This window comes from Bacillus sp. 179-C3.3 HS (genome assembly GCF_047229225.1).
Lineage (GTDB): Bacteria > Bacillota > Bacilli > Bacillales > Bacillaceae > Bacillus.
Genome location: NZ_JBFEFT010000002.1, coordinates 115,344 through 173,014, shown reverse-complemented (window position 1 = coordinate 173,014; position 57,671 = coordinate 115,344). Strand labels below are relative to the sequence as shown.

Genomic DNA, 57,671 nt, shown 5'->3' with positions numbered 1-57,671 from the left:
TACATGAATCGATTTGTAAAAGGGGTCATACTGCTATCTGTTGCCGCTTTTATTGCGGAGTGTATAGAGTTTTTAGTCAATATGATTTTAGCAAGAGAGCTCGGGGAACACGGAATGGGTCTGTATATGAGTATCCTTCCCATCATTATGCTTGTACTAGTGATTGCCAGTTTAGAGTTGCCAGTCTCCATATCTAAATTCATTGCAGAGTCGCACGAACGACTTCACAAAAGCATGCTACGTCATGCGTTTAAAATGACACTGGTGGTAACAGTTACAACTACCGCCATTGCAGCATTTGTACTGCCTTATATTCCTGTTTTTGAATCGTATCATCCACTGATGAAGGGGCTTGTGCTTTCTCTCATCCCGATTATCGCGTTCACCTCGATTGCACGTGGTTATTTTATGGGGAAACAACAAATGGGTAGAATTGCTTTAGCCAATATGCTTAAAAAAACAATCCAGCTCATCTGCTTGTTTTTATTTTTCCATTGGTATTCCTTTGATATTGAAACAGCTGTATTGATTGCCATCGGGGTGATCGTGGCAAGTGATCTTGTCGTTTTTATCTATTTATATTCACAATATGTTATGGCGAAAAATGCGGTCAATGTCAGGTCGGTTGAACTGAGAGGCAGTGATGTAAGAAAACGATTGTTGGCGGTCTCTATTCCGACAACGGGGATGCGTATTTTCCATGCCATCGCCAATGCAATTGAGCCTTTTTTAATCAAAGGAGCGCTAATCGCAGCGGGTATATCAGGTACTCTGGCTGTTGATCATTACGGAATGCTTGCGGGCGTGGCGATGTCCATCGGTTTCTTTCCCGCGTTTATTGCCCATTCAATCATGATCGTGATGATTCCAAATGTGTCTGAAGCATATGCGCTAGGGCAATATGATCTTGTGAAAAAACGGGTGAGGCAGGCTATTCTGATTACATTTGGTTACGGGGTACCCGCAGTGATGGTGATGTATTATTTCGCATCTCCACTCACACATCTCTTTTTTGACTCTGAGCAGGCAGCGGTTTATTTACAATTACTTTGGCCATATTTTTTATGTCACCTGTTTGTGATGCCATTTCAAGCATGTTTAATTGGGATGGGTCTCATAAAAGATGTGTTTCTTCATAATATATGGGTGCACATTGTCACCTTTTCGATGGTCTATTTTCTCGGTTCGATTGAAAGCCTCAATATGATGGGGGTCATCTTAGGCATGAATACAGGGATGCTACTCTTGACCGCTTTACACTATGCGACCATTTGTAAGGAGCTTGGGGTTTCGATGTTTTTGCAAATGAAAAAAGCGTGAATGATATGGAAACAAGCGGGAATGCTATAAAAAAAACGGGAAAGGAAGATCGTGATGAATCGTACATATCTTCTCGCTAGCGTTCTATTCATGTTCCTTTTTTCATTTGTATTCAACACAGAAATAGAAGCGAAACCACCTGTCATGGCACCATCAATAGAGGCAACAACATTACATGGTGAAACGCTCATTGTCCCGCCGAAAGGAAAACGTACGATCCTTCATTTTTGGACAACATGGTGTCCTTCATGCAAAATGGAGCTGCCAGTCTTTGAACAAATGGTCAAAGAAAATAAGAGTGATGTAGACATCCTCACAGTCAATTTACTAAGTGCTGAACAGGGAAGAAGGGCTGTCACTCAATTTGTAAAAGACAGAAAGTTTACTTTTCCCATCGTCCTAGATATAAACGGGGAAATGATGAAGAAATATCAAATTATCACCATTCCAACCACCTTTTTGATTAATGAAAAAGGAGAAGTTGAGAAAACCCATGTTGGACCTCTTACAAAAAAACAAATGAAAGAATGGACAAATAAAAAGCCATTGTGAAAATGCTTGAACCTAGAACCAAAAGGCGTATCTTTTGGTTCCTTTTTGTGTTCAATTTCTTTTTTTTGAATAAAATGTGAGACTTGAATCGTACAAAACATTGATGATAATAATTATCAAATAGAAATTATAATAATTATTAATTGAAAATTAACGAGAAGCTGTTATAATAAGTTTCAGACCTATTAAAACTAAGAAAACACTGAAATAACAGACAGAAATTGTACTTGTTAACGGTTGATAATGTGAAAATCATTATCAATTAGAGAGGAGAATATAAACATGAATGAGAATGCGGCCGTTTATCAGACGACAAACCAAAAGGAACAAAATAGATTTTTACATCAATGGAGACAAAACGGAGAATTGATTGCAGCAGGTATATCGGGAATTCTCATTTTAATTGGGTGGTTTTTAAACGATCACAGCATGTGGAGTATTCCACTGTTTATTCTTGCATTTGTCATTGGTGGTTTTGCAAAAGCGAAGGAAGGAATTGAAGAAACAATTGCTTCTAAGACGTTGAACGTCGAATTGTTGATGATTTTCGCTGCAATAGGATCAGCTATCATTGGGTACTGGGCGGAGGGAGCCATCTTAATTTTTATTTTTTCATTAAGTGGTGCGTTAGAAACGTACACGTCAAATAAAAGTAAAAAAGATTTAACAGCTCTCATGTCCATTGCACCAGATGAAGCCACTTTACTGAAAGAGGATGGAACAACCGTTCAAATCGCTGTTGCATCATTAACACCAGGTGATCGCATCATGGTCAAAGCTGGTGAACGCATTGCAGCAGATGGTGTGATTCTTAGCGGAAGAACAAGTGTAGACGAATCAGCGTTAACAGGTGAGTCTGTACCACAAGAGAAGTCGCAAGGTGATGAAGTATTTGCTGGAACTGTGAACTTAAATGGTTCACTGACAGTAGAGGTAACAAAACATAATGAAGAAACATTGTTTCATAAAATCATTAAGCTTGTGAAATCTGCACAAGAAAGTGTATCGCCGAGCCAAGCTTTCATTGAAAGGTTTGAAGGAGCATATGTAAAAGGTGTTTTAATCACTGTGGCCATTTTAATGGTTGTGCCCCATTTTGCACTCGGTTGGAGCATGAGTGAAACCTTTTACCGCGCCATGGTGTTTATGGTCGTTGCTTCCCCGTGTGCATTAGTAGCATCTATTATGCCTGCAGCACTGTCGCTTATTTCTAACGGTGCGAGAAACGGAATGCTAGTGAAGGGAAGTGTCTTTTTAGAAAAGCTAGGCACAAGCACAATGATTGCTTTTGATAAAACGGGTACAATTACGAGTGGAAAACCAGCTGTAGAAAAGGTTTCCATTGCAAAAGGTCAAGACGAAGCCTCGTTTTATCAGGCACTGTACCAAATTGAACGTCAATCAAACCATCCGTTAGCCAAAGCCATATCAGAGATGGCCAAAGATCATCAAGTGGCACAAACGGTTGATGTGACAATTGAGGAAACTTCTGGATTCGGTGTGAAAGCGCAATTGAACGGAGATATGTGGCGTATTGGGAAAAAAGATTTTACGCGCGAAGCATCCATTCACCCTGAGATCGAAACGGATGGCGAAGATCTTTCTGCACAAGGCTACACAGTTGTGTATGTCCAAAAAAACGAACAAGTCGTTGGCTGCCTCGGGTTGAAAGATCAAATCAGACCTGAAGCCAAAAACATGATCCGAGAATTGAATGAATTAGGAATTCAAACGGTTATGCTGACAGGAGATCAACAAAAAACGGCAGAAGTCATTGCGAAAGAAGCAGGGATTCAAACGGTTGTCGCTGAATGTCTGCCAGATCAAAAGGTTCATGAAGTCAATCGACTGAAAAAACAAGGTGATTCCATCATCATGGTAGGAGATGGAATCAATGATGCACCTGCACTTGCTACAGCAGACGTTGGCGTTGCGATGGGTGGAGGCACTGATGTTGCATTAGAAACAGCTGATCTCATTTTAATGAAGAACAATTTAAACAACTTAACGAAGATGATTCGCCTTTCAAGAAAAATGAACAGAATCATTAAGCAAAATATCATTTTTTCTTTGACTGTGATTTGTTTGTTAATCTGTGCGAATTTCTTACAAGTCTTAGATTTACCGTTTGGTGTCATTGGACACGAGGGTAGTACGATCCTTGTTATTTTAAATGGATTGCGTCTTCTTCGTGCATCCTAAACAATGGTTAAGCGCACTGACTTTCTCGTCAGTGCGCTTTTGTGCGAAATACAGTGAAAACTGATAAAATGTTTCGTAGAACTTCAAATGAGGAGGATGACAAATGAATCGAATGAACAATTTGTCTTCTTGGTTAAAGAAAAAAGACATTCAAGGTGCGTTTATACATACAAAGGAAAATGTATTTTACTTATCGGGGTATTACACAGAACCGCATGAACGCGTGATGGGGCTGTTTGTTTTCCAAGAAGCGGAACCATTTTTTATTTTGCCTAAAATGGAAGTCGAGCAAGCGAAAAACGCTGGATGGCATGGTGAGATCATCGGATATGAAGATCATGAAAACCCATTTGACTTCATTCAGGAAGCGATCAAAGTAAGAGGGATTGTGGCGACTCGTCTGGCGATCGAAAAAGAATCGATATCTCTCCAAAGAGCAGAACAACTCCAGGCAGTCACAAAAGCAGAAATGTTCATCCGAGCAGAAGAGGAATTAAATCAGCTACGTCTTATAAAGGACGAAAACGAAATCGCAACGTTGAAAAAAGCGGCTCAATTAGCAGATGAGGGTGTACAAATTGGAGTGAATGCACTGAAAGAAGGTGTGACAGAAACAGAAGTACTCGCTGTGATTGAATATGAACTGAAGAAAAAAGGAATCCAAGGCATGTCCTTTTCAACGATGGTTCTTTTTGGAGAAAAATCGGGTGAGCCCCACGGTAATCCAGGACAAGCTGTCTTGAAAAAAGGAGATTTTGTTCTGTTTGATCTTGGGGTGATTGTAGATGGTTATTGTTCAGATATCACAAGAACATTTATTTTCCAAGAAGCAACGGAGCAGCAAAAAGACATCTATCACACCGTTTTAAAAGCAGAGACAGCAGCACTTGAGATGAGTCAACCGGGCGTAAAAATTGGAGATTTAGATTTGAAAGCACGTGGCCTGATTACAGATGCAGGATATGGGGAATATTTTCCTCACCGCCTCGGACATGGGTTAGGTATCTCTGTGCATGAATTTCCTTCGATGAGTCAAGCCAATGATGACGTCTTACAAGAAGGAATGGTGTTTACGATTGAACCGGGTATTTATGTACCAGGTGTCGGCGGAGTCAGAATTGAAGATGATGTACTCATCACGACGGAAGGTCCAGTGACCTTAACGAATTATCCAAAGGAGCTAACCATTATCCCATAATGAAAAATCACGATGAACGAAGCGTCATCGTGATTTTTTCTCACTTATGCTCTGACCGGTCTTTATCAATGAAAAAATCTTCAATGGATTGAAACGGTCTCACTTTATGTTCTTTACCTGAAGGGTGTAAAGCAAAACGAGCAGAAAACAAAACAGCCATACACAATATGATCCATATGATAATACCCATTCTGAATGCCCCTTTCTAACCAGTGATTTGTTCGGCTCACATCCATCTTAAAGTATGAAACGCGTACCATATCAAGAGAAAGTAGGAGAAAAAATGGCGAACATAAGAGAGATTGCGAAAAGAGCAGGTGTTTCTGTCACAACGGTCTCACGTGTGATGAATCATCATCCTTATGTGAAAGACGAAAAACGTCAACTCGTGCTAAAAGCAATGAAAGAGCTCAAATATACGAGGAACATTCATGCCGTTCATTTAGCAAAGGGTTATTCAAATATGGTCGGAATCGTACTGCCAACAATCAATCATTCCTATTTTAGTGAACTTGTCACAGGTATTGCGAACAAAGCACAAGCCAGTGGCATGCATCTCACTTTGTTTCAAACTGGATATGATCCTTTGAAGGAAAAGGACGCGTTAATGAGTTTAAAAGAGCGCCGAGTGGATGGATTAATCTTTTGCTCAAACGCGTTGAGTGATCAAGATATTGTCAAGTGGCAAGAATATGGGCCGATTATCTTTTGCCACCCAACTGTTCATGATGAATGTTCCGCTGTGTCAATTGCACATGATGAAGCCTTTGAAGAAGGGCTTGACCACTTAGTAGCGTGCGGGCATCAAAAGATAGCGATCGTTCTGTCGAGAACAGAAGGGACAAATAGCAAATTCCGAATTCAGGCATATCAAGACAAAATGCGCTTACTTAGGCAGGAAATCGCGGAAGAATGGATCATTGAAGGAAAATTGACGCTGCTAGACGGACAGCAATTGTTTTTACAATGGCAAACCATGACGCATCAACCGACAGCACTATTGATAACAACGGATGAAGTGTCAGCTGGTTTTTTATTAGAAGCACAGCGCCACAAAATCAAGGTGGGGGAATTTCCAGCCATTCTCAGTGTGCAAAATGAACAGCTAAGTGAAATGCTAGGCATCTCGACGATTGATATCCCGATGAAACAAATGGGAGAAGAAGCGTTTGACTTGTTTGACTGTGCAATGAAAGGGAAACCACCTGAAAAAAGAGTTCTACCCTTCCAGCTAATTCAACGAACAACAACGGTTTTGAAAAACAATCGTTGACGCATGATTCATCTGTTTTGTACGATAAGAGGGATTGAATAAGAAGGAGGTGGGGATGTTCATGGAATCCTTCACCGTTAACAAAGCATTAAATAATAATGTCATCATTGCAAGACACCCTTCTTACGACGAAGTGGTCCTGATCGGAAAGGGAATCGGCTTTGGGAAAAAATCGGGTGATGTTCTTGATCAAGCAGCATTTGAAAAAATGTTCGTGTTGAAAAATTCAAAAGAACAAACAGAATATAAGCAGCTGCTTCATCACATAGATGAAAACATCATTGAAATTGCCAATGATGTCATTTATCATATACGAGAAAAAATGGGACATCGGCTAAATGAACATATTCACATCGCACTAACGGATCATATTGCTTTTAGTTTTAAGCGCGTTCAGCAAGGGTACGATATTACCAACCCATTTATGCTTGAAACCAAATCGTTATATCCAAAAGAATACGAGGTCGCCAAAGAAGTCGTTGAAATGATCAATAAACGGCCTGATGTCGAAACAAAGCTGCCAGAAGGAGAGATTGGTTTTATCGCTCTTCACATTCATTCAGCTTTAACGAATCGACCTTTATCCGAAGTCAATCGGCATTCACAACTCATCACGCAAATGGTCCAAGTCATAGAAGATGCGTTCCACATGAAGGTAGATAGAGAGAGTATTCATTATTTACGTTTATTACGCCATATTACGTTTTCCATTGAGCGGATTAAACGGGAAGAATCTTTGGAGGAACCAGAAAAGTTACTTCACCTATTGAAAAACGAATATCCTTTATGCTACAATACAGCTTGGAAAATGATTAAAATTTTGCAACATGCATTGAAGAAGCCTGTACATGAAGCGGAAGCGGTTTACTTGACCCTCCACCTGTACAGATTGACTAATAAAATTTCATAGTAACCTTAAACGTGTTACTGATTCGATCAGGCATGAGTGAATGAAGGTAAATACAGGATAAGATCCTGTTATTTGTGCAACCTTATATCACCATGCCTTTTTTGTGTTTGAAAGTAAAATGTAAACGGTTAATTATGAAATGAAAGTCAGGGGTTAATGAAATGCATGTTGTAAGCGAAAACAGAGGAGGTTCAACCAGTGTTTAAATCACTTTTCGGTGTGTTGCAAAAAATTGGACGAGCACTTATGCTACCTGTTGCGATTCTCCCTGCTGCTGGTATTTTACTAGCACTTGGAAATGCGATGCAGAATAAGCAAATGCTAAATGTGGCTCAATTTTTAAACAACGATACAATTCAACTTATTGCAAGTGTAATGGAGAATGCAGGGGATATTGTTTTCTCGAATTTACCACTCTTATTTGCTGTAGGGGTCGCCATTGGTCTTGCAAATGGTGACGGTGTAGCAGGGATTGCCGCTATTATCGGTTATCTAGTCATGAACGTGACCATGAGTGCCGTTTTAGTCGCAAATGGCTCAATTCCATCAGATTCTATCGAATTGGCTAAATTCTTTAAAGAAGGTCATCCGGAGTATATTAGTATGCTGGGTATTCCGACCTTATCTACAGGTGTATTCGGCGGGATTATAGTCGGGGTATTAGCAGCTTATATGTATAATAAATTTTATAAAATTGAGCTTCCGCAATATCTTGGTTTCTTTGCAGGGAAGCGTTTTGTACCAATCGTCACTTCCATTTCTGCACTTATTTTAGGACTTTTGATGCTTGTCATCTGGCCGCCAATCCAAGGTGCACTGAATGCATTTTCAACAGGTTTACTTGCAGCGAACGTGTCGCTTGCTGCCTTTGTATTCGGTATTATTGAGCGCTCGCTTATACCGTTTGGATTGCACCATATTTTCTACTCGCCATTCTGGTATGAGTTCTTTAGCTATAAGAGCTTATCAGGAGAGTTAGTACGTGGTGACCAACGTATTTTCATGGAACAAATTAAAGACGGTGCAGAGCTGACAGCAGGAACATTTATGACGGGTAAATATCCATTTATGATGTTCGGTCTTCCAGCAGCAGCACTTGCCATTTATCATGAAGCAAAACCAAAGAATAAAAAACTTGTGGCTGGGATTATGGGATCAGCGGCACTTACATCTTTCTTAACAGGGATTACAGAACCGCTTGAATTTTCATTCTTATTCGTAGCACCAGTATTATTTGCGATACACTGTGTATTCGCTGGATTATCTTTTATGATGATGGATATTCTAAATGTGAAAATCGGAATGACCTTCTCAGGAGGGTTAATCGACTTCTTCCTATTTGGAATCTTGCCAAACAGAACCGCTTGGTGGCTTGTCATTCCAGTAGGTCTTGTACTTGCTGTCATTTATTACTTCGGATTTAGATTCGCTATCCGCAAATTTAATCTGAAAACACCAGGTCGTGAGGATGAAGCAGCAAATGGTGCAAGTGCCTCAGGATCTGAAAAAGGCGATGACTTGCCTTATGACATTCTTGAAGCAATGGGTGATCAAGAGAACATAAAACACCTTGATGCATGTATTACGCGTTTACGTGTGACAGTAAATGATCAGAAGAAAGTGGACAAAGACCGTTTGAAACAGCTTGGTGCTTCTGGCGTACTTGAAGTGGGGAACAACATCCAAGCCATCTTTGGCCCTCGTTCTGATAATTTAAAAACACAAATGCAAGACATTATCGCAGGCCGCACGCCTCGCCCAGCGAAAGATCCTTCTGCAAAAGAAGAAGTGAGTCAGCAGGTGGAAGAGGTCATTGCAAAGCCGCTTCAAAATGAGCAAGGTGAAGAAATCTTTGCTTCACCAATAACAGGTGACCTGCATCCAATTACAGATGTGCCAGACCAAGTCTTCTCAGGGAAAATGATGGGTGACGGGTTTGCGATCTTACCGAAAGATGGAACTGTATTATCACCGGTCCAAGGAAAAGTGTTAAACGTGTTCCCAACGAAACATGCGATTGGACTTCAATCTGATGGTGGTCTTGAAATCTTAATTCATTTTGGAATTGATACAGTCAGCCTGAAAGGTGAAGGATTTGAAGCGTTTGTAAAAGAGGGAGACCAAGTAGAAATTGGTCAAAAACTCTTAGAAGTGGATATTGACAAAATTAAGTCAGAAGTACCATCTTTGATGACTCCAATTGTATTTACAAACCTAAGTGAAGGACAGTTTATTGACCTTCAAGAAACTGGTGAAATCAAAGCTGGACAAGAAAACTTCATGAAAATTTCAAAATAATTTTCATAACTGCCGTTCTTGTTAGATGACAAGCGCGGCAGTATGATATAATATTGTGGATGTATTAATTGTATAAAAAGGAGATTGATAAAAATGGCTCAACAAACATTCAAAGTAACTGCAGATTCTGGTATTCACGCACGTCCTGCAACTGTACTTGTACAAACTGCTAGTAAATATGATGCTGATATCAACTTAGAATATAATGGTAAAACAGTAAACCTTAAATCTATTATGGGTGTAATGTCTCTAGGAATCGCGAAAGGTGCTACAATCACGATCTCTGCTTCTGGTTCTGATGAAAATGATGCACTTGCTGCGCTTAAAGACACAATGAAAAGTGAAGGCCTAGGCGAGTAATGCAAGAATTGAAAGGAATCGGGGCTTCATCAGGCGTTGCGATTGCAAAAGCGTATCGTCTAGAAGAACCAGATTTGACTGTTCACAAAAAAGACATCAACGATCCAGAGACAGAAGTAAAGCGTTTTGAAGAAGCAATTCATGTTTCAAAGCAAGAACTTGAAGCGATTAAAGCGCATGCGCTAAAAGAGCTTGGCGAAGACAAAGCAGAGATCTTTTCTGCACACCTCCTAGTTCTAAGCGATCCTGAGCTATTAAACCCAATTAAGGATAAGATCACATCCGATCAAGTAAATGCTGAATATGCTTTAAAAGAAACAGCGACAATGTTTGTCGAAATGTTTGAAGCAATGGACAATGAATACATGAAAGAGCGTGCAGCGGATATCCGCGACGTTACAAAACGTGTCACTGGTCATTTACTAGGTGTTGACATTCCAAATCCAAGCATGATTTCTGAAGAAGTCATCATCATTGCAGAAGATTTGACACCTTCTGATACTGCACAGCTAAACCGTCAATACGTCAAAGGGTTTGCGACAGATATCGGTGGACGTACATCTCACTCTGCCATTATGGCAAGATCCATGGAAATTCCAGCCGTTGTTGGTACGAAAGAAGCGACAAAAACGGTTCAAAATGACGATGTGATCATTGTTGATGGAATTAGCGGAGATGTCATCATTCAGCCTACTGATGATCAAGTGAAAGCGTATCAAAAAAAGCATGAAGACTACTTAGCTCAAAAAGCTGAATGGGCGAAACTTGTGGACCAACCAACGGTGACAAAAGACGGCGTTCATGTAGAGCTAGCTGCGAATATTGGGACACCTGAAGATGTAAAAGGTGTACTTGAAAATGGCGGCGAGGCAGTTGGATTGTATCGTACAGAATTCTTATATATGGGTAGAGATCAGCTCCCTACAGAAGAAGAGCAGTTCGATGCTTATAAAACAGTATTAGAGAAGATGGAAGGAAAAGCAGTTGTTGTCCGCACACTTGATATTGGTGGGGATAAAGAACTTCCTTACTTGCAGCTTCCAAAAGAAATGAACCCGTTCCTTGGCTATAGAGCAATCCGCCTATGCCTAGAAGAACAAGACATTTTCAGAACACAACTACGCGCCTTACTTCGTGCAAGTACATATGGAAACTTGAAAATCATGTTCCCTATGATCGCGACGTTATCTGAATTTAGAGAAGCAAAAGCCATTTTACTTGAGGAAAAAGAAGCTTTAATTGCAAATGGTACAGCTGTATCTGATTCAATTGAAATCGGAATGATGGTTGAAATTCCATCAACTGCAGTCATTGCAGACCAATTTGCAAAAGAAGTAGATTTCTTCAGTATCGGAACAAATGACTTGATCCAATACACAATGGCAGCTGATCGAATGAACGAGCGTGTGTCTTATCTGTATCAGCCATACAATCCAGCTATTTTGCGCCTCATCACACTTGTGATTGAAGCAGCGCATAAAGAAGGCAAGTGGGTTGGTATGTGCGGTGAGATGGCAGGAGATGAAATCGCAATTCCTCTACTACTTGGTTTAGGATTAGATGAATTCTCTATGAGTGCAACGTCTATTCTTCCAGCAAGAACTCAATTGAGTAAGCTATCTAAAGAAGAAGCTGCTTCATTTAAAGAGCATATTTTATCACTTAGCACGACTGAGGAAGTTGTTGACTTCGTCAAAAATACATTCCAGAAAAACTAAGTGAATTTAAACCAGACAGGTGAACCTGTCTGGTTTTTTTGTCGAAATTTATCATATTGGATCATAGAGAATGTAGAGAAGGGCATTCTAATAAAAAATGGAGGTGACCAGATTGCCTTTCTCAGAATATAAACCAGGTGATCAAGTGTATGTCATTTATCGAAATCCACATGCAGCGAATGTGGCTCAAATTAAAGAAGCGGAGATTGTCACGCATCCGTACAATGAACAAGAGCTTGCTTTATTTTTACTTGAAACGTATCATACGCTAGCGCCAGATGATGCGATCTTTCCAACGTACGAAGAAGCACAAGCGCTCTATCAAGATCTATTCGAATAAGGGAGATATTACAAAGGATAAGCACTTCACTTAGAGGTTAAAGTAACCGTATGTAAACCTTTAAGGTAAGGATGTGTTAACATGATCAAGCCTTTTGTCCCACAGCTTGTCTATATTGAACCTAGGGCATTAGAGTACCCATTAGGACAAGAGCTGAAAGAAAAGTTCGAAGGCATGGGAATTGAAATAAGAGAAACGACTTCACACAACCAAGTCAGAAATATCCCTGGCAAAAATGATTTGCAAAAATATCGTAATGCAAAATCAACGCTCGTCATTGGCGTTAGAAAAACGCTAAAGTTTGATTCATCGAAACCATCCGCGGAGTATGCCATCCCATTTGCCACTGGATGCATGGGGCATTGTCATTATTGCTACTTGCAAACGACAATGGGGAGTAAACCTTACATTCGCACGTACGTCAATGTAGAAGAAATTTTAGATCAAGCAGAACAGTATATGAACGAACGCGCTCCAGAAGTAACGAGGTTTGAAGCCTCATGTACCTCTGATATTGTCGGGATCGACCATTTGACACATACATTAAAAAAAGCTATAGAGTATTTTGGTCAATCTGATATGGGGAAACTACGTTTCGTGACAAAATTTCATCATGTCGATCACTTGCTAGATGCAAAACATAACGGACGAACGAGATTTCGTTTTAGTATCAATGCAGATTATGTTATTAAATATTTTGAACCCGGTACATCGCCATTAGATAAACGAATTGAAGCGGCTGTAAAGGTAGCAAAAGCAGGCTATCCACTTGGGTTTATTATTGCCCCGATTTATATTCATGATGGCTGGCAAGAAGGATATAAAGTTCTTTTTGAAAAACTTGATGCAGCCCTTCCAGAAGATGTGAGACAGGATATCACCTTTGAAATGATTCAGCATCGGTTCACGAAACCAGCAAAACGCGTCATCCAAAAAAATTACCCAAAAACAAAATTAGAATTAGATGAAGAAAAGAGAAGGTACAAGTGGGGGAGATATGGAATTGGAAAATATATCTACCAAAAAGATGAAGAGCTTGAACTGCGACAGACATTAGAATCATATATAGAACAGTACTTTCCTACTGCTAAAATTGAATATTTCACTTAAAACAAGTCTTTTTGGCTTGTTTTTCTATTTGAATTTTCTCATAACTATTGAATGCAGTACCAATTTTGCCGATATACATCATAAGGTACGAAAGTAGGATGTAGGAGTGATGAGATGTTTAAGAAGCTTCAAATAAAAATAGCTGTGTTTATTTCAGTTATTTTAATTGTAACCGTCGTTGCGGTACAAGTCGGTTCAAACATAGTGTTAAGACCACTCATTGAACGTGATGCAAAAAATGCTACAATCGCAACGGCCGAAAACATGAAAGACATCATTGCATTAAAGCTAGAAGGATACAGTGACGCCATTAACAATCTGGCAACAAGTACATTTATTGAAGATTTTGCACAAAAACAAACAAAACAATCAATTGTTTATGGAAATGATGAGCTAAAGGGCCTGCAGGAGCAGGATGAACTCATAGCGCTAGCTTATATTGGAACAAGTAAGGGTAATTTATTTACATTCCCAAAGTCCGTTGTTGGCGAGGGGTTTGATCCAACAAAACGTGATTGGTATATTCAATCAGCTGAAAATCCAGATGAGGTTCTATGGACAGAACCATATATCGATGAAGCGACAAATCAGACGATCGTCTCAGCTACTAAGGCGATTGTTCGTAATGGAAAAGTGGTGGGAGTCGCTGGACTGGATTTGAAGTTGTCCTCCATTCAATCATATATAAAAGAACAAAAAATACCTCACAAGGGTAGTGCTTTCTTAGTTGACAGCACAGGGGTTATTTTGGCACACCCAACAGAACAAGGGAAAAATATATCAAAAGTAGCATCTATCAAAAAAGCAATCGACGATTCTGGCATTGATGATGACAAGCAATTAACCGTCGTTTCTAAAATCAAAGAAACCAATTGGACGGTAGGTGTCAGTTTTGAGAAAGAAAAACTGCTTTGGATTACGGGACAAATGAATCAAACCAATATCTTGATTTCTATCATTGCTGTTGTACTTGCGATCATTCTGAGCTATTTATTAGCAAGAAGCATTACAACGCCAATTAAACGATTAATAGAACATGTTCGCAAAGTGTCTGAGGGAGATTTAAGCAGCACATATGAAACCAAATCACAAGATGAAATCGGGTTATTAACGAAAAACATTCATCAAATGACAGAAGGAATTCGGGAGTTAATTGAAAAAGTAAAAGGCGCATCAGAACAGGTTGTGAAATCAACAGACGATGTCACGCATATTTCAAATGAAACCTTGTTGTCTAGTGAGCAGATTGCCACTGCCATTCAAGAAGTGGCAACAGGTGCATCCAAACAGGCATCAGAGGCTGAAACGATTAATGAGAATTCCGAGCATTTGTACGAAAAGGTGCGTCAAATGGGTGAACTTGCCTCACAAATACAAACCCATTCAAAGTCATCTGAGGATGCAAGCTACAAAGGACTAGACGCACTCGGTTTATTAGTTCAAAAATCAGCACAATCAAATGAAGAATCGAAGAAGGTAGAGCAAATGCTGCTTGATCTTGAAGATAAAGCGAATAATATTGAGAATGTCGTGACAGCCATCTCTGCCATCTCTGATCAAACAAACTTACTTGCACTGAATGCAAGTATTGAAGCAGCTAGAGCAGGTGAAAGCGGAAGAGGATTTGCTGTCGTCGCAGAAGAAGTAAGAAAGCTTGCAGAACAATCTGCTGAATCAACCAAACATATTAGTGAAACTGTAAAACTCATTCAAGATGAATCGAAAAAAGCCGCAGAAGCAATGACAACAGCAAGTAAAATGAATGAGGAACAAGGTGAAGCCATCAACGCAACAGCTGAAGCACTGAGTAGCATTACAATGGAAATGCAAGTGCTTGTTGGTTCTATTGATGACATTCATACACAGATCCATGAAATGACAGAAGATCAGCAAAAAATGAATGATTCCATTCAAAGTATTGCGGCGATCTCAGAAGAATCCGCTGCCTCAGCTGAGGAAGTACATGCTTCGACAGACGAACAATTACAAGCATTAGAAAGAACAAAAACGTCAACCGACATGCTGAATGAATCAAGCCAGGCATTACGTCAAGCAATTGACCGGTTTAAGCTAGAATAGAATGTGAAAGAACCTTGCCGTGCGTGCAAGGTTTTTTTGATATGATAAAATAAAAATCAAGGAGGGATGGTCTTGAATGTCAATCTAACTGGAAAAAAAGCACTGGTTGCCGCAAGTAGTCAAGGAATCGGAAAAGCGATTGCCATCGCCCTAGCAAAAGAGGGAGCAGATGTGACGATATCAGGAAGACATGCCCAAACGTTAGAAGAAACGGTCAAAGAATGGGCACCGCACGTAACTGGTCAGCTCACCTATCAAGTATGTGATGTCTCTGATGCGAGCCAGATCAAGCAACTCGTTCAAACAGCTGCCGGCGAAGATAAGCGTCTTGATATTCTTGTGAACAATACAGGTGGACCGAAAACAGGAACACTCACGACCTTAACCGATTCAGATTGGATGGAATCATTTGAACTTCATTTACTCAGCTACATTCGTTTATTAAAGGAAGCGTTACCTTATTTAAAAAAACGTGGCGGAAGAGTGTTAAATATAGCTTCTGCCTCGGTCAAAGAACCGATACCAGGATTGATGCTGTCGAATACATTTCGACCAGCGATTGTTGGATGGACGAAAACGGTTGCCCAAGAGCTTGCAAAGGATGGAATCTACATCAACACGCTTGCTCCTGGAAAAATTGAAACAGATCGTGTGAAGCATTTGGACAGTCAGCGTGCAAAAGCAGAGAATCAATCGGTGGAGGACATCAAAGCGCAAGCGGAACGTGAAATCCCGCTTGGACGATACGGACAGCCAGAAGAATTTGCGACATACGCGGCTTTTCTTTTATCTGAGGCCAATACATATATGACAGGTCAAACGCTTGTAATTGATGGGGGATTGACCAAGTCTCTTTGAGGAGGAACATGGGATGGCACAAATTAAAACAGTTGGTTTTATTGGAATTGGCGTAATGGGACGTAGTATGGCAGGACATCTCTTGGATGCTGGATATGAGGTGCTTATTTATACAAGAACGAAAGAAAAGGCGGATGCACTCATTCAAAAAGGTGCGATGTGGAAATCTACAGTGAAAGACATCGCAGAAGCGGCGGATGCTGTGATCACAATGGTTGGTTATCCATCAGATGTTGAAGAGATTTATTTAGGCGAAGAAGGGCTGGTGAAACATGCATCACCTGGTACCTATTTGATTGATATGACAACGTCAAAGCCGCAGCTTGCCAAAAAAATTGAAACGAAAGCGAAAGAAAGAGGCCTATTTGCATTAGATGCACCTGTATCGGGCGGTGATGTTGGTGCGAGAAATGGTACGCTTGCTATCATGATTGGCGGAGAAAAGGAAGCCTTTGAAGATTGCCTTCCACTATTTCAACAAATGGGCGAGAATATTCAATACCAAGGAGCTGCAGGGAGCGGTCAGCATACAAAAATGTGTAATCAAATTGCCATCGCTGCAGGCATGATCGGTGTGGCAGAGGCGATGGTCTATGCGAAAAAATCAGGACTTGATCCTGAAACTGTGCTAAAAAGCATTACAACAGGTGCTGCAGGGAGCTGGTCCTTGTCAAACCTTGCGCCAAGAATGCTGAAAGGCGATTTTGAGCCAGGTTTTTATGTGAAGCATTTTATAAAAGATATGGGGATTGCGCTTGAAGAAGCGAAGCTAATGGGTGAAGAGATGCCAGGGCTATCACTTGCGAAGTCCCTTTATGAGAAGCTTGCTGAAGATGGCGAAGAAAACAGCGGCACACAGAGCATTTATACATTATGGGATTAAAAAAAGCTTGTCCCAAAAGGGGACAAGCTTTTTCGTTCTATTATTTTCCGATGAATTGCTGTGTCCAGTAATGACCATCTTTCACATAACCAACACCAATGTGTGTATAGTTTTTGTTTAGAATGTTTGCTCTATGGCCTTCACTGTTCATCCAAGCAGTAACCACTTCTTGAGGTGTACGTTGTCCTTGGGCAATGTTTTCACCTGCTGTTTTGTAAGTGATGCCAAAAGCTTTCATTTGATCAAATGGTGAACCATAAGTTGGGCTTGTATGAGAGAAATAGTTTTTATCTTTCATATCTTGAGATTTTGCGCGAGCTGATTTGCTTAATTTCGTATCAATAGAGAGCGCTTTTAACCCTTGTTTTGCACGTTCTTTGTTTGTTAACTCAACCACTTCTTGTTCAAATGCATTTAAGCTGCTGTCTGCTTTTGGTGCAGTTGTTTCTTTTTGTTCAGCTTTTGGCGTGCTTTGATTGTTTGTGTTTTGTTCCGTTTTTGGTGTGCTTTGGTTGTTTGTGTTTTGTTTTGGTGGTGTACTTGGTTTAGAAGCAGTTGGTTTTTTCACTGATTCTTGTTTTTGTTCATTTTTTGCTTTATTTACTTCTTTTACTACCTTTGTACCTGTGACAGGCTGACCGCTTTTGATGAGCTTATTCAAAAGAGCCTCGATTTCTTTTTGTTGTGACTGGCTAAGTTTATTGACATCAGATGAGATCTGTAATTTAGCAGCTAATGTATGAAGATCAATTGCTTGATGCTTTACTTGTATAAGTTGTTTCAGGTTAAGCTCTTTCGCATCAACTGACTGCCCTCCAGTAAAAGTAAGCAATGTAGCAGCTGTTAGCGCTGAAAAAAAGAATGATTTCTTCTTCATATTGTAACTCCTCCTAAAATCTTTGTTTTGTTTCCTCACAAAAAATCATACCATGGACTTTTTGTTAAAAACGTACCAGCATCCTCCATTGACAAAGAACATTTGTCATTTTTGTTAAAGTCAAAGAATAAAAGCTTTTCAAATCAACGAATGGGTGATTCTTACATTTAAAGAAGACGACATAAATATACCAAAATTTTAATGTCTTAGTATAATTTTTTGCTGAAAAGTCATTGACAGCTTTTTTTTGCCCGTTTCGCTGTAACAACTATTACAAAAGTGTTACAATAAAGAATGGTAATTGTAAAAGATTGAAAGGATGAGAGGAGTAACATAAGTGGGAGAGAAACAGCATCAAGGTGCGACCGAGCAGAAAAAAATCAAGCGCCGGAACGCCTGGAGAATCAATCTCTTTTTCTTCGCTGTATTTTGTTTATTTGCTGGACTCGTGCTGAAGCTAGGTGTACTGCAAATCGTCAATGGTGAGGATTATAAAAAAGAAGCCAATCGTACTGAAGTCAAAACAGCATCATACCCGTCACCTAGAGGAAAAATGTATGACGCAAGAGGAAGAGTTGTCGTTGACAATGAAAGCGTACCTGCCATCGTTTATACATCAGAAAGCGGTGTGGAAGCGAAGGATAAGATAAAGGTAGCAAGGAAGCTTGCGACTTATATAAAAATGGATACCGAGTTTTTAAGAGAGCGAGATATTCGCGATTTTTGGCTTGCTAGTCATCCAAAAGAGGCAAAAAAGCTGCTAACAAAAGCAGAACAAAAGAAAGTCAATGCAAAAGATGTGTACCCGCTGCAAGTTGAGCGTGTACCAGAAGAAGAAATCAAAGCCATTGAAAACGATGAGAACGAAAAAGCGGTTGCCGCTATTTATCGCAGATTCACAGGCGGATATGCCTTTGAACCTCAAATTGTCAAAGCAATGGACCCGAATGAACAGAAAAAAGGGGACGAAAAAGTTGCTTTACTTGATGAGACAAAAGAATCAAAGCAAACATCATCAGTGAGTTTAACATACGAAGAGATCTCACTCGTGTCAGAGCATCTGGATGAGCTTCCTGGTGTCAATGTTATCAATGATTGGACAAGAAAATATCCATATGAAAAAACACTGTACAATGTCCTTGGCGGTGTAACAACACCTGAGCAAGGAATTATAAAAGAACGTGAAGATTACTATATGGCAAGAGGCTACTCACGAAATGACCGAGTAGGGAAGAGCTATTTAGAATATCAATACGAAGATTTCTTGAATCCAGAAAAAGCGACTGTTAAATACACCCAAGTTGGCGGAAAGCTATTAGATGAAATTGAACGGACTGAAGGCCGTAGAGGTCTTGATCTTTCGTTGACGTTTGATATGGAGCTGCAAAAAGAAGTCGATAAGATCGTTGAATCAGAGCTTAGGTCTGCTAGTGCACGAAACTACATGATGGACCGCGCTTTTGTCGTGATGATGGATCCTAACACAGGTGACATACTCGCCATGTCAGGTAAAAAAATGGACGGGAGAGATGTCACAGATTACGCCATCGGGAACTTTACAACGCAATACGAGATGGGGTCTGTTGTGAAAGGAGCGACCGTGCTCGCTGGCTATCAGCACGGTATGTCACACAACCAAGGTTATACGGATACACCGCTCTACTTTGCAGGGAATGGCAAGCCGAAAGGGTCTTACACTAACCTTGGATGGGTGAATGATCTTCAAGCGCTCAAAAAAAGTTCTAACGTTTATATGTACCAAGTGGCAATGAGAATAGCAGGCATTACTTATCAAAGGAATGGCCCGCTACCAGCAAGATCTGATGATTTACAAAGAATAAGAAATTACTTTGCACAATTCGGACTTGGTGTGAAAACAGGGATCGATCTTCCGCAAGAATCAGGCGGAATGCTACCGCATCCTAAAACCGTCGGAGGACTTTTGCTTGATGAAGCGATCGGTCAGTACGACACGTATACACCACTTCAAATCGCACAATATATGTCAACCATAGCCAATGGAGGCAATCGTGTTCAGCCAAGAGTCGTGAAAAGCATTCATGCTCCAACGAATAAAGAAGAGATCGGTCCTGTAGTGAAAAAATATGAGCCGAAGGTGCTTAATACGGTGAACAACACAAAAGCAGATATTGACCGAGTGAAAATGGGGCTGAAAATGGTGACATCTGCTGGCGGAACGGCCGCTGGTCGATTCGGACAGCATGATGTGGCAGGTAAAACAGGTACGGCCCAAACCTTTTACTACGGTGCAAATCGTAATTGGTGGGGGAATGCCACGTATAATTTAACGTTTGGAGGATACTATCCTTCTTCTAATCCAAAAGTGGCTTTTAGTGTCGTGACACCTTATGTCTCTGATAGAGACCCAATTATTAAAACCATCCCAAGTAAAATTGTGGATAAATATGTTGAATTACAAAAAAAATACGAAAAGCAATAATGAGAAAGGAGCACAGCAAGAGAACGTGCTCCTTTTTTGTTGAAAATATGGACGTTTCACAACAAATTGGGAGGAAAATACGGTTTTTCTAGCGAAACCTTTTATACATCAATCTAAAGACAACTCTAAAAAATGAAAAGGAGGGTCGGACGACGATGGAACAAAAAATGAAAGATTCGAATCAGTTGTACTCGAATATTGATTTACATGCCGTTCTTTCTTCTAATGGCCGCTTTCTCTACATTTCTTCCAACTGTAAACAGCTTTTACTTTATGAACAAAAGGATTTACTAGGTTGCTATTTAAAAGACTTTGTTCATACTGAAGATCAATTTCTCCTCGAAAGTTATTTCTATAATCAGCACATGCTTGAGATTTGTCATTTTAGACTGATGAGAAGCGACCTTACAGCTGTTTGGATAGAAGCAAGCATTGATTTTGTGGCTTGTGATGAATCAGATCACGCATTAGGGAGAGAAATCATCCTGAAAATGCGTGTGCTGGATTCTGATCCGCAAACAACAGCTTCTCATACAAAAGCAGAACCGCCTGCACAGTCCATACACAGTCTACCGGCTTTCCAACATGTGAGTGAAGCTGAAAAATTAATTGCGATGCTCCCAAATCCGCTTTGCATCACAACGTTAGGAAAAATTGTGTATGCAAATGATGCGATGCTGAATTTAATGGGCGTATGCACAAGAGGTGAAATGATCGGGAAGTCTGTATATGATTTTATCGTAGAGGATTATCATGACATTGTCAGAAGCCGAATTTCAAGGTTGCAGCAAGGCCTTCCAGTCGGGATGATTGAGCAAATATGGAAGCGAGAGGATGGAAGTGCCATCCATATTGAAGTCAAATCATCTCCTACCATTTATCAGAGTCAGCGTGCAGAGCTGCTGCTGCTTGTTGATATCTCATCCCGTAAAAAATTCCAAACCGTCCTTCAAAAAAGCAGAGAGCGGTATCAGCTACTCATTCAAAACTCAATCGATACGATTGCCGTCATTCATGATCAAAAATGGGTATTTATGAATGAATCAGGCATTAAACTATTTGAAGCCGAACATTACGATAAATTAATAGGGAAGGATATTTTTCATCAGATCCACTCCTGTGATCAGCAAAAAGTGAAAAAAAGCTTACAGCGTATTATTGAAAGAACATCAGATTCTGAAATTGTGACCATGAGCTGTCACACCTTCAAACACCGGCTCATTTATACAGAGATGGTCTGTATTCCCACCACCTTTTTTGGAGAAACAGCCGTTCAGATTATTTTACGAGATATTTCAGAACGAAAGCAGACAGAAGAACTGATGCTACGATCTGAAAAACTTTCCATTGCAGGTCAGTTGGCAGCTGGTATTGCACATGAAATTAGGAACCCATTAACAGCCATCAAAGGCTTCCTCCAGCTGATTAAACCGAAAACAAAAGACCGTGATCAATATTTTGACATTGTCTTCTCAGAGCTCAGCCGGATTGAGATTATTTTGAGTGAACTACTGATGCTCGCAAAACCACAACAAACAGCATCCATGCAAATGCTTGATTTGAAAAAGATCATCAGTGAAGTCACGGCTCTATTAGAAACGCAGGCCAACCTAAATGGGATTTTGATGAACACGAATGAGATTGAGGAGGATCTTCTGATTAAAGGGGATCAAAATCAGCTGAAACAAGTATTCATCAACTTAATCAAAAACGCCGTCGAATCGATGCCAAATGGTGGAAAGGTTGATATCACCGCAAAAGCCGAGAAAGATGGGATTCTTGTCACGATCAAAGACGAAGGAATGGGAATTCCTGAGGCCGTAATGAAGCGAATAGGGGAGCCTTTTTTAACCACAAAAGAAAAAGGAACCGGACTTGGTCTCATGGTGACTTTTAATATTTTAGAAAATCATCAAGGATCGATCAGCGTCGATAGTCAGCCTGAGAAAGGCACAGCGTTTCATATTATGTTTCCTGCAACATAAAAAAACAACGGCACAAGAGCCGTTGTTTCATCCGTCCTATGACTGGCTAGAACGTTTTTCGAGTACAAATTGTTCTAAACGGTCAAGTCCTTCTTTTAGCGTATCGAATGAATATGCATAGGAAAGACGCACATATCCTTCCCCTAATGGTGAGAAAGCAGAGCCGGGGACGACAGCTAATTTTGTCTTTTCTAACAGCTCCATGCAGAAATCAAATGAACTCAATCCGAATGATTCAATGGAAGGGAAAATATAAAAAGCACCAGAAGGCTTAATGACTGGAAGCCCCATAGAAATGAGTCGATCATATACATAATCGAGTCTCCTCTTATATTGTTCTCTCATAATCAATGCGTCGTCTACACCGTTTGTAACTGCTTCAAGTGCCGCCTTTTGTGAGATCGCTGAGGCACAAGACACGTTATATTGATGTACTTTCAATACATGTTTAGCAATTGGAGCGGAAGCGAATAAAAAGCCAATTCTCCAGCCGGTCATGCTATGAGATTTTGACAGCCCGTTGATCACAATTGTCTGTTCCTTTAAGAAAGAGGCAATGGAATGATGCGGCCTGTCAAAGGTCAGTTCACTATAAATTTCATCCGATAGAATGAAAATATCCTTCCCTTCGAGTAACTGGGCGATTTCTTTCAATTCTTCTTCTGAAAGGGTAACCCCCGTTGGATTCGAAGGATACGGGAGAACCACACACTTTGTCTTTTCTGTTAACGCATCCTCAATAAGCTTTGCATTTAATTTAAAACCTGCATTCGTTGTGTCAATATGAACTGGCGTCGCGCCGCACATGCGAATGATCGGTTCATACCCTGGATAAACAGGTCCTGGTAAAATGACCTCGTCTCCCTCAGTCAATATCGTCCGAAACGCAGCATCTATGGCTTGACTCGCACCTGTTGTGACAATGATTTCTGACTCAGCTTCATAATCAAGTTGGACCTTCTTCTTGATGTATTGCTGAATCGCTTGTCTCAGCTCTAAGAATCCAGCATTATGTGTATACGAGGTGAAGTTCTCGTCTATGGCTGTTTTGGCAGCTGTTTTGACATGATGTGGCGTATAAAAATCGGGCTGACCGATCGTCAATGAAACGACATCCTCATATGACGATACGAGATTTGAAAATGTTCGAATGCCTGAAATTTCAATATCCTTTACTCTTGGATTCAGCAAATGCTCCATTTCTCATCACCTTAAAAATTTATGTTTTTATCCTATTTTACCATTCACTGCATAAATGTCATCTGTGAAAGGGTATTGGATATCCTGATATGTAGTCTATTCTCCTATACATTCCATCATGAGTCATATATTGAAGAAAGAGCAACATTTATTATAGCGTAACACGATCAGAAAATACAGACTGTCATGTAGATGGTTAGAATCCGGAAAAACTGCACACACTGAAAGAACGAAAGAATCCAGTCATGAAAATGGCCTTTGCACACATACGATCTCCTTAAGGAGGACGATACATGGAGAATTCATCAAGAACCTCAAAAATAGCGTTGCTTTCAGTGATTAGTAACACATTTGTTGTTACTCTTAAAATCATTGTGGGACTTTTGACTGGATCTGTTGCCGTTCTGTCAGAAGCCATTCATTCCTTTCTAGATTTAATGGCGTCTTTTATTGCATTTATCTCTGTTCGTATTTCTAGAAAGCCAGCAGACGAGAAGCATCCGTATGGACATGGAAAAGTCGAAAATATTTCTGGCACCATCGAAACCTTGCTTATATTTGTAGCGGGTATTTGGATTATATACGAATGTGTTCACAAATTAATGCATCCAGAGCCTGTCAAACTGCCTGTTCTTGGCATTATTGTCATGCTGATAGGCGCTCTGATTAATTTTATTGTGTCAAAATTGGTTAACAAAGAGGCAGAGCGAGTTCAATCCGTGGCCATGAAATCAAATGCCTTGCACCTCTTAACAGATGTCTATACGTCCTTAGGGGTGGCATTCAGTTTATTACTTGTTACATTCACAGGCTGGCATTTCCTCGATCCAATCATTGGGATCATTCTGGCACTATTTATTATGCGTGAAGCATTTAAGCTGATGAAGGAAACCTTTCCACCGCTAGTTGATGCCCGATTATCACCTGAGGAAGAACAGTCGATTGCAGCCATCATTCAAGAATTTAGCCAAGAATTCATTGAATACCATGACTTTCGTACAAGGCGCTCTGGTGCAGAAGAATACATTGATTTCCATTTGATCGTACATGGAAAAACAACCATCGAAGATGTTCATGAACTATGTGACAGAATCGAAGAAAAGATTCAGCAGGCATTTCCACATGCACAAGTTTTTATCCATGTGGAGCCTGATAGTGAAAAAAGGACACAAACATAAAAAAGGCGATCAACCTAGTAACTGGTTGATCGCCTTTTTTACGCTTCATTGATGAAATGAAATCAATATCCATAAGCCGTATCGTAATCTTCATACCAAGAGAAATATGCCGCTTCATCATTAGACAAATCGTGTTTCATATCTAAAAAGTCAGCCTCGCTCATCTCTTCAATCACAGTCATTTCATTGTTCTTTAGTAGTACGACAGTTCCCATCATGAACACCTTTCTTTGAAAAATCCTTGACTATTGTACCATGTGAAGGGGGATTGTCAACAGAAGAATAGAAATAGGGCAAAAATATCACAAATATTTAAACACAGATCGCATAAGCATCGAGGTGATATAGATTTTAGAACATGCTCAGCATTTATTCTCATAAATAATCTCTATATAACTGATTTAAATGATATGTAAAAGTGTAAAGTTCCGTTGATCATACTATATTCATAGGCTATAATAGCGAATGATTATAAGAAATTTATAGAAAACATACATAATAAAGGAGAAGCACCCAGAATGGAACCAAACACGTTAAAAGTAAATATTCAAGAAAAGAAGCATTCAGAATTAGCAGGAATAGACTACCGTTTTCTCGCCAGTTTATTGGATGGTGTAATCGTTGCCGTTCCGTATACCATCATCATGTTGATTGTAGCTATACTCTATTTTCCAGCAGTACTGCTAGAGGATGACACTTATTACTCTAGCCCACCTTTGATATCACAAGAGGTGGTGGATTTGTTTGTGATGTTGATCTATTTTGGTGTTTTATCGATCTTGATTGGTATCGTGGTTCAATGGCTTTATTACGCCATCATGGAATCATCAAAATTACAAGGAACACTTGGGAAAATGGCAGTTGGGATTAAAGTCACTAAAGTGACTGGAGAGAAGATCACATTTGCTCAAGCAACTGGCCGATACTTCTCCAAAATCTTTTTATCACCAATTTTGTACATTGGATACATCATTGCATTTTTCACTGAAAAAAAACAAGCACTTCACGATTTAATTGCAAAGACCATTGTTGTGAAGAAATAAGGAAAAAGAGCACCATCGCGATCTAGTAAGAGGTGCTTTTTGCATAGATCGCTTGTATGAGAGAGGAGATTGTCTCTTAAAATAGGTAGGGAGTAAAATAGGAGCGAAGAAAAAGGTGACAATAGGGCCAGACTAGAAAAAACGACATAAAAGAAAAAAGATCCAGGTTTTGGATTGTTTTTAACCGCATCTGTACTAGCCTGTGTATTATATGATTTTACAAATACGATTTTTTCATGAAAAATATCACTGTTTTCTTCCCGTTTTACTTGAGGAGACCATCGGGGACGGGGATTGTCAACAGTAGAATAGAAACAAGACGAAAATATCACAAATATTTAAATAAAAGGTCGCATAAGAACCGAGATTTACTGCATGCTTAGTATGTATTTGCATAAATAGTCTCAATATAACTGATCTAAATGATATGTAAAACTGTAAAGTTGCATTGATTTTACAATATTCATCCGTTATAATATCGATTGGTTAAAAGAAATATATAGTAAAGATTCATATTAAAGGAGAATTAGGATGGAAACAAACAATTTAGAACCACACATTCAAGAAAAGAATCATCCTGAAGTTGCAGGGATAGGCTATCGCTTTCTCGCTTACATTTTGGATTACGTGATCGTTGGCATTCCATTTGCCTTCATCGGAGTATTTATATCTGCATTTTTCTTTGCGCTAAACCCAGAAGCGGCATTAGTCGGTGATCCGTACTTTGAAGCATACATCACCGATCCCGAAAAGGCTTGGAGAGATCTAATCATTATATACATTATTCTTTTATTAATCGGACTCTTCATGACATGGCTTTATCACGCCATTATGGAGTCATCTAAACTTCAAACCACACTTGGAAAAATGGCTGTTGGGATTAAACTGACAAATGCGACAGGTGATAAAATAACATTTGGACGGGCAACAGGGCGCATTTTTGCTAAATCCTTATTGTCTCCAATTTTTTGTATTGGCTTTATCATTTCATTTTTCACAAAGAAAAAACAAGCACTACATGATTTAATGGCTAAAACCATTGTTGTGAAGAAATAAGACAAAAGAGCACCTCTTATATCTAGTAAGAGGTGCTTTTTGCATCATGGCTTGTATGAAAGAGGGGACTGTCTCATAAAGTAGAATGATAGTGAAGATCGAGGTGGGAAGGGAGACGATCGATTGAGAAAAGGAAAAAGAATCGTTCATAAAAATGGAGCAGGTTTCGGGCTGTTTTTGACCGCACCTGTACTAGCCTGGGCATTATATGATTTTGCGAATACGATTTTTTCGTCAAATATGATCACCATTTTTTTCCCGTTTTATTTGCAAGAAACCATCGGGGACAGCGCCAGAATGGATCAAATCGCCAGTACCTTTATTTCTTATGCGAATGCACTTGCAAGCATTTTCCTCGTCATTTTCACACCTTTATATGGTGTGTTAATCGACCGTACAGGTAAAAAGAAGCGATACATCATAGTGTTTACCTTGATTTGTATTACTTGTACGTGTTTGATGGGGGTCTTTGCTGGCATTGATTTCTCAAGTGAATGGTTTGGATTACCTGTTTCTTTATTAGTGGTTGTGACGTTGTTTGTCATAGCGAAATTTTTCTATCATTCGAGTCTTGTGTTTTATGATACGATTTTGCCTGATCTTGGGACAAAGGATGACATCCCTCTAATATCTGGTTTTGGTATTGCTGTTGGTTATTTAGGAACCCTTGTCGGTCTCTCTGTTTATTTACTCGTAGGAAATGGTCAATTTCATCACGCCTTTATTCCGACAGCCATTTTATATTTTCTCTTTTTTCTCCCCTTTTTATTTTTTATAAAAGACCCTCAGCCGCTGCCGCATCAATTGAAGAAAGTCTCTTTTTTTAGCGGGTATAGAGAGATTATTCAAACGTTCAAAGACATGAAGCATTATCAGCCAGCTTTTATTTTTATGATTGCATTCTTTTTCATGAATGATGCTTTACAGACAGCCATTGCGATGATGGCTGTTTATGCCAAAATCATAATTGGCTTTACAGCAGGACAATTTATTTTGCTTTACTTAGTCTCGACCATTTCAAGCATCATCGGATCATTTCTTTTTGGCTACATCACAAAGGCAATTGGTGCAAAACGATCGATTACAGTCGTGTATGTCATTTTAATCGTCGCGCTTATCTTAGCTGTCACAGCCACAACTGAATGGGTTTTCTGGATAGCAGGTAGTTTATTTGGGATCTCACTTGGCGCAAGCTGGGGAGCATCACGGATCTTCATTATTGAATTAACGCCTAAAGAAAAACGAGGGCAATTCTTTGGACTCTTTGCGTTTTCAGGGAAGGTATCCTCCATTGTCGGCCCAATCATTTATGGATCAGTCACACTTCTTTTTGCAGAGCACGGTCATCTCGCAAGCCGTCTAGCACTTGGGTCTTTACTCCTTCTTGCGGTGATAGGACTTGTGATTCATCAATTCGTACGAGAGAAAGCGTAAAGAATCGTCAACTTTTTACCTATCTTGCCGATATAAAAAGTACAATCTTATATTGAAGAATAGAGGGATTTCCGTGGCTTTAAACAAACAAGAAATTTTACTTGACTCTGGTACTAATGAATTAGAAATTGTAAAGTTTGAAATTGGACCAAATCAATTCGGCATTAACGTCATGAAAGTAAGAGAAATCATTCAACCAGTTGAAGTGACAGTCATACCGCACTCGCATTCAGATGTAGAAGGAATGATTAGTTTACGAGGCGAAATTTTACCAGTCATCAACCTATTTTCATTTTTTAATGTAGAGTCAGATCAGTCAGAACAAGAAAAATATATTGTAACTGAATTCAATCAACGGAAATTTGTGTTTCATACAGGAACCGTCTCACAAATCCATCGCGTCAGCTGGGAAGAAATTGAGAAGCCAACGGCACTCAACCAAGGGATGGATCGCCATTTAACAGGGATCATCAAGCTTGACGGAACGATGATTTTCCTTCCAGACTATGAAAAAATCATCTACGATATTGAATCTGCTTCGGGTGTAGATACGTATCATATGTTTGATGGTGAGAAAGACGAGAGAAGAACTGGCAAGAAACTATATGTTGTCGAAGATTCCCCGCTTCTGATGCGTTTATTAACAAACGAATTAACGGAAGCAGGGTATAAAAACATTGTGACATTCGAAGACGGGAAACAGGCATATGACCACGTCATGGACCTTGTAAGCAAAGGCATCAGTGTCACGGAAGAAATTGATATGATCATCACAGATATCGAAATGCCACAGATGGATGGTCACCGTTTAACGAAACTGTTAAAGGACAATCCTTTGACACAGTCGATTCCAATTCTCATTTTCTCTTCATTAATCACGGATGATTTGCGTCATAAAGGGGAAACAATTGGAGCAGATGAGCAAATTAGTAAACCAGAGATTCACCAACTGATTGAAAAAGTAGATCACTTCATCATCTAAAGAAAAAACCACTCGCTTCGAGTGGTTTTTTGTGTTCAAAAGTAACTTTCTCCTAGTCGTTTGAAGACAGGTTTTGTATAATGTGATTTTTGTTTTGTGGCGGTCGGTTTTTCTTTTAGCCCGACATACGTTTGCAGAATGTTTTTTGCTCGATTTAATGACATATTCGCTTTGGGGTTGCGATATGATTGATTTAAATTTCCTAAGTGTGGCAAAAATTCGAAGTCTTCCTTAGTAGGTGGGAGGTGAAAATAATAATCTCCAATTTCAATCAGCACGTCGGACTGTTGTTGACTATATTTTGGATTATTAGAGAAATGTAGGCCCACTTTTCTTCCTTTACCTTCTTGCAATAGCTTTTGTAGCGCACGTTTTTTCAAAAGATAAAGAAATTTGGGATTCGGTGCGGTTTTAGCATGGCGGTTAACAGTATAAATAGCTTTTGCGATATTTTCTGCCGTAGGTTCTATGTCTTTAGTATGAGCATAATCGTCCATTTTTTCTCTCCTTTGTCTTCCGTCTTCCTGTGCTTAGTATAAATTATACGTTTTTATTGGTAAAATGCAAAGGCGTTATTGTAAAAAGATAACCTATAGTAAAAATTTTAATGTGTATGATACAGTCATCTCTTTTAAATGATAAAGGTTCGCATAGAATAGATCATATGAAGAACCCCAACAAATATAGAGTATTTTATCGACATGAATCTCGTATAAACCACGGTATTTGTTTGTATCGAGTGTTTCGTCTTGAATGGAATATCAAAAAGACTTTTTCGTTACAGGGAAAGAGTGATTTTCACAATTCGTGTAGTTGTGAGCGGGGATTTATGAGGTGAGGGAAGGGATGTAACAAACGATATTGAATATGTTTTGTTTGTGGCTTGCAATATTGAGTTAAAGAAAAACGGACTACATGCGGTGTACTTGATGACATGCATAAAATCCACCATATGCTGGACAGTTGGGTCGAACATATGGCAAGGGCGGACTATTTTGTATGACAAGAATAAGCACAATAAAAACAACCATTAAAATCAGTTTCAGACGAGATTTTTTTTGCTTCTTCAATGGCGCTTTCGCAGCTCATATGATGACCAATCAATGTACGATTGGCTGGTTCATCTAGAAAGAAGCAATCCTCTGTATGTACGATATACTGCCCATTATCATCTTTCGTTCGAATAAAATAATAACTTTTTAACATCTCTTCACCTCCGACTAGACCATTGTACTATGAAAAAAGTACTATAGCAAAATGTTTCTCATCATTTATTCATTTGGTCGTATAAAAATAAAATAAGGACTTTCATTATCAGAAAGTCCTTGTTTTATCAGTTATTGAACCCCTTGCCCTTTTAATTCACGCTGTACATCTAAATCTTGAGCTTCTTTGCTGAATTTCGGCAGTGTAATGAAGTAAAAAAGGAAGACAAGTAAAATAATAATGCCCATACCATAATAAATATAGGAAATGTTTGTGACGATGTTTGGAAAGAGCACCGCAATTAAACCTAATGTCATTGATTGGGCAAACATCGTTAGCGGATCTACCCAGCCTGACACGCGTCCCATTAGCCGTGGATGAACAATCCTTGGCATCCAGCCACCAATGACGATGTTGATTGGCCCGATACATGTTCCGATCACAAATGATGTGACATAGAATAACCACAATGTGTGGGTAGAGCCAAGGACGAAAATGAGAATGCCTGCTATTAATATAGGAATCGACATGAGATATTGCATCTTCACTTTTTTGGCTAGTATTGTCCCTACCCCGCTACCAACTATAAGTCCTGCACCGATCGCAATGGTGAAAAAGGATGTATGCAATTCAAAGTGATCTGGTGAAAGACCATACTTCATTGTAAACATTGGCAGAACAGCAAAGGCACCGTTCACAAGTCCAAATACAAAGAAACCAAAAATTAACGAAGCCAATAATTTATTTTTTAAAATATAAATAATGCCTTCTTTAAAATCATTAATTGATGATTTAATGGTCATGCTCTTCCAGCCGGCTTGTCCATTCGGCTGTCGTGCTTCCATAGAAATATTACATGAACGAATGAGAATGCCGGAAATAATAAAGCTAATCAAATCAACGGTAATGGCTCCATGAAGTCCAATGGTCTTATACATAATGGCACCAATTCCAACACCAAATACCATAAATAAGCTAAATAGCATTTGATTTAAACCAGCAGCTTTTGCATATTGATCTTTATTTAAAATGGCCTGAACGAGAGAAGCTTCCGCTGGATAGAAGAACTTCGTAATGGCACTTCTTATAAACAAGATCAAGAAAATGAGTGGAAGTGAATTAAAATAGATGACAATGAATAATACAACTGTCAGCCCTGCGCGGATCCAATCACATTGTTCTGCCACTTTTTTTCGATCAAAACGATCTGCGACCACTCCGACCATAAAAAAGACAAAAATGGTTGGAAGTGAATACATGAGCTCTGCCAATGTGGCATAGGCGGGCTGATGGCTAAAATGATCAAGCAAATAAAAGGCAAATGCCATATTGCCTACTGTTGTCCCCATTTGCGAGGCAAGTGCTGCAAAAAAGAGACGAACAAAATTTCGGTTTTTAAAAATATCCATAATTACGCTCCTTAACCTGAAGATCCCACTTTATATCATATTAAATTTTAACGATTGATACAATTCATTTCTTCTTACTGGCTAATGGTCACAGGTGTTCCGTTTGGAACGAGAGAAGCAAGATCAATGACATCTTGATTATACATGCGAATACACCCTTTAGACACAGCTTTACCAATTGAAGAAGGGTTATTCGTCCCGTGTATTCCGTAATGAATCCTTGAGAGACTCAGCCAATAGGCGCCAAAAGGACCTCCGGGATTTGGCTGTCTATTGACAATATAGTATGAGCCTGTCGGTGTCATAGTTAAAATTCTACCTGTCGCAATCGGGTAAGAGCGAATGAGTTGTGATCCAGAAAATACCACAAGTCGTTTCTTTGAAATGGAAACAGATATACGGAATGGAATGGTACTAGGATCTGGCAAACCAGGGATGATGATGATCTCGTTCTGATTCGGCTCTCTTTGTTCAAGTGACGGGTTGGCAGCCATCAAGGCATTTGTTGTCGTTCTAAAATCTAACGCGATAGAAGCAAGGGTTTCCCCACTTTTCACTGTATATCTCAACACCAAATGACACCCCTTTTGCAAAATAAAAGGAGCCTTGATCACGTACTGTCATACTAAATGGACGAATCAGGCTCAGTAAAGTTTCTAACTTTGTTTATACATATGCAAGAGGAAGGGATTTGGCTTCTTTTATCAATTCGTTGTTAAAGTAAAAAATGTTAATTCCGGTTTGGCTAAAAATCTAAGTGCTAGTCTTGTTGTCCCGAGTCCACGATTGACATAGATTTTCTGCTGATTACTTTCATATAATCCTTCCACATATGTGTTGCCAAATGGGGCAGTGAGGATTGGACCGTAAAATGGGAGCTGGATTTGGCCGCCATGTGTATGCCCAGAGAGCTGAAGGTTAATCGGGATTTGCTCGAGCTCTAGTGCAGCGTCGGGTTCATGTACGAGCAGTAAAGTAAACAGGTCGGATGATACGTTCTGTTTGATCAGATCATAATCTGGAATGCTCATCATGAGATCATCCAATGTGGCAATTTGAATGTACTCGTTCTCTTTTTCTAAGAGAAACACATCATTTTTATGTAATGTAAAACCGCAAGATGTCATGGTATCTTCATATATGTCGATCCCAAATGGTCCATAATCATGATTTCCACAGATCGCTAGCTTGCCAAATGGCGCATGCAGCTGCGTTAGAAAATCTTTGGCTTTCTCATGTTCTTCAATGGATGATTGAAAGTCAACAAGGTCACCTGTAAATACAATAAGATCAGGCGCTTCTTCATTTATTTTTTGAGCGATGGCATCTAATTCTTTCGTACGAAAGGTATGACTTAAATGAACATCACTAAATTGTGCAATTTTAAAATGGTGAAAGGAAGCTGGAAGTTGAGAATCTTGGATTGTCAGTGACACCATATCAATCATTCGAGGCTCGATATATCGCGCATAGCTATAGCCAGCAGTTGTTGCCAAAAAGCCAAGAATACTTGCTCCAGCAGCTCCTTTTAAGAACTGTCTGCGGGAAATTTGCTTCATCGTATACTCCTTCAAAAATAAAATTCATTATAGCATGATATTTGTTAAATCTCCCATATGGTGTCTTGAGGGGAAAACATGATATGATAGAAAAATAATGAATGAATAGTCATTCAAAATCAACAAAGGGGGAGAAAAGATGACGAAACAAACAGTGATCGTTACAGGGGGATCTAATGGAATGGGGAAGGCAATGGCCACGCATTTAGCGTTGAGCGGTTGGAATGTCGTCATTACTGGTAGAACGGAAGAAACATTGGAGAAGACAGCAAGTGAAATCAAAGAGAATGGCGGATCGATTGCCTATTTTCAAATGGACGTTCGGCAACCAGAGGACGTCAATCAAATGGTGGCATTTGCTGTAGATACATTTGGGGATATTGATGCCCTCATTAACAACGCAGCAGGAAACTTTTTAGTCCCTGCAGAAAAACTCACACCGAACGGCTGGAAAGCCGTGATTGACATCGTATTAAATGGGACCTTTTTTTGTAGTAACGCCGTTGGGAATTACTGGATTCAACAAAAAAAGAAGGGCAGTATGATTAATATGGTAGCAACGTATGCATGGGGAGCTGGTGTCGGTGTTGCCCATTCAGCAGCGGCGAAAGCAGGGGTATTATCTCTTACGCGAACACTTGCAGTGGAGTGGGGGAAACAGTATGGTATTCGTGTCAATGCCATTGCACCAGGACCAATTGAACGGACAGGTGGGGCGGACAAATTGTGGGAATCTGAAGAGGCGGCGCAAAGAACTTTAGACAGCGTACCACTTGGCAGACTCGGTACCCCTGAAGAAATTGCGGAACTTGCAAGCTTCTTATTATCTGAAAAAGCTTCCTATATCAATGGAGATTGTATCACAATGGATGGGGGACAGTGGCTGAATCAATCACCATTTTAAATGAACGTGTGAGCGCTTCTTTTTGATGTGGTATAATCACACAAAGAGAGATAAGCAGGTGATGAAAATGGTCGATCCGTTGGATATTTTAACGAATATTGAAGAGGTTTTTCCGCATTATCAGGCGATCTTCAGTGCGGAAGAACAAAAAGTGATAGGCTATGAGATTCTAGGAAGAGTGAAACTTGAGTCTGAAACGATTCGTTTAGACTCATTCTTTCGTGATTCATCGATTCCTGATGAGTATAAATGGGAAGTCGACCGGAAAATACTCAGTCAAGCATTGGATCACTTCACAACAGCTGATGAAGATTTACTCATTTTTATCAACCATGATGCCAATGTCTTGATGCTCGATCATGGAGAGAGTTTTTTGGCATTTTTAAAAGAATATGAAGCAAAAGGTATTCAGCTCAATCGATTTGTCATTGAATTTACGGAACATACATTTAAAGGCGACATTGAACAGTTGTACCATACGTTCATGTATTTTCGTACATATGGGATCAAAATCGCCATTACGAATATAGGGAAAGAAAGTAGTAATCTTGATCGAATTGCCCTTTTGTCTCCTGATCTATTGAAAATAGATTTACAGGCACTCAGGGCTTCATCTCCTTCTCCTTCCTATGAATATGTCTTGTACAGCATTTCACTGCTAGCTAGGAAAATAGGAGCGGCCTTGACTTACGAGGACATCGAAACAAATTTTCAATTGCAATATGCTTGGAGAAATGGCGGAAGGTACTTTCAAGGTGATTATCTTCACGAGCCAGCGGCTGAACTAATAGATCGAAACGAACGAAAAGATCAGCTCAGAGGAGAATTTCAGCAATTTATTTCGCATGAAAAAAAGAAGCTCCAAACAGTCTATGAACATTCTGAAACATTTTATAAACGAGTTCATCAAGCTGTCACAACGTTAAAAAAATCTTGCAACACAAATGATGAACTCATTCAAAAATTGGCAGTTGAACTGACTGATTGTAGTTTTCGGATATATATGTGTAACGATGAAGGATTTCAAATGACAGGGAACGTGTTCAAGAAAGACAATGAATGGCTGTTTCAACCTGAGTACGTGGAGAAAAACTGGAGCTGGAGACCTTATTATTTGGCAAATATTCTTCAAATGAGAATGAGCGGGAAAGGGTTTTTCAGTGATGTCTACAGTGATTTAGAAACAGGAGAGCGGATTCGCACTTTTTCTTACCCATTAGAAGAAGATATGTATTTATTTATAGATCTTCCGTATGCCTACTTATATGAGCAAGATGGGTTAATTTAAAAGCAGCCACTATGGCTGCTTTTCGCTTGATGATGATTCCTTCGAAAAAAAATGAAAAAACGGTTGACAATGAAACTGATAATCATTATCATTTGGTTATAGAGAGATGCTACTCTCTGTTCCCCAACCCCTCTATCAGATCAAGATCCAAAAAACTTGGCGCTACCCCCGCCAAGTTTTTTTTGTGCCTCAAAAAGATCTCTTCATGCATAAGACATCCCTCTTTCTCCATACATCTTAACTGATGACCGTTAGACGGTAGGAGGGAATAGCCATGATAAAACGTGACAAGCGGCTGCTAATTGATTTACCAAGGCCAGATCACCCAGATGCAAATGGTGCCGCTGCTGTGCAAGAGTTACTTGGCGGGAAATTTGGTGAAATGTCTACATTAAATAATTACATGTTCCAATCTTTTAACTTTAGAGGGAAACGGAAATTAAAACCGTTTTATGACCTCGTATCAAGTATTACGGCAGAAGAATTTGGTCACGTAGAGCTAGTGACAACAACGGTGAATCTCATGATCACGGGTACGACTCATAGCGGAGACCCAGATACGACACCAATGAAAGCAGCTGTCGATAAACGGAATACACAGCATTTCATTCAGACTGCACAAACAGGCTACCCGTTTGATTCAATGGCAAAGCCTTGGACCGGTGAAAATGTATTTTCTAGTGGGAACTTGATTCTTGATCTCCTTCATAATTTCTTTCTTGAATGCGGGGCTCGTACACATAAGATGCGTGTATATGAAATGACGGATCACCCGACGGCAAGAGAGATGATTGGGTATTTACTTGTCAGGGGCGGCGTGCATATCGTGGCTTATGCCAAAGCGCTGGAGGTTGCCACTGGTGTCGATGTAGGGAAGATGCTCCCAATACCAAATCTCGACAACAAATATTTCGACTCAGCGAAAAAGTTTGAGGATCAGAACATTCATACAAAGCTTTATACATTCAGTGATACGGATTACAAGGATATCAACAAAATTTGGAAAGGTCCTCACCCGATTGATGGGAAGCCGCTTACGGTCATTGAAGGCACCCCGAAAGGTGCACCTGTTCCCGATTTAAGAGAATTGCCTGAAGAATTTGCGCCAGGGATATCAAAAGAAGATTTCGACGAAATTGCCAAACGGCTTATGAGATCTGCCGGTCTATAAAAACACCTTGCATGAGATCAGAAAAAAGACTCAAAATAAAAAAACAGATTCTTTTTTCTTTTTTTGAATTCAAGAGGAAAAATATCATCTGACAACACTTTATGGTATGATGCTTTTTGTAGGACTTGTGTATAATCAATACGGGTTCATCTTGAGTTGTTTTTTTGAAAGGAGTCTTTTTTTAGAATGTCACAATTAATGGGTATCATTACAAGGCTGCAAAGTCTACAAGAGACAGCAGAAGCTGCAAACGAACCGGCACAACGTAATTTTGAAGTGAACGGTGAGAAAATCTGTAGTGTAAAGTATTTCGAAAAGAATCAAACGTTTGAATTGACTGTTTTTCAACAAGGGGATAAGCCAACTACTTTCCCATTTGACAACATTGATATGATTTCGATTGAAATTTTTGAGCTGCTACAATCCTAAGCTGAATCGTATGAAATGTTTTTTCTAAGAATACCTTCGTTTATCTCGGCAAAATAGACGTTTTCCTAAACGTCTGTTAAAGAAAGATGATTGATCAGCGCACGTTACGGAAACCATCAAAAAGGGGTTCCTTTCTGTGAATGATTCTTTTTTCTACAATCTGTCTGAAGATCAATTGATGTTTTCTGATGTCGTCATGAGGATGAAAGACTTTATGTTAAAAGATCCAAGATCAGTCTATGTGCTATCGATTGGTACGGATTCTCAGGTCAATCGAAATGTCACGACATTTATGACAGCGATCCATCTTCACCGGATGGGCAAAGGGGCTTGGGGCTGCTTAACACGAGAAGTGATTTGCAGACCTATGCATAGTCTGAGAGAAAAAATTTCATTAGAGACAGCATTTAGCCAAAAGGTATGTGTAGACATCCTGGATGGCGTTTTGACAGAACTGATGGATTTGCTTCTTCCATATGCAGAGGAAGGGGCAGACCTCCGTTTTGAAGTTCATCTTGATATTGGCAAAAAAGGAAGTACGCAAGATCTCATTCAAGAAATGACTGGTATGATCACAGCAATGGGAATTGAAGTGAAAATAAAACCAGACTCATATGCAGCATGTAGTTATGCCAATCGATACACAAAATAAATTCCGTCATTTTTCTCCAAGCCTTGTCGAAACGTGCGGTTGACGATTCGATTCTAGTTCCTTATTCTAGCTGTATAGAGAGGAAGCAGTCATTCAAAAGCCTGCTAATCAATCTAAAAGCAGATAGGAAACAGGGGGCCTGATGTTGAATGAGCGTTATCGAAAATCGTTTTAATGAAGAGGAAAAAAAGCTATTATTAAACGTTTTGCTGAATCAAGATTATGCTGTCGAATTATTAAGCAGTGAGATCAATGATATAGAATGTGGAACAAAAAATGTTGACATCAATACGTATAAGCAATTGATCACATTGTATGACAGAGTAAGGTTTGAGAATTAAAAATGGTTGAAGATCTATTAGATACTCGAAGCTGAGTATCTTTTTTATGCAGAAAAAATCTTTCGACAAATTTCGTTTTAGTTTATGCTTACTATTAAAGGGGAATGTATGATTGATGATCGAAAGAAAAGGGGTCGAAGACATATGATAGAGATAGAACCGACACAAGTGCTTGAGTCAACAGTTAGAGAGCATATGATAGATGCAGATAAAGTGGCACATGTTCAAATAGGTAATAATCTAGAGCATGCCCTTTTAGTGTTGACGAAAACAGGATATACAGCCATCCCTGTATTAGATGCCGCCTATCATCTTCATGGATTAATTGGAACGAATATGATCATGGATAAAATCTTTGGTTTAGAACGCATTGAGTTCGAGAAACTGGAGCATTTAAAAGTGGAAGATGTCATGTTAACAGATATTCCAAGACTTAAAACAACCGATCCGGTGTTAAAAGGCGTTCACGCTGTTACGAATTATACCTTTGTTTGCGTGGAGAATGAGTCGCAAGTATTTGAGGGGATTTTTACACGGCGTGTTGTATTAAAGCGCTTAAATGAAGTGATTCATGCCACGAAAAAATGAGCTGCATGCCAGCTTATTTTTTTTTGCCTTCATAAGTAAAAATTTATATAATGACCATATCGAATAAGGAAAACTTATAGAGGGAAGGAGGGAGCCCATGCAGCTTCAAGAGTTACATATGCTTGTTGTCTTGAGTGAAGAATTGAATATGAGAAAGGCATCGGAGCGACTCTTTGTCTCTCAGCCAGCGTTATCTCAAAGATTGCAAACGATTGAAAAAGAATGGGGAACGAAAATCTTTTTCCGGTCGCAAAAAGGGCTGACAGTCACGTCAGCAGGTGAACAGATCATCCAATTTGCAAAAGAGGTCACGACAGAGCAGGATCGAGTCAGAGAGAGAATTGATGAACTTGAAGGGGAAATTCACGGAACACTCAAGCTTGCCGTAGCATCCATTATTGGTCAGCACTGGTTGCCAAAAGTATTAAAGCGGTATGTTGAAAAATATCCAAACGCGAAAGTGTCGCTTGTTACAGGTTGGAGTAGTGAAATGCTCAAAAGCCTATATGAAGACCATGTCCATATTGGGATTATTCGTGGAAATCCTGATTGGAAAGGGACAAAAGAATACTTGATGACAGATCATTTATATTTAGTCGATTCCGTCATCAAAGACGTCGATGAATTAATCGAGACAGAACGGCCGTTTATTCAATTTAAAAGTGACAGCACCTATTATCAAGAAATTCAGCACTGGTGGCATCAGAAGTTTAAAGTGTCTCCAAAGCAGACCATTCTTGTGGACCAAATTGAGACATGCAAACAAATGGCTTATCATGGAATCGGCTATGCGATTCTGCCTTCTGTCACCTTATATGATCATGAAAAAAGCGTATATAAAACCCCATTGGTTGACGCAAATGGAGAGCAAATCGGACGTGACACATGGCTATTAGGCTATGAAGCCTCTTTTCAGTTAAAACAAGTGCAAGCATTTGTTGGTGTGATAACAGAAATGCTTGAACATGACGCAGTACCATCTTCCATATCATCAACCTGATGTCCTCTAGGTGTTAGAGCCGCCATTCAATAAGAATGAGCGGTTTTTTTATGTGAGTTTCTTTCTCCTTTTCACGAAAACATTTGACAATGAAAATCATTATCATTTAAAGTGTACATATAATAATTGAAAATGATTATCATTTAGATGAGGTGACCAATAGATGAAAGCACTCATTGCTTTTGCAAGTATGTCAGGTAATACGGAAGATATGGCAGCGATTTTAAAAGAAACGCTTGAAGGAAAAGGGATCGAAACAGAGATGATGGAACTTGATGATACGAACGTAGAAGATTTATCTTCATACGACTATGTTTTGATCGGTTCCTACACATGGGGTGACGGAGATTTACCTTATGAGGCTGAGGATTTCTATGAAGAGGTCTCAAGTCTTGAATTGAATGATATCAAAGTGGCTGTATTTGGGTCTGGTGATTACAGCTATCCAAAGTTTTGCGAGGCGGTTCATACATTTTATGACATGCTCAAAACAACCGGTGCATCTGTCTTTCCTGAAACATTGAAAATGGAACTTGCGCCAGATACAGATGAAGATGTGGTATGCTGTCAAGAATTTGCAACAAGTTTTCTAACCTGGGCGGCGTTTCTTGAGAAGAGAGCTGAAGATCATGTTTCATAAAGGAGCGACAGCCGTTGCTGCATCTAAAAGCGGTGGTTACTTTGTTGCTGTGAAACGAGAAGGGATATTTCATTACAGTGTGGAAAACGGTTGGCAGAAGTTACTACAATTAAAAAATAAAATTCACGCGATCTGTTATATTGGCCCTTATCTATTTGGTGTTGGAGAGAACGGAACTGTCATTCGGTCAGGTGATGAAGGCAATACATGGGCGCTATCATCCTTTCCGACCAGTGCCGTTGTTTGGTCTATTACAGGACGCCAAGATGGCTTTGTTTGTGCACATGGAAAGCACAATGTATATGTCTCAACTGATTTCGGAATTTCCTGGGAAATTATGAAACCGTTCGCGCATGTGAATCAACCGCCTGTCATTCGTTCACTGTGTGTTTCGGGTGATCAACTCTATATTGGCACACAAATACATGAACGACATGGAGGGATCTGGGTGTATGACCTAGAGACTGAACAGATATTTCTACTAAACAAAGAGGAGCACCGGATGACTGCATCCATGCTACTTTGTCAAGATCACCTGCTTGTATGTGCATTGGGCTCTAAAAAAGGGAAAAAGGGTTCCGTTCAAATTCTAGATCTACATACACATGTCCTACATGACATACAATCACAGGCGTTTGTAAGTGAAGAATCATTTTTAGATGTGTCAGAAGATAATGGAATTGTGTATGTGACCACTTCACAGGATGAGCATGGATTCTCAAAAGTGTATCAGCTTGATATCACGCATCTCGAGCTAAAATTGTTTGATACGATTAAAGGTCATGGCTTCCGTGTCGCCAATCAAAAAGAACATTTTTTCTGTGCAGGTTTATATGAAAGTAAATTTGTTAGACCATATGAAGAACCAGTTTTGATTCATTAATTTAGGAGGAAGATAGAATGCGAGGAAACGTGTTATTGGTGTATGCTACAATGTCTGGCAATACAGAGGCAATGGCGGATTTAATTGAAAAGGGGTTAAAAGAAGCTGGAGCTAGTGTAGACCGTTATGAAGCGATGGACATTGAGGCGGATTTGCTAAATGATTACTCACACATCATACTAGGTGCGTATACATGGGGAGATGGTGATCTTCCAGATGATTTCATCGATTTATATGAAGAAATGGATGAAGTTGATTTCACTGGGAAATGTGTGGCAGTCTTTGGCTCTGGCGATACGTCTTATGAACATTTCTGCGGAGCGGTTGACTTAATTGAAGAAAAGGTCAAAGAGCTTGGTGGTCACATGACGCTTCCATCGGTAAAAATCGAATTGAATCCAGAAGGAGATGAAGAAGAGGAATTGATCACTTTCGGTAAACAATTTGTACAAAATCTTCAGCAGGAAGTGGGATAATTGCACCTACTTGTTTTATTTACGATTGCGAAGACAAACACTTGTCTTTAAAACTCTCCTTTGATACAGTAATGAAGTATAAATTAAGAGGAGGCCATACATACATGAAACAAATGGACGCGAATGAAATTATTTCATTTATTCAAAATAGCAAGAAATCAACGCCTGTTAAAGTTTATATTAAAGGCGATTTAGAAGGAATTGCGTTTGGTGAAAATGCAAAGACATTCATCACGGGCAACACTGGAGTGGTATTTGGCGAGTGGGGCGAAATTGAGAAAGCGTTAGATTCTAACAAAGACAAAATTGAAGATGTTGTCGTTGAAAATGATCGTCGCAATTCTGCCATTCCTACATTAGATTTGAAAAACATTAAAGCGCGTATTGAGCCAGGAGCAATCATTCGTGACCAAGTAGAAATTGGTGATAATGCAGTCATTATGATGGGTGCTTCGATCAATATCGGTTCAGTAATTGGTGAAGGAACAATGATTGATATGAACGTTGTTCTAGGTGGGCGTGCAACAATCGGTAAGAACTGTCATATCGGTGCTGGATCAGTCATTGCTGGTGTCATTGAGCCACCATCTGCTCAACCAGTCGTTGTAGAAGATGATGTTGTCATCGGTGCAAACGCTGTTGTTTTAGAAGGTGTCACAATTGGTAAAGGTGCTGTCGTAGCAGCTGGTGCGATCGTTGTTCATGATGTTGAGCCTTACACGGTTGTAGCGGGTACACCTGCAAAGAAAATCAAAGACATCGATGAAAAAACAAAAGGCAAGACAGAAATTAAACAAGAACTGCGTCAGCTTTAATCTCGCAGCTTATCACATAGACGTGGATGATCCATCCACGTCTTATTCGTATAGAAGAAAGGAGCGAGTTCACTTGTTAAACCGTGAGCAATTAATATCAATTAGAAGAGATTTGCATCAAATCCCTGAGCTTGGTTTTCAAGAATTCAAAACACAAGCCTATCTTCTCAAGCATCTTGAATCATATCCAAATGACCGTCTAGAGATCGAAACATGGCGCACGGGTCTTTTCGTCAAAGTGAAAGGTACAAATCCATCACGTGTCTTTGCTTACCGTGCTGATATAGATGGTTTGTCTATTCCAGAGGACACGGGATATCCATTTGCGTCTGTGCATGAAGGGAAAATGCATGCGTGTGGACATGATCTTCATATGACCATTGCTCTAGGCATCATTGATCATTTCGTTCATCAGCCGATCAAAGAGGATCTGCTGTTTCTTTTTCAGCCAGCAGAAGAAGGGCCAGGCGGAGCAGAACCTATGCTTGAAAGTGAGGTTCTAAACAAATGGACACCAGACTTTATAACAGCCTTACATATTGCTCCCGAATACCCTGTTGGTACGATCGCAACAAAGCCAGGTTTACTATTTGCGAACACGAGTGAACTTGTCATTGATCTAGAAGGTAAAGGTGGACATGCAGCTTATCCGCATTTAGCGAATGATATGGTCGTCGCTGCAAGTGCACTTGTCGGTCAGTTGCAATCAATTATTTCTCGCAATGTGGATCCTCTTGATAGCGCTGTTATCACCGTTGGCACCATTTCTGGTGGAACAGCGCAAAATATCATAGCGCAGCATGCGAAACTAGATGGTACCATTCGGACGTTATCGCCTGAATCGATGGACCATGTGAGAAAGCGAATAGAAGCACTTGTAAAGGGAATTGAAGTTGCCTATGAGTGCAAAGCGACCGTACGTTATCCTTCATCTTACTATGAAGTAGACAATTCAAAGGATCTCACAGAAGCATTTATGACATATGTCGAAGAAGAAGATTTGGCGAAAGTCATTGAATGTAAAGAGGCGATGACAGGAGAAGATTTTGGCTACATGCTGAAAAAATACCCTGGATTTATGTTTTGGCTAGGTGTAGATTCCGAATACGGACTACATCATGCAAAGCTTACACCAGATGAAAATGCCATTGAAACAGCGATCAATGTGATGACTGCTTATTTTAAAAAGCAAGCTAGTGAATAATCAAGAAACAACCTGTACACCTTATGAACAGGAGGTGTTCTTGATTATGACAAGAATTGGTGTAGAATCATCACTAACAGATGTAGAAGAACAATTGAAGCAAAAAGGGTATGACGTTGTACGAATCCAAAACGAGCAACAAATGGATCAGTGTGACTGTTATGTTGTGACAGGACTTGATTCCGATGCTCTTGGCATTTCAAACACAGAGACAAAGGCATCCGTCATTAAAGCCTCAGGTAGAACGGCAGATGAAATTTGTCAAGAAGTAGAACAACGTATACATTAAGCGCGAGAAAAAGAACCGGAAAAATACCATTCGGTTCTTTTTTATATAGAGGGATTTTTTCAGTTTTGCTATGTGGTTCCAAATCTGTAGACTTCGACGCGTATCAAAAATGATCTAGTGATTTCACAATCATCGTATAAAAATGATGAAGTAGGCGATGATATGAAATGGTTGTTTTTCATGTGAAAAGAGGTCAATCTAGTGATATCTTCAATTCATAGCGATAGATTGGACTTAAAGACAAGCTAATCATTTGTTCCCCTATGCAAGTCATGTTACACTTTTATTATGCAAGAGCGATAGATTATCACAAGTCGTTAATTAAATTTATTATTAATTAATATTGACTAAAAATCGCTTTAGCATTATAATTGTATTTGTGAAGTCATTAACTAAATGAGAATTAATACTTTTGATTCTCATTTTATATACAGCTAAGAAGACTGTATAAAGATATTATTTTATGGAGGGATTACATATGGCAGAGCGTTTTGTAGGAAAACAAGCACCACGTTTTGAAATGGAAGCAGTACTTGCTAACAAGGAATTTGGTAAAGTAAGTTTAGAGGAAAACATGAAGAATGACAAATGGACAGTTCTTTTCTTCTATCCAATGGATTTCACGTTTGTTTGCCCAACTGAAATTACTGCAATGAGCGATCGTTATGACGAGTTCGAAGATTTAGATGCAGAAATCATTGGGGTATCAACTGATACAATCCATACACACCTTGCTTGGATTAACACTGACCGCAAAGACAATGGTCTAGGTGAGTTGAAATATCCACTAGCTGCTGACACAAACCATACAGTATCTAGAGAATACGGTGTTCTAATTGAAGAAGAAGGGATTGCACTTCGCGGTCTATTCATCATTAACCCAGAGGGTGAACTTCAATACCAAACAGTATTCCATAACAATATCGGTCGTGATGTAGATGAGACATTACGTGTTCTTCAAGCATTACAAACTGGTGGACTTTGCCCAGCGAACTGGAAACCTGGTCAAAAAACACTTTAATGAAAAGCTGAAGAAACAGGAAGGTCTAACGGATGTTAGACCTTTTTGTTTCGACACATACAATAAATGGAGGCGACTTTACATGAAATTGCGTCAACCGATGCCAGAACTAACTGGTGCAAAAGAATGGTTAAATGGAGAAGTATCGAAAGAGGATTTGATTGGTGATAAGCCAACGTTGATTCACTTCTGGTCAATTAGCTGTCACCTTTGTAAAGAAGCAATGCCACAAGTCAACCAATTCCGTGATGAATATAAAGATCAATTAAACGTTGTCGCAGTGCATATGCCGCGTTCAGAAGATGATCTTGATTTAGAAAAAATCAAAGAAGTAGCGAAAGAGCATGAAATCAATCAGCCAATCTTTGTAGATAGCGATCATAAATTAACGGAAGCCTTTGAAAATGAATATGTACCAGCATATTATGTATTTGATAAAACGGGTGCATTACGTCATTTCCAAGCCGGTGGAAGTGGTATGAAAATGCTGGAAAAGCGTGTTAATCGCGTTCTTGCTGAGTCAGAAAAAGCTGCGGAATAGAAATTACCCCCATATATGGGGGTTTTTTTATGGGTAAAAATAGAGGAATTGGGGAATAAAGCGAGTGGATTGACCGTTTGACGAAAAAGACAAGCGAAAAAGAAATTTGAAGTTAAAAAATCTCCTTAATATAAAAAGGTACTATGACCTATTTACATTTTTTCTTTGAAATGAATTTGTAATGTTTTTAACTTTTTATTCACGAGAACGTTTTTGCACAAAAGAAATTACAGAATGATAAATAACTATATATATCAAGTAGTATAAGTGTTTATTCAATTTTTTTACAATATTTTTAAATGTGCTAAAAGCCTTTAGTGGCAATGAAATGGATGTCTCTTTTCCCTGTTTGTCAAAATTTTAGTTGAAAATACCTATCTGTTACTACACAGTAAAATGATAAAAAAATAGTTGATAAAATTAGTTTTCTAATCTAATATTTACTATAGAATCTTTTTTATATGATGAGGGGGAAATCCAATGTTTAATGAAAGGGAAGCGTTACGTTTACGTTTGGAACAATTAAACGAAGCTGAAGTAAAGGTCATTCGTGAATATCAAATTGAACGAGATGCTATTTATGCGAAATTAAGAGAATTAGACCGTCAAGGATCAGGTCTTGTGACAGATACAAAAAAAGAAATACGTTCTGAAAGAAAGACAGACTCATTGCCTGTTTTAGCTGAACTAGCGGCTCAAGAAATGAGAAGCTATCAACAGCCACAAACTCAATCAACAATGACGTCATCACTCGGAACAGGTCAATTAAACGGTGCGCCTGTCGGTATCCCTGATGGGTCTACAAGACGTAGAAGAGGAACAGCTCGACCTGGTTCAAAGGCAGCTAAGCTTCGTGAAGCAGCGATCAAAACATTAAAGCGTCATAATGCGGCGATCAAGAGCTCAGAGCTTCAAAAAGAGATCGAAAAAGAGAGCGGACTTGAAATCCCAAACATGACAACGTTCATGCAAAGCTTAATTAAAATGTACCCAGAAGTGAAAAAACCTTATCGTGGACAGTATATTTTAGAAGGCGACATTCAAACAGAAGATGAATAAAAAAGAAACTGCTGGGTGTAAGAACCAGCAGTTTTTTTATTCCTTCAAAGTCATTTTTTATGGTCGACTGTATACACAAATTGGCGCTCTTTTGGCATGTCATCACGTTGCTTTTTAAAACCATCAATTTTGACAGTCATCACCTCTCCATTCCGCTGTGCTGTATCAATTTGTGATTGGAGTGTCTGCACTTGTTCGTGTAACTTTTTCAAAATAGGTGCAATGTCTTCCGTTGTTTGCAAGATGCGGTCTTGTGTGAATGGTTGGATGCTTCTTTCGGATGACTGGTCAATATCAGCGAAATGAGATGCAATCCATTCTTCACTTTCTGCCAACTGTTTCTGATAGCTTGTAAGGGTTTCGAAAAAGATGGTTTCTTTCGCTTTTTCAATTTGTAGTAGTTTTTCTTGAGTTTCATAAAAACGGTGCTGTAGATGTTCAACGCCTTCTTGTAATAAATGAAGCTCTGTCTTTTTTTCAGCTAGTGTTTGTTGAAGGTGTTCAACAAGTGATGATAATGTTTCCCCATTTTCCTCCTCTTTGGTTAATTGGTTTTTTATTTGTTTGGCGATTTCCTTGTATTTTATTGTTTTTAGATGAAGTCGCTGCTTTTGTTCAATTTCTTTTTTTCTTTGATACGTTTCGTTTTGTAGCATCTCATGGAGTAGGACGATTTTATGTAATAATGCTGATTTACTATCAGAAAGAGCCTCTATTTTAGAGGTGGCTTCTTCTTGGTTACTCGTCATCTTGTCTAGTTGGTGTTTCAATTGAATGAAATCACGTTTCATCTCATGATATTCTTGAGTTACCTTTTTGTTTTTCTGATACGTATACGTGGACTGAAAATCAGAGATGATTCTTTGATACTTGGCAGATTCAGCTTTTAAGTATAAATTTTCTTGAGATAGATCATGGAATAGGGGAGAAGCGTGGTGTCGATTCATCGGTTGACCCTCCTTATTCATGTTACCAATAAAATATGCGAAACAAGCGTGATTAGAACAAACAGATAAGAGGAGGGGCTCATGTGAACATCATCCATGTCATTTTAGCAGGAGGCGCATCGAGGCGTTTTGGAGAGCCAAAGGCAAGCTACACGTATAAAGGGAAACCGCTATATGTCCATGTAAAGGAACAGATGGTAGGTGATCAAGTCATGATTATCAGCCATCCATCACTTATTTCTTTTTTCCAAGCAAGGGGTGAACAAGATGTGTGGTTAGATGATGAACATGTTCGTGGACGCGGACCGCTTGCCGGGATCTATACAGCCATGCAAAAGAAACAGGCGGATTGGTATTTGGTGACGGCGTGTGATATGCCCTTCATACGAAAAGAGACAGCACAAATGTTAGTCACGTATTGTTCGCCGCAAGTAGACGCCGTTGTCCCGCAAATAGAAGGAAGGTTACAGCCTCTTTTTGCCTTATATCACCGCCGCTCACTTCTGTTTATGAAAGAGTGTTTAGAAGAAAATCAACTTGCGATGATCAATCTCCTTCAAAAGCTACAAGTCCATATCGTGTCAGAAGAAGAACTGGACGTGTCGCCAAATGAATTTCATAATATCAATAGAAGAAGCGATTTACTTGAAAACGATATGATATGATACATAAAAACGATGAGGGGAGAACCACATTGCAAGAGCGATATTCAAGACAAATCTTGTTTTCTCCAATAGGAGAAAAAGGCCAGCGCGCTTTGGCTGATAGCCATGTCCTTATTGTCGGAGCTGGTGCGCTAGGAACGGCTTCTGCTGAAGGACTTGTCAGGTCTGGCGTGGGTACGTTGACCATTGTGGACCGTGATTATGTAGAATACTCCAATTTACAGCGCCAACAACTATATACTGAAAATGATGCCATGGCACATGTACCAAAAGCGATGGCGGCAAAGAAACGTCTTTTAGACATTAATCGTGAAGTGACGATACATGCGTTGATTGAGGATGGAGGTGCTGATCTATTAAGACCGTTATTTCAACAAGCTGATATCGTTCTTGATGCGACGGATAATTTTGAGACAAGAATGATCATGAACGATTTGTCATTAGAAACGAATACACCGTGGGTCTATGGTGCTTGTGTGAGCAGTCAAGGAATGTATATGGTGATATTACCAAATGAAACGCCGTGTTTATCATGCGTATTCTCAAGCATGCCTGTCGGCGGCATGACATGTGATACAGCGGGTATTATTTCACCTGCTGTGCAACTGGTGTCTGCTTTTCAGCAAACAGAGGCATTAAAATATTTAACAGGGCATAGAGAGCAGATCGAGCGGAAGTTTGTCACCTTTGACTTATGGCAGTCGACGTCATTTAAAATGGATGTCCATTCTATAAAGCGACAGGACTGTCCAACGTGTGGAACAAAAAGAACCTATCCTTATGTACATGACAAACGTAAAAAAACAACGGTCCTTTGCGGGAGAGATACCGTTCAAGTCGTGTCAAAAGATTTAGTAAACCTTTCATTTCAAAGCATGAAAGAGCAGCTGTCATCCACATGTGAAGTGGAGACAAACGACTTTTTAATGCATATTCGCTATGAAGATTACCGTGTGGTCATTTTCAAAGGAGGACGTGCATTAATTCATGGAACAAATGATGAAAAAGTAGCAAATTCAATACTAGCAAGGCTACTAGGGCTATAGGAGTGAGATGTTCATGAAACGACGACAGCCAATTCCGGTAGAAGAGGCAATCAATAAAGTCCACCAATTTAAAAAGCACGGAGAAATAGAATGGGTCCCTCTGAAGGAGAGTCTGGACCGGTTTATTGCAGAAGATATATTGGCAGACCACGACGTTCCTGCTTTTGATCGTTCTCCTTATGATGGATTTGCACTTCGGGCAGAAGATACGAAAGAAGCGACAAATGAACAACCGAAAGAGTTTGAAGTCATTGATCATATTGGAGCTGGGCTTGTGTCAAAGAAAACCGTTGGTCCATCTCAAGCGGTTCGAATCATGACAGGAGCAAAGATTCCAGATGGAGCGAATGTTGTCATTATGATTGAATTGACAAAAACGTTTGAAAAAGACGGGAGACCTTTTATGTCGATAAAAAGGCGGCTTCATCAAGGGGATCATATTTCTCGCCAAGGAGAAGAGACTGTCAAAGGAACCGTCATGGTGAAAAAAGGAACGAAAGTAACCCCAGGTGTTATTGCCATATTGGCGACGTTCGGATATGCGGTTGTACCAGTTGTGAAAAAGCCGGTGATCGGCATCATATCTACCGGTACGGAGCTTCTGCAAGTAAGTGATCCGGTGGTGGACGGTAAAATTAGAAATAGTAATCTCAGTATGGTTTACGCCCAGATTGTAAAAGCAGGAGGAGAGCCGCTAGATCTAGGCGGTGTATCCGATGATTTCAATCAAAGCTATGAAGCTGTCAAATCGGCAGTGGATAAGGTCGATATGTTGGTCACAACAGGCGGTGTGTCGGTGGGGGATTTTGACTTTCTACCTGCGATATATGAAAAGCTTGGTGCGACCGTCTTGTTTAATAAAGTCGCCATGCGTCCTGGCAGTGTGACAACCGTTGCTGCGTTACCAACTGGCCAATTGTTGTATGGATTGTCTGGAAATCCAGCGGCTTGTTTTGTCGGTTTTGAGTTATTTGTCAAACCGATGATCTATACATGGTGCTTAAATGAGAATCCATTCCCAACTGTTGCTGAGGCAAAACTCACTCATGATTTTCCAAAAGCAAACCCTTTCAACAGATTTGTAAGAGCGACCATCCAGTTCACTGGCAGCCAATTGAGTGTGACACCGACAGGCCTTGATAAATCAAGTGCAGTGACCTCCATTGCTGATGCGAACTGCTTCATTGTTTTGCCTGGTGGAACAAGAGGGTTCAAAGCGGGAGATCAGGTTCATGTATTGTTGTTTCAGCAAGAAAGCGGGGGCTCTCCATGCTGGCCGATCAACTAAATATCTTGCAAGTAGTAGGTTATCAAAACAGCGGAAAAACCACACTGATTGAAAAATTGTGCCAAATGGCTGATCGTGAAAACCTGAAGCTTGGCTGTTTTAAACATCATGGTCATGGCGGAAAACCAGATCGTGTCATGAAAGAGAAAGACACCGATCGTTACGTTCAAGCAGGCGCATTTGCGGCAGGTGTAGAGGGAGAAGGAGAGTTTCATTTTTCCATGCAACAGGTGACGTTAGAGCAGTTACTCGGGATTTGTGTGCATCTTCCAGTAGATGCGGTTATCATAGAAGGCTATAAACATGCGCCGTACAAAAAAATCATTTGTGTGAAGAATGAGCAGGAGCTTATGGATCTTTCAGGCCTTTCTCATATACAAGCGGCGATTTATTTTTCAGAAAAAATTCAATTGACCGAGAATTATCCATTTCCTATTTTTTCAGCTTTTGAAAACCACGGAACTGAATTTGCTTTTCACTTATTGAAGAGGGGGTGAGCGGATGAATGATTTGTTTAAAGTAACAAAGGAACCGATTGACGTCAATCAATTGATTCAACATGTGACAAGAAGAAATGCAGGGGCCATTACAACGTTTATCGGAACGGTGAGAGAGTGGACGAAAGGCAAAAAAACATTGCGGTTAGCGTATGAAGCATACATCCCAATGGCTGAAAAGATGTTATGGCAAATTGGACAAGAAATAAAAGATCAATGGGTTGATACGGAAGTGGCCATTGTTCACCGTATTGGGACACTTGAAATCTCTGATATTGCTGTTGTGATTGCTGTTTCATCACCACATAGGAAGGCTGCTTATGAAGCCAATGAATATGCCATTGAACGAATCAAGGAACTAGTTCCAATTTGGAAAAAGGAGCACTGGGAGGATGGAGAGGCATGGATTGGCGATCAGCGTGAAACGACGCCTTATCCAGAAGGAAAGCCAAGTCAGATGCAATTGCATGTTAAAAAGGATGGTGTTCAGCATGATTAACGTGTTATTGTTCGCCGGCCTTGCAGAGAAGGCCGGTAAACAACAAATTGTTATTCAAAAAGAGAAAACAACGGTTGATGAGATTAAAAATGAATTACAGGAGGTATATGGTGTTGATACAACTCATGTAATGGTTGCGATCAATGAAACATATACGAATCATAATGATGGAGTGCGTAGCGGGGATACGGTCGCACTCATACCTCCTGTAAGTGGAGGATAATAGATATTAGAAGATTTGGTTATGGCCTTGTGGCTGTAACCAAATTTTTTATGTGTGAAAAACTTGGAGGGGTACCTTGGAGTGATCTTCGTAAATAAAACATCCCCTACGTGCTTTAGAAATGTGAGGATCGAGTTGTTGAATGAGTTCGTATAACTCACTAATTCGTCTCACATTGAAATCGGTTTGCGCTTGAAGTTGATCTTTTAATTCTTTTGTACTCACAATGCTTCCTTTTTTTTCTTTAATAATATCTACACATCTAGCTGCGTAGTATATTTTGTCATTAGAAGGTCTACTTTCTTTCATATCAAGTAATTTGAGTTCATGGTAAATCAGTTCCCTTTCCTTTCGAAAGTATTGCCATGCTTCTTGTTCTTTTTCATAAAGTAAAATCAATTGCTTTTTCAATTGTTCTCTTAACATTCACTTGACTCCATTTCCACTATCATTTAACCTACCTCTATTTTACATTATATGAAAAAATAACATTTGATCAAGTAAAATCCCTTTATTTTTATTTTTTTAATATGAAAGTATTGATACTAAAGACTTATTTGTTCTATAAAAGACTCCGTGTTCGTCCTATGAAGTCGGGATTCACCTGTATTACTAGGATGATTTTAACAAAAAATTGTTGTATCTAATGAAATTTCATTTGCAAAAGGATATTTATTCCGAATGGCAGGATGTTTACGATATAACATGTTTTTTAAGAAATAAAACGCGATTTTTCATATGAATATGCTCAATTTATAGCCCAATTTGGATAAGATAGATCACGAAAATAGAATAATAGATACGGGCATGATTCAATCAACATAAGAAATTTAAAAAGATGACTTCCTTATTGGAAAACTTTTGATAAAATAGAAAGAATGATAGTCTTTTAATAATTGAATAGCTTATGCTTGAGAGGAAGGTATTTTGATGCAAGAACATAGTAAACAGCCCTCGATTCTGGGCGTCATCACACATCCAAGAATGCATTTAAAAAGAGTATGGGAATATCCCGTCATATGGCGACCTTTGTGCTTTTTCACTAGTCTTATCAGTCATTATCATTTATTTGACAGGGCGGGTGGATGAATCTGAGTGGAAGGATATAGGGAATTTTATCCCATTTATATATCTGTTTGGATTGATTGGCTCGATCTTAGGGGCTGCGATTAGTGCCGCGATTTATAAGCTTGTCGTATTCATAGCAAAAGGAGACGCATCGTTTCTGCAGCTCTTTTCTGCCATCCTGTTCATTACACCGATCACATTGATCGGAACCATCATTTCACAACTTGCAATCATCATTTTTGATCTGCCAAAAGATACGATGGTTACTTCTTTAAATGCACTCATTGATGTGCCCACACAATGGCATTCCGTTCTAGCCAGTATTGATATTTTTGTTATTTGGGGTCTTGTGTTAACAGGCTTTTTATTTCAATATGTCGGCCGAATGTCGACTAGAGCTTCTTGGATTGTAGTAGGAATATTCTATTTGTTTTCGTTAATCTTACAATACTTAGGAGCGACAATTGTGATCTGGGGGTAGTTTGTATTTATGAAAAAGAAAATCATCATCGGTTCTATTTTCATTATCGCCATAGGTTTATTTATTGGGTTTAACATTGCGAAAAACCAATCAAAACCTGCTTCTACAACCACTTATAAAACAGTCAAACTGAAAACAAAAGAAATGACATCTACTGTCATGACACCAGGAACCCATTCTTTCTCCGAGGAACAATTTATTTATGTAGAAGAGGGAAAAGGGGAGCTGGATCAGATCTCTGTAAAAGAAGGTCAAAAGGTGAAAGCCGGCACTGCATTATTCACATATGAAAATAAAGAATTGCAACTTGAAGAGCAGCAGCAGGCTTTAGCAAATGAATTGAGTGCACTAAAACTGGAACAATTGCGAAATAGACTTAGCGAATTAGATCAAACAAAGGCAGATGGTTCACTCAAAAATGAGAAGGACCAAATTGAATTAGAATTGAAAGCTGCTGAATTAGAACAAAAACAAGCCGAGCTCAATCAAGAAAAAGTGAAGGGGCAGATTGAAGATTTAACGATACATAGTAAAATCGATGGAACCGTGATTTCCGTTGATCAAGAAGCTGTTGAAGGGAAAGTAGAAGACAGGCAACCCCTCATCCACATTGGCAATGAGAAAAAAATGATCGTACGAGGATTCATCTCTGAGTATGACGCCATGAATGTGAAGAAGAAACAAAAAGTAAAGGTCACATCTGATGTCATTCGGGGGAAGAGCTGGCAGGGAGTTGTCAAGAAAGTGGGGACTGTTCCTGCGAGTACATCAGCTGAACCAAATACGGAGCAAACCGTTCAATACCCAGTTGAAATTGAAATAAAGGGAAAGAAACCAGAAGCAAAACCAGGCTTTAAGATGATCATGGAAATTGAAACTGATAAGCGGCAAGCACAAACCATACCTAACACAGCAGTCAAAAAAGAAGACGGTGAACAGTACGTGTATGTTGTTCAAAAGAATGAATTGAAGAAAGTGAAGGTAGAGATAGGAGAAACGTCAGGTCATGATCTTGAGGTGACTAAAGGATTGACTGTAGACGATCAGGTGATCGCAAATCCAACAGATGATATGTATGACGGAATGGAAGTGAATGCTGAATGATTCAGCTTTCAAACGTCACAAAAAGCTACGAAGTAGCACAAGAAACATTTCATGTCTTAAAAGAGATTGATCTTGTGATTGCAAAGGGTGAATATGTGTCGATTATGGGACCATCTGGCTCTGGGAAGTCGACACTAATGAATATCATTGGCTGTTTAGATCGCGCAACCTCTGGACAATTCCTTTTTCATGGAAAAGATCTGTCAATGGCAAAGGATCAAGAACTCGCAGCCATTCGAAATCAATCCATCGGATTTGTCTTTCAGCAATTTCATCTACTGCCGAGATTAAATGCAAGGAAAAATGTCGAACTTCCGATGATATATTCTGGTATTAGTCAAAAGGAAAGAAAAGAACGCGCGGAACATGCACTTGAAAAAGTCGGCTTGGCTGATCGAATGAATCATATGCCAAATGAATTATCAGGAGGTCAAAAGCAAAGGGTAGCCATTGCTCGAGCCATTGTCAATCAGCCTCAGCTTATCTTAGCGGATGAACCGACAGGCGCTCTTGACTCAAAAACAAGCTTCTCCATTATGGAACAGTTTACACAGCTAAATGAGGAAGGAACCACGGTTATTCTCGTCACCCATGAGGAAGAAATTGCAGCATGCACCAATCGAATAGTCATGGTCAAAGATGGTCATCTCGTTGAAGATCGATTGACACAAGGGGACGCTTTGAATGAAACTCTTTGAAAATATCAAAATTGCACTTAACTCTGTCTTAGCTCATAAATTACGTTCTGTTTTAACGATGTTAGGTATTATTATTGGTGTTGGGTCAGTGATTGCAGTCGTCGCCATCGGTCAGGGCGGGGAGCAAATGCTAAAACAATCAATTGCTGGTCCGAATCACACAATTGAAATGATGTACACACCTTCTGATGAAGAATTGAATGAGAATCCTAACGCATTATTTGAAGCCTCATTTACTGAAGAAGATATACAGAACATCAAAACAATCAACGGAGTAAAACAAGTGGCTTCCTCGACAACACAAGGAATGCAGTTGAGATTTCGGGATACGACAGTTGATGCGACTGTTAATGGCATCAACGAAGGGTATACGAATGTACATTCATTACAAATAGCAGAAGGCCGAGATTTACGAGATATTGATTTTAGGAGCGGTAGAAGAGCCGCCATTATTTCAGAAACATTGAAGGAAGAACTTTTTAACGGACAGGAAGCATTAGGTCAAATGATTTGGATGAATGGACAGCCAGTCGAAGTGATCGGTGTGTTAGCCAAACAGGAAGGAATTCTTTCATTTGATATGAATGAAATCTATGTCCCGTTTGCTTTACTCACTTCCACATTTGGTATAAATGAATACGACAAAATGTCGATTCAAGTGTCGAATACGGACCAAATGAAGGAAGTAGGGAATACCGCAGCTACACGTTTAAATGAATCTCATCATACGGAAGATGCCTATGAAATAATGAATATGGAAGAAATCGCTGCAGGTATTGGTCAAGTCACGTCTGTCATGACAACGATCATTGGTTCTATTGCAGGCATCTCACTGCTTGTCGGTGGCATCGGTGTCATGAATATAATGCTCGTTTCTGTAACTGAGAGGACGAGAGAAATCGGGATTAGAAAAGCACTCGGTGCAACAAGATCACAAATACTTGTCCAATTTTTAATTGAATCTGTCGTTTTAACACTCATTGGTGGATTCATTGGTATCGTATTCGGCTTAGGAGGGGCATCACTTGTCTCACTTATTGCAGGTTGGCCATCTCTTGTGTCGTGGCAGGTCGTGTTAGGTGGCGTCCTATTTAGTATGCTGATTGGTATTGTATTTGGACTCATTCCTGCAAATAAGGCAGCAAGACTTGATCCAATTGACTCTCTTAGGTATGAATAGTGTTGGGAATGTGAAGGCAAGCCTTTGCTTTTTCGTCCCGCCGTACTCCGGTGCCAACTGCCATTGACTACAAATTAAAACCGTTATGCAATTTGCATAACGGCTTTTTTCGTTCGATTGAATGAAATAAAAAATGATTGCAATCCTAATATCATGACTTTTATCTTACTGTCACATATTTTTCAGTTTACAAATGGTACATATAAAGGTAAGATGACCATTGTGAAAGAATTTGATAGTTATTGAATGTATTTGATCATTTTGTCTTGATAATGTTGAAAAAAGCGATTACAATAAAGGTGCGCGCGAAATGAATACGTTTTCAAAAGGGGGTGTTTTCAATGTTAACACCAGAAAGACATCAACTCATCATTGATTATTTAGAAGAACATGATGTCATAAAAATACAGGACTTAACGATTATGACAAATGCATCAGAGTCTACAATTAGAAGGGATTTGTCAGCCCTCGAAGAAAAAGGTTTTCTCAAAAGAGTTCATGGGGGAGCAGCCAAAATATCGGGTATTCGTCTTGAACCCGACGTCTTTGAGAAATCTGCCAAAAACCTTCATGAAAAGTCATTGATTGCACAAGCAGCTGCCTCACTTTTAAAACAAGGTGATTGCATTTATTTAGATGCTGGTACGACCACACAGCAAATGATTGAATTTATCCATCCAGATTTAGATATTGTCGTAGTGACAAACGGTGTCATGCACATTGAAGCACTCATGAGAAAAGACATTTCTTTTTACCTGATAGGCGGATCAGTGAAGAATCGAACAGGAGCCATGGTGGGGGCCGCAGCTTTAACGGCAATGCAACATTACCGTTTTGACAAGAGCTTTGTTGGGACGAACGGCATTCATCCCGAGGCAGGTTTTACAACACCTGATCCAGAGGAAGCGCTCATGAAAAATAGAGCCATGAAACAGGCGAAAAAAACCTATATCTTATCAGATGCCTCAAAGTTTGGTGAAATATCGTTTTCGACCTTTGCTAGTTTAGAGGAAGCAACCATTATCACAAACGACGCGAAAGAGGATTCATTCGATAATTACCATGAAAAAACGGTTATAAAGGTAGTGAAAACATGATTTATACAGTTACGCTCAACCCATCTGTTGATTACATCGTCCATGTGGAGGATTTTGCTGTCGGAGGCTTGAATCGTTCAGCTTAT

Annotated in this window: 61 protein-coding genes (1 of these 61 only partly in view); 50 read left to right on the top strand and 11 right to left on the bottom strand. The window is 39.5% G+C overall.

From position 1 onward, the window contains the following. Window positions 1-3 precede the first annotated feature (3 nt). The 4 genes from AB1K80_RS02560 to AB1K80_RS02545 all read left to right on the top strand — a co-directional run bounded on the left by AB1K80_RS02560 (window position 4) and on the right by AB1K80_RS02545 (window position 5,272). On the top strand, window positions 4-1,320 hold the full coding sequence (locus AB1K80_RS02560; RefSeq protein WP_412855051.1) for a polysaccharide biosynthesis protein: 1,317 nt from the start codon (window positions 4-6) through the stop codon (window positions 1,318-1,320). Window positions 1,321-1,374: 54 nt separating this feature from the next. Beyond that, a complete protein-coding gene (gene stoA, locus AB1K80_RS02555) occupies window positions 1,375-1,872 on the top strand; it encodes an endospore biogenesis thiol-disulfide oxidoreductase StoA (protein ID WP_412855050.1) in 498 nt (165 codons plus the stop codon). A 282-nt stretch (window positions 1,873-2,154) separates the two neighbouring features. Beyond that, window positions 2,155-4,074, top strand: a complete 1,920-nt coding sequence (locus tag AB1K80_RS02550) for a heavy metal translocating P-type ATPase (RefSeq protein WP_412855049.1) — start codon at window positions 2,155-2,157, stop codon at window positions 4,072-4,074. 103 nt (window positions 4,075-4,177) lie between these two features. Beyond that, window positions 4,178-5,272, top strand: a complete 1,095-nt coding sequence (locus AB1K80_RS02545) for a M24 family metallopeptidase (RefSeq protein WP_412855048.1) — start codon at window positions 4,178-4,180, stop codon at window positions 5,270-5,272. 40 nt (window positions 5,273-5,312) lie between these two features. On the opposite strand, the gene AB1K80_RS02540 is transcribed toward AB1K80_RS02545, so the two are convergent. Further along, entirely contained in the window at window positions 5,313-5,462 is a 150-nt protein-coding gene (locus AB1K80_RS02540) for a hypothetical protein (RefSeq protein WP_412855047.1), read from the bottom strand. 93 nt (window positions 5,463-5,555) lie between these two features. Here AB1K80_RS02540 and AB1K80_RS02535 point away from each other — a divergent pair, with 93 nt between their 5' ends. From AB1K80_RS02535 to AB1K80_RS02490, 10 genes are all read left to right on the top strand, one after another. Further along, window positions 5,556-6,545 (top strand): LacI family DNA-binding transcriptional regulator, encoded by a 990-nt coding sequence (locus AB1K80_RS02535; protein ID WP_412855046.1) that lies wholly within the window; start codon window positions 5,556-5,558, stop codon window positions 6,543-6,545. A gap of 55 nt (window positions 6,546-6,600) precedes the next feature. Continuing rightward, window positions 6,601-7,455, top strand: a complete 855-nt coding sequence (gene glcT / locus AB1K80_RS02530; RefSeq protein WP_412855045.1) for a glucose PTS transporter transcription antiterminator GlcT — start codon at window positions 6,601-6,603, stop codon at window positions 7,453-7,455. 198 nt (window positions 7,456-7,653) lie between these two features. Then, window positions 7,654-9,753, top strand: coding sequence for a glucose-specific PTS transporter subunit IIBC (gene ptsG, locus AB1K80_RS02525; protein ID WP_412855044.1), 2,100 nt, complete (start codon window positions 7,654-7,656; stop codon window positions 9,751-9,753). Window positions 9,754-9,846: 93 nt separating this feature from the next. Continuing rightward, the gene (locus AB1K80_RS02520; protein ID WP_003211078.1) at window positions 9,847-10,113 is read left to right on the top strand and encodes a phosphocarrier protein HPr; all 267 of its coding nucleotides are present in this window, start codon (window positions 9,847-9,849) and stop codon (window positions 10,111-10,113) included. Further along, window positions 10,113-11,831: a phosphoenolpyruvate--protein phosphotransferase gene (gene ptsP / locus AB1K80_RS02515; protein ID WP_412855043.1), complete on the top strand. Its 1,719-nt coding sequence runs from the start codon at window positions 10,113-10,115 to the stop codon at window positions 11,829-11,831. Before AB1K80_RS02520 ends, ptsP begins: the two co-directional genes overlap by 1 nt. A 112-nt stretch (window positions 11,832-11,943) precedes the next feature. Further along, entirely contained in the window at window positions 11,944-12,171 is a 228-nt protein-coding gene (locus tag AB1K80_RS02510) for a transcriptional regulator SplA domain-containing protein (protein WP_412855042.1), read from the top strand. A gap of 81 nt (window positions 12,172-12,252) precedes the next feature. After that, window positions 12,253-13,281 (top strand): spore photoproduct lyase, encoded by a 1,029-nt coding sequence (splB, locus tag AB1K80_RS02505; RefSeq protein WP_412855041.1) that lies wholly within the window; start codon window positions 12,253-12,255, stop codon window positions 13,279-13,281. Between the two features lie 114 nt (window positions 13,282-13,395). Continuing rightward, window positions 13,396-15,360, top strand: coding sequence for a methyl-accepting chemotaxis protein (locus AB1K80_RS02500; protein WP_412855040.1), 1,965 nt, complete (start codon window positions 13,396-13,398; stop codon window positions 15,358-15,360). Window positions 15,361-15,432: 72 nt separating this feature from the next. Beyond that, window positions 15,433-16,218 carry an SDR family oxidoreductase gene (locus AB1K80_RS02495; RefSeq protein ID WP_412855039.1) on the top strand — a complete coding sequence of 262 codons (786 nt, stop codon included), beginning with the start codon at window positions 15,433-15,435 and terminating at the stop codon, window positions 16,216-16,218. 13 nt (window positions 16,219-16,231) lie between these two features. Further along, window positions 16,232-17,101: an NAD(P)-dependent oxidoreductase gene (locus tag AB1K80_RS02490; protein WP_412855038.1), complete on the top strand. Its 870-nt coding sequence runs from the start codon at window positions 16,232-16,234 to the stop codon at window positions 17,099-17,101. Between the two features lie 40 nt (window positions 17,102-17,141). On the opposite strand, the gene AB1K80_RS02485 is transcribed toward AB1K80_RS02490, so the two are convergent. Beyond that, window positions 17,142-17,978: a CAP domain-containing protein gene (locus AB1K80_RS02485; RefSeq protein ID WP_412855037.1), complete on the bottom strand. Its 837-nt coding sequence runs from the start codon at window positions 17,976-17,978 to the stop codon at window positions 17,142-17,144. Between the two features lie 337 nt (window positions 17,979-18,315). Between AB1K80_RS02485 and AB1K80_RS02480 the strand changes: the two genes are divergently transcribed. After that, a complete protein-coding gene (locus tag AB1K80_RS02480) occupies window positions 18,316-20,439 on the top strand; it encodes a peptidoglycan D,D-transpeptidase FtsI family protein (protein ID WP_412855036.1) in 2,124 nt (707 codons plus the stop codon). A 155-nt stretch (window positions 20,440-20,594) separates the two neighbouring features. Next, window positions 20,595-22,424: a PAS domain-containing protein gene (locus tag AB1K80_RS02475; protein ID WP_412855035.1), complete on the top strand. Its 1,830-nt coding sequence runs from the start codon at window positions 20,595-20,597 to the stop codon at window positions 22,422-22,424. A gap of 36 nt (window positions 22,425-22,460) precedes the next feature. Here the strand turns inward: AB1K80_RS02475 and AB1K80_RS02470 are convergent, their stop codons facing one another. Further along, complete coding sequence (locus AB1K80_RS02470; protein ID WP_412855034.1) at window positions 22,461-23,624, bottom strand: aminotransferase A; 1,164 nt, start codon at window positions 23,622-23,624, stop codon at window positions 22,461-22,463. A gap of 293 nt (window positions 23,625-23,917) precedes the next feature. Here AB1K80_RS02470 and AB1K80_RS02465 point away from each other — a divergent pair, with 293 nt between their 5' ends. Further along, window positions 23,918-24,802 (top strand): cation diffusion facilitator family transporter, encoded by an 885-nt coding sequence (locus tag AB1K80_RS02465; RefSeq protein ID WP_412855033.1) that lies wholly within the window; start codon window positions 23,918-23,920, stop codon window positions 24,800-24,802. A gap of 62 nt (window positions 24,803-24,864) precedes the next feature. Here AB1K80_RS02465 and AB1K80_RS02460 read toward each other — a convergent pair whose 3' ends face one another. Beyond that, a complete protein-coding gene (locus AB1K80_RS02460) occupies window positions 24,865-25,017 on the bottom strand; it encodes a hypothetical protein (RefSeq protein WP_412855032.1) in 153 nt (50 codons plus the stop codon). A 303-nt stretch (window positions 25,018-25,320) separates the two neighbouring features. Here AB1K80_RS02460 and AB1K80_RS02455 point away from each other — a divergent pair, with 303 nt between their 5' ends. The 4 genes from AB1K80_RS02455 (at window position 25,321) to AB1K80_RS02440 (ending at window position 29,317) form a co-directional block, all read left to right on the top strand. Next, the gene (locus AB1K80_RS02455) at window positions 25,321-25,845 is read left to right on the top strand and encodes an RDD family protein (protein ID WP_412855031.1); all 525 of its coding nucleotides are present in this window, start codon (window positions 25,321-25,323) and stop codon (window positions 25,843-25,845) included. Window positions 25,846-26,376: 531 nt separating this feature from the next. Beyond that, complete coding sequence (locus AB1K80_RS02450) at window positions 26,377-26,901, top strand: RDD family protein (RefSeq protein ID WP_412855030.1); 525 nt, start codon at window positions 26,377-26,379, stop codon at window positions 26,899-26,901. 123 nt (window positions 26,902-27,024) lie between these two features. Further along, entirely contained in the window at window positions 27,025-28,335 is a 1,311-nt protein-coding gene (locus AB1K80_RS02445) for an MFS transporter (protein WP_412855029.1), read from the top strand. A 73-nt stretch (window positions 28,336-28,408) separates the two neighbouring features. Then, window positions 28,409-29,317 carry a chemotaxis protein gene (locus AB1K80_RS02440; protein WP_412855028.1) on the top strand — a complete coding sequence of 303 codons (909 nt, stop codon included), beginning with the start codon at window positions 28,409-28,411 and terminating at the stop codon, window positions 29,315-29,317. Between the two features lie 35 nt (window positions 29,318-29,352). Here the strand turns inward: AB1K80_RS02440 and AB1K80_RS02435 are convergent, their stop codons facing one another. From AB1K80_RS02435 to AB1K80_RS02415, 5 genes are all read right to left on the bottom strand, one after another. After that, window positions 29,353-29,814 (bottom strand): YkyB family protein, encoded by a 462-nt coding sequence (locus tag AB1K80_RS02435; protein WP_412855027.1) that lies wholly within the window; start codon window positions 29,812-29,814, stop codon window positions 29,353-29,355. Between the two features lie 493 nt (window positions 29,815-30,307). Continuing rightward, the gene (locus AB1K80_RS02430; protein WP_412855026.1) at window positions 30,308-30,523 is read right to left on the bottom strand and encodes a hypothetical protein; all 216 of its coding nucleotides are present in this window, start codon (window positions 30,521-30,523) and stop codon (window positions 30,308-30,310) included. 131 nt (window positions 30,524-30,654) lie between these two features. Beyond that, complete coding sequence (locus AB1K80_RS02425) at window positions 30,655-31,932, bottom strand: MFS transporter (RefSeq protein ID WP_412855025.1); 1,278 nt, start codon at window positions 31,930-31,932, stop codon at window positions 30,655-30,657. Window positions 31,933-32,006: 74 nt separating this feature from the next. Beyond that, on the bottom strand, window positions 32,007-32,504 hold the full coding sequence (locus AB1K80_RS02420) for a L,D-transpeptidase family protein (RefSeq protein WP_412855024.1): 498 nt from the start codon (window positions 32,502-32,504) through the stop codon (window positions 32,007-32,009). 132 nt (window positions 32,505-32,636) lie between these two features. Then, window positions 32,637-33,491 carry a metallophosphoesterase gene (locus AB1K80_RS02415; RefSeq protein ID WP_412855023.1) on the bottom strand — a complete coding sequence of 285 codons (855 nt, stop codon included), beginning with the start codon at window positions 33,489-33,491 and terminating at the stop codon, window positions 32,637-32,639. Between the two features lie 139 nt (window positions 33,492-33,630). Here AB1K80_RS02415 and fadH point away from each other — a divergent pair, with 139 nt between their 5' ends. The 17 genes from fadH (at window position 33,631) to rok (ending at window position 46,792) form a co-directional block, all read left to right on the top strand. Continuing rightward, complete coding sequence (fadH, locus tag AB1K80_RS02410) at window positions 33,631-34,395, top strand: 2,4-dienoyl-CoA reductase (protein WP_412855022.1); 765 nt, start codon at window positions 33,631-33,633, stop codon at window positions 34,393-34,395. A gap of 67 nt (window positions 34,396-34,462) precedes the next feature. Then, complete coding sequence (locus AB1K80_RS02405; protein ID WP_412855021.1) at window positions 34,463-35,683, top strand: EAL-associated domain-containing protein; 1,221 nt, start codon at window positions 34,463-34,465, stop codon at window positions 35,681-35,683. A 274-nt stretch (window positions 35,684-35,957) separates the two neighbouring features. Then, on the top strand, window positions 35,958-36,854 hold the full coding sequence (locus AB1K80_RS02400) for a manganese catalase family protein (RefSeq protein ID WP_412855020.1): 897 nt from the start codon (window positions 35,958-35,960) through the stop codon (window positions 36,852-36,854). Window positions 36,855-37,040: 186 nt separating this feature from the next. After that, complete coding sequence (locus tag AB1K80_RS02395; protein ID WP_412855019.1) at window positions 37,041-37,283, top strand: YkuJ family protein; 243 nt, start codon at window positions 37,041-37,043, stop codon at window positions 37,281-37,283. A gap of 136 nt (window positions 37,284-37,419) precedes the next feature. Then, window positions 37,420-37,935, top strand: coding sequence for a ribonuclease H-like YkuK family protein (locus AB1K80_RS02390; protein ID WP_412855018.1), 516 nt, complete (start codon window positions 37,420-37,422; stop codon window positions 37,933-37,935). Between the two features lie 149 nt (window positions 37,936-38,084). Further along, the gene (gene abbA, locus AB1K80_RS02385) at window positions 38,085-38,276 is read left to right on the top strand and encodes an antirepressor AbbA (RefSeq protein ID WP_412855017.1); all 192 of its coding nucleotides are present in this window, start codon (window positions 38,085-38,087) and stop codon (window positions 38,274-38,276) included. Between the two features lie 144 nt (window positions 38,277-38,420). Then, complete coding sequence (gene cbpB, locus AB1K80_RS02380; RefSeq protein ID WP_412855016.1) at window positions 38,421-38,864, top strand: cyclic-di-AMP-binding protein CbpB; 444 nt, start codon at window positions 38,421-38,423, stop codon at window positions 38,862-38,864. A 97-nt stretch (window positions 38,865-38,961) separates the two neighbouring features. Continuing rightward, entirely contained in the window at window positions 38,962-39,864 is a 903-nt protein-coding gene (locus AB1K80_RS02375) for a LysR family transcriptional regulator (RefSeq protein ID WP_412855015.1), read from the top strand. Window positions 39,865-40,027: 163 nt separating this feature from the next. After that, a complete protein-coding gene (locus AB1K80_RS02370) occupies window positions 40,028-40,504 on the top strand; it encodes a flavodoxin (RefSeq protein ID WP_412855014.1) in 477 nt (158 codons plus the stop codon). Then, window positions 40,494-41,387, top strand: a complete 894-nt coding sequence (locus AB1K80_RS02365) for a WD40/YVTN/BNR-like repeat-containing protein (RefSeq protein ID WP_412855013.1) — start codon at window positions 40,494-40,496, stop codon at window positions 41,385-41,387. Before AB1K80_RS02370 ends, AB1K80_RS02365 begins: the two co-directional genes overlap by 11 nt. Before the next feature lie 17 nt (window positions 41,388-41,404). Continuing rightward, window positions 41,405-41,863: a flavodoxin gene (locus tag AB1K80_RS02360; protein ID WP_412855012.1), complete on the top strand. Its 459-nt coding sequence runs from the start codon at window positions 41,405-41,407 to the stop codon at window positions 41,861-41,863. A gap of 104 nt (window positions 41,864-41,967) precedes the next feature. Further along, window positions 41,968-42,678 carry a 2,3,4,5-tetrahydropyridine-2,6-dicarboxylate N-acetyltransferase gene (gene dapD / locus AB1K80_RS02355; protein WP_412855011.1) on the top strand — a complete coding sequence of 237 codons (711 nt, stop codon included), beginning with the start codon at window positions 41,968-41,970 and terminating at the stop codon, window positions 42,676-42,678. A 73-nt stretch (window positions 42,679-42,751) separates the two neighbouring features. Next, the gene (locus tag AB1K80_RS02350) at window positions 42,752-43,882 is read left to right on the top strand and encodes an N-acetyldiaminopimelate deacetylase (RefSeq protein ID WP_412855010.1); all 1,131 of its coding nucleotides are present in this window, start codon (window positions 42,752-42,754) and stop codon (window positions 43,880-43,882) included. 46 nt (window positions 43,883-43,928) lie between these two features. Then, entirely contained in the window at window positions 43,929-44,171 is a 243-nt protein-coding gene (locus AB1K80_RS02345) for a YkuS family protein (protein WP_412855009.1), read from the top strand. 478 nt (window positions 44,172-44,649) lie between these two features. Then, window positions 44,650-45,192 carry a biofilm-specific peroxidase AhpA gene (gene ahpA / locus AB1K80_RS02340; protein WP_003211758.1) on the top strand — a complete coding sequence of 181 codons (543 nt, stop codon included), beginning with the start codon at window positions 44,650-44,652 and terminating at the stop codon, window positions 45,190-45,192. An 82-nt stretch (window positions 45,193-45,274) separates the two neighbouring features. Further along, window positions 45,275-45,733, top strand: a complete 459-nt coding sequence (locus AB1K80_RS02335) for a TlpA family protein disulfide reductase (protein WP_412855008.1) — start codon at window positions 45,275-45,277, stop codon at window positions 45,731-45,733. 480 nt (window positions 45,734-46,213) lie between these two features. Then, entirely contained in the window at window positions 46,214-46,792 is a 579-nt protein-coding gene (gene rok, locus AB1K80_RS02330; protein ID WP_412855007.1) for a transcriptional regulator Rok, read from the top strand. A gap of 50 nt (window positions 46,793-46,842) precedes the next feature. Here the strand turns inward: rok and AB1K80_RS02325 are convergent, their stop codons facing one another. After that, window positions 46,843-47,739: a sigmaE regulated sporulation protein gene (locus tag AB1K80_RS02325; RefSeq protein WP_412855006.1), complete on the bottom strand. Its 897-nt coding sequence runs from the start codon at window positions 47,737-47,739 to the stop codon at window positions 46,843-46,845. 83 nt (window positions 47,740-47,822) lie between these two features. On the opposite strand from AB1K80_RS02325, the gene AB1K80_RS02320 reads away from it, so the two are divergent. The 6 genes from AB1K80_RS02320 to moaD are packed head-to-tail and all read left to right on the top strand — an operon-like array spanning window position 47,823 to window position 51,957. Next, window positions 47,823-48,404 (top strand): molybdenum cofactor guanylyltransferase, encoded by a 582-nt coding sequence (locus AB1K80_RS02320; RefSeq protein WP_412855005.1) that lies wholly within the window; start codon window positions 47,823-47,825, stop codon window positions 48,402-48,404. Between the two features lie 29 nt (window positions 48,405-48,433). Beyond that, complete coding sequence (locus AB1K80_RS02315; RefSeq protein WP_412855004.1) at window positions 48,434-49,450, top strand: ThiF family adenylyltransferase; 1,017 nt, start codon at window positions 48,434-48,436, stop codon at window positions 49,448-49,450. A gap of 13 nt (window positions 49,451-49,463) precedes the next feature. Further along, the gene (gene glp, locus AB1K80_RS02310) at window positions 49,464-50,738 is read left to right on the top strand and encodes a gephyrin-like molybdotransferase Glp (protein WP_412855003.1); all 1,275 of its coding nucleotides are present in this window, start codon (window positions 49,464-49,466) and stop codon (window positions 50,736-50,738) included. After that, entirely contained in the window at window positions 50,720-51,235 is a 516-nt protein-coding gene (gene mobB, locus AB1K80_RS02305) for a molybdopterin-guanine dinucleotide biosynthesis protein B (protein ID WP_412855002.1), read from the top strand. Before glp ends, mobB begins: the two co-directional genes overlap by 19 nt. 4 nt (window positions 51,236-51,239) lie before the next feature. After that, window positions 51,240-51,734: a molybdenum cofactor biosynthesis protein MoaE gene (locus AB1K80_RS02300; protein WP_412855001.1), complete on the top strand. Its 495-nt coding sequence runs from the start codon at window positions 51,240-51,242 to the stop codon at window positions 51,732-51,734. Beyond that, window positions 51,727-51,957 (top strand): molybdopterin converting factor subunit 1, encoded by a 231-nt coding sequence (moaD, locus tag AB1K80_RS02295; RefSeq protein ID WP_412855000.1) that lies wholly within the window; start codon window positions 51,727-51,729, stop codon window positions 51,955-51,957. The genes AB1K80_RS02300 and moaD overlap by 8 nt, the downstream gene beginning before the upstream one ends. Window positions 51,958-52,005: 48 nt before the next feature. Here moaD and AB1K80_RS02290 read toward each other — a convergent pair whose 3' ends face one another. After that, the gene (locus tag AB1K80_RS02290) at window positions 52,006-52,383 is read right to left on the bottom strand and encodes a hypothetical protein (RefSeq protein WP_412854999.1); all 378 of its coding nucleotides are present in this window, start codon (window positions 52,381-52,383) and stop codon (window positions 52,006-52,008) included. A gap of 655 nt (window positions 52,384-53,038) precedes the next feature. On the opposite strand from AB1K80_RS02290, the gene AB1K80_RS02285 reads away from it, so the two are divergent. The 6 genes from AB1K80_RS02285 to pfkB form a co-directional block, all read left to right on the top strand. Next, window positions 53,039-53,506, top strand: coding sequence for a YIP1 family protein (locus AB1K80_RS02285; RefSeq protein ID WP_412854998.1), 468 nt, complete (start codon window positions 53,039-53,041; stop codon window positions 53,504-53,506). 9 nt (window positions 53,507-53,515) lie between these two features. Beyond that, window positions 53,516-54,610: an efflux RND transporter periplasmic adaptor subunit gene (locus AB1K80_RS02280; RefSeq protein ID WP_412854997.1), complete on the top strand. Its 1,095-nt coding sequence runs from the start codon at window positions 53,516-53,518 to the stop codon at window positions 54,608-54,610. Continuing rightward, window positions 54,607-55,308: an ABC transporter ATP-binding protein gene (locus AB1K80_RS02275; RefSeq protein ID WP_412854996.1), complete on the top strand. Its 702-nt coding sequence runs from the start codon at window positions 54,607-54,609 to the stop codon at window positions 55,306-55,308. Before AB1K80_RS02280 ends, AB1K80_RS02275 begins: the two co-directional genes overlap by 4 nt. Continuing rightward, window positions 55,295-56,488 carry an ABC transporter permease gene (locus tag AB1K80_RS02270; protein ID WP_412854995.1) on the top strand — a complete coding sequence of 398 codons (1,194 nt, stop codon included), beginning with the start codon at window positions 55,295-55,297 and terminating at the stop codon, window positions 56,486-56,488. Before AB1K80_RS02275 ends, AB1K80_RS02270 begins: the two co-directional genes overlap by 14 nt. A 341-nt stretch (window positions 56,489-56,829) precedes the next feature. Then, the gene (locus AB1K80_RS02265) at window positions 56,830-57,585 is read left to right on the top strand and encodes a DeoR/GlpR family DNA-binding transcription regulator (protein WP_412854994.1); all 756 of its coding nucleotides are present in this window, start codon (window positions 56,830-56,832) and stop codon (window positions 57,583-57,585) included. Beyond that, window positions 57,582-57,671 carry the 5' portion of a 1-phosphofructokinase gene (gene pfkB / locus AB1K80_RS02260; RefSeq protein ID WP_412854993.1) on the top strand. Its footprint extends 822 nt past the window's final position, so only the first 90 of its 912 coding nucleotides appear in the window; its start codon is at window positions 57,582-57,584; its stop codon lies off the right edge, out of view. The genes AB1K80_RS02265 and pfkB overlap by 4 nt, the downstream gene beginning before the upstream one ends.

Excerpts from the sequence above, each read along its gene's own strand:
- AB1K80_RS02560 (WP_412855051.1), top strand. The coding sequence starts at position 4 with ATGAATCGATTTGTAAAAGGGGTCATACTGCTATCTGTTGCCGCTTTT.
- stoA (WP_412855050.1), top strand. The coding sequence starts at position 1,375 with ATGAATCGTACATATCTTCTCGCTAGCGTTCTATTCATGTTCCTTTTT.
- AB1K80_RS02550 (WP_412855049.1), top strand. The coding sequence starts at position 2,155 with ATGAATGAGAATGCGGCCGTTTATCAGACGACAAACCAAAAGGAACAA.
- AB1K80_RS02545 (WP_412855048.1), top strand. The coding sequence starts at position 4,178 with ATGAATCGAATGAACAATTTGTCTTCTTGGTTAAAGAAAAAAGACATT.
- AB1K80_RS02540 (WP_412855047.1), bottom strand. The coding sequence starts at position 5,462 with ATGGGTATTATCATATGGATCATATTGTGTATGGCTGTTTTGTTTTCT.
- AB1K80_RS02535 (WP_412855046.1), top strand. The coding sequence starts at position 5,556 with ATGGCGAACATAAGAGAGATTGCGAAAAGAGCAGGTGTTTCTGTCACA.
- glcT (WP_412855045.1), top strand. The coding sequence starts at position 6,601 with ATGTTCATGGAATCCTTCACCGTTAACAAAGCATTAAATAATAATGTC.
- AB1K80_RS02520 (WP_003211078.1), top strand. The coding sequence starts at position 9,847 with ATGGCTCAACAAACATTCAAAGTAACTGCAGATTCTGGTATTCACGCA.
- ptsP (WP_412855043.1), top strand. The coding sequence starts at position 10,113 with ATGCAAGAATTGAAAGGAATCGGGGCTTCATCAGGCGTTGCGATTGCA.
- splB (WP_412855041.1), top strand. The coding sequence starts at position 12,253 with ATGATCAAGCCTTTTGTCCCACAGCTTGTCTATATTGAACCTAGGGCA.
- AB1K80_RS02500 (WP_412855040.1), top strand. The coding sequence starts at position 13,396 with ATGTTTAAGAAGCTTCAAATAAAAATAGCTGTGTTTATTTCAGTTATT.
- AB1K80_RS02490 (WP_412855038.1), top strand. The coding sequence starts at position 16,232 with ATGGCACAAATTAAAACAGTTGGTTTTATTGGAATTGGCGTAATGGGA.
- AB1K80_RS02485 (WP_412855037.1), bottom strand. The coding sequence starts at position 17,978 with ATGAAGAAGAAATCATTCTTTTTTTCAGCGCTAACAGCTGCTACATTG.
- AB1K80_RS02475 (WP_412855035.1), top strand. The coding sequence starts at position 20,595 with ATGGAACAAAAAATGAAAGATTCGAATCAGTTGTACTCGAATATTGAT.
- AB1K80_RS02470 (WP_412855034.1), bottom strand. The coding sequence starts at position 23,624 with ATGGAGCATTTGCTGAATCCAAGAGTAAAGGATATTGAAATTTCAGGC.
- AB1K80_RS02465 (WP_412855033.1), top strand. The coding sequence starts at position 23,918 with ATGGAGAATTCATCAAGAACCTCAAAAATAGCGTTGCTTTCAGTGATT.
- AB1K80_RS02460 (WP_412855032.1), bottom strand. The coding sequence starts at position 25,017 with ATGGGAACTGTCGTACTACTAAAGAACAATGAAATGACTGTGATTGAA.
- AB1K80_RS02455 (WP_412855031.1), top strand. The coding sequence starts at position 25,321 with ATGGAACCAAACACGTTAAAAGTAAATATTCAAGAAAAGAAGCATTCA.
- AB1K80_RS02450 (WP_412855030.1), top strand. The coding sequence starts at position 26,377 with ATGGAAACAAACAATTTAGAACCACACATTCAAGAAAAGAATCATCCT.
- AB1K80_RS02435 (WP_412855027.1), bottom strand. The coding sequence starts at position 29,814 with ATGGACGATTATGCTCATACTAAAGACATAGAACCTACGGCAGAAAAT.
- AB1K80_RS02430 (WP_412855026.1), bottom strand. The coding sequence starts at position 30,523 with ATGTTAAAAAGTTATTATTTTATTCGAACGAAAGATGATAATGGGCAG.
- AB1K80_RS02425 (WP_412855025.1), bottom strand. The coding sequence starts at position 31,932 with ATGGATATTTTTAAAAACCGAAATTTTGTTCGTCTCTTTTTTGCAGCA.
- AB1K80_RS02415 (WP_412855023.1), bottom strand. The coding sequence starts at position 33,491 with ATGAAGCAAATTTCCCGCAGACAGTTCTTAAAAGGAGCTGCTGGAGCA.
- fadH (WP_412855022.1), top strand. The coding sequence starts at position 33,631 with ATGACGAAACAAACAGTGATCGTTACAGGGGGATCTAATGGAATGGGG.
- AB1K80_RS02405 (WP_412855021.1), top strand. The coding sequence starts at position 34,463 with ATGGTCGATCCGTTGGATATTTTAACGAATATTGAAGAGGTTTTTCCG.
- AB1K80_RS02400 (WP_412855020.1), top strand. The coding sequence starts at position 35,958 with ATGATAAAACGTGACAAGCGGCTGCTAATTGATTTACCAAGGCCAGAT.
- AB1K80_RS02395 (WP_412855019.1), top strand. The coding sequence starts at position 37,041 with ATGTCACAATTAATGGGTATCATTACAAGGCTGCAAAGTCTACAAGAG.
- abbA (WP_412855017.1), top strand. The coding sequence starts at position 38,085 with ATGAGCGTTATCGAAAATCGTTTTAATGAAGAGGAAAAAAAGCTATTA.
- cbpB (WP_412855016.1), top strand. The coding sequence starts at position 38,421 with ATGATAGAGATAGAACCGACACAAGTGCTTGAGTCAACAGTTAGAGAG.
- AB1K80_RS02375 (WP_412855015.1), top strand. The coding sequence starts at position 38,962 with ATGCAGCTTCAAGAGTTACATATGCTTGTTGTCTTGAGTGAAGAATTG.
- AB1K80_RS02370 (WP_412855014.1), top strand. The coding sequence starts at position 40,028 with ATGAAAGCACTCATTGCTTTTGCAAGTATGTCAGGTAATACGGAAGAT.
- AB1K80_RS02365 (WP_412855013.1), top strand. The coding sequence starts at position 40,494 with ATGTTTCATAAAGGAGCGACAGCCGTTGCTGCATCTAAAAGCGGTGGT.
- AB1K80_RS02360 (WP_412855012.1), top strand. The coding sequence starts at position 41,405 with ATGCGAGGAAACGTGTTATTGGTGTATGCTACAATGTCTGGCAATACA.
- dapD (WP_412855011.1), top strand. The coding sequence starts at position 41,968 with ATGAAACAAATGGACGCGAATGAAATTATTTCATTTATTCAAAATAGC.
- AB1K80_RS02345 (WP_412855009.1), top strand. The coding sequence starts at position 43,929 with ATGACAAGAATTGGTGTAGAATCATCACTAACAGATGTAGAAGAACAA.
- ahpA (WP_003211758.1), top strand. The coding sequence starts at position 44,650 with ATGGCAGAGCGTTTTGTAGGAAAACAAGCACCACGTTTTGAAATGGAA.
- AB1K80_RS02335 (WP_412855008.1), top strand. The coding sequence starts at position 45,275 with ATGAAATTGCGTCAACCGATGCCAGAACTAACTGGTGCAAAAGAATGG.
- rok (WP_412855007.1), top strand. The coding sequence starts at position 46,214 with ATGTTTAATGAAAGGGAAGCGTTACGTTTACGTTTGGAACAATTAAAC.
- AB1K80_RS02325 (WP_412855006.1), bottom strand. The coding sequence starts at position 47,739 with ATGAATCGACACCACGCTTCTCCCCTATTCCATGATCTATCTCAAGAA.
- glp (WP_412855003.1), top strand. The coding sequence starts at position 49,464 with ATGAAACGACGACAGCCAATTCCGGTAGAAGAGGCAATCAATAAAGTC.
- mobB (WP_412855002.1), top strand. The coding sequence starts at position 50,720 with ATGCTGGCCGATCAACTAAATATCTTGCAAGTAGTAGGTTATCAAAAC.
- AB1K80_RS02300 (WP_412855001.1), top strand. The coding sequence starts at position 51,240 with ATGAATGATTTGTTTAAAGTAACAAAGGAACCGATTGACGTCAATCAA.
- moaD (WP_412855000.1), top strand. The coding sequence starts at position 51,727 with ATGATTAACGTGTTATTGTTCGCCGGCCTTGCAGAGAAGGCCGGTAAA.
- AB1K80_RS02290 (WP_412854999.1), bottom strand. The coding sequence starts at position 52,383 with ATGTTAAGAGAACAATTGAAAAAGCAATTGATTTTACTTTATGAAAAA.
- AB1K80_RS02280 (WP_412854997.1), top strand. The coding sequence starts at position 53,516 with ATGAAAAAGAAAATCATCATCGGTTCTATTTTCATTATCGCCATAGGT.
- AB1K80_RS02275 (WP_412854996.1), top strand. The coding sequence starts at position 54,607 with ATGATTCAGCTTTCAAACGTCACAAAAAGCTACGAAGTAGCACAAGAA.
- AB1K80_RS02270 (WP_412854995.1), top strand. The coding sequence starts at position 55,295 with ATGAAACTCTTTGAAAATATCAAAATTGCACTTAACTCTGTCTTAGCT.
- AB1K80_RS02265 (WP_412854994.1), top strand. The coding sequence starts at position 56,830 with ATGTTAACACCAGAAAGACATCAACTCATCATTGATTATTTAGAAGAA.